At 42.0% G+C, this 57671-nt stretch carries 52 protein-coding genes, 1 other RNA gene and 1 pseudogene (1 of these 54 running past the window's edge); 30 read left to right on the top strand and 24 right to left on the bottom strand.

The window, feature by feature from the left end; genetic code table 11:
- The 3 genes from ppiD to EAE90_RS16725 all read left to right on the top strand — a co-directional run.
- Nucleotides 1–1099: the 3' portion of a peptidylprolyl isomerase gene (gene ppiD, locus EAE90_RS16735; RefSeq protein WP_214054432.1), read on the top strand. The gene continues 773 nt to the left of window position 1, outside the view; only the last 1099 of its 1872 coding nucleotides appear in the window; the start codon falls outside the window, past its left edge; it ends in the stop codon at nt 1097–1099.
- Between the two features lie 150 nt (nt 1100–1249).
- Nucleotides 1250–1624 carry a ComEA family DNA-binding protein gene (locus EAE90_RS16730; RefSeq protein WP_214054431.1) on the top strand — a complete coding sequence of 125 codons (375 nt, stop codon included), beginning with the start codon at nt 1250–1252 and terminating at the stop codon, nt 1622–1624.
- 154 nt (nt 1625–1778) lie between these two features.
- Nucleotides 1779–2186, top strand: coding sequence for an acyl-CoA thioesterase (locus EAE90_RS16725; RefSeq protein ID WP_046394481.1), 408 nt, complete (start codon nt 1779–1781; stop codon nt 2184–2186).
- A 28-nt stretch (nt 2187–2214) separates the two neighbouring features.
- Here the strand turns inward: EAE90_RS16725 and queC are convergent, their stop codons facing one another.
- Both queC and EAE90_RS16715 read right to left on the bottom strand, forming a co-directional pair.
- Nucleotides 2215–2913 carry a 7-cyano-7-deazaguanine synthase QueC gene (gene queC, locus EAE90_RS16720; protein ID WP_214054430.1) on the bottom strand — a complete coding sequence of 233 codons (699 nt, stop codon included), beginning with the start codon at nt 2911–2913 and terminating at the stop codon, nt 2215–2217.
- A gap of 32 nt (nt 2914–2945) precedes the next feature.
- On the bottom strand, nt 2946–3998 hold the full coding sequence (locus tag EAE90_RS16715; RefSeq protein ID WP_214054429.1) for a PLP-dependent cysteine synthase family protein: 1053 nt from the start codon (nt 3996–3998) through the stop codon (nt 2946–2948).
- 129 nt (nt 3999–4127) lie between these two features.
- On the opposite strand from EAE90_RS16715, the gene EAE90_RS16710 reads away from it, so the two are divergent.
- The 5 genes from EAE90_RS16710 (at nt 4128) to amtB (ending at nt 10046) form a co-directional block, all read left to right on the top strand.
- The gene (locus EAE90_RS16710) at nt 4128–4589 is read left to right on the top strand and encodes an Lrp/AsnC family transcriptional regulator (RefSeq protein WP_214054428.1); all 462 of its coding nucleotides are present in this window, start codon (nt 4128–4130) and stop codon (nt 4587–4589) included.
- An 86-nt stretch (nt 4590–4675) separates the two neighbouring features.
- A complete protein-coding gene (locus tag EAE90_RS16705; protein WP_214054427.1) occupies nt 4676–6445 on the top strand; it encodes a SmdA family multidrug ABC transporter permease/ATP-binding protein in 1770 nt (589 codons plus the stop codon).
- Nucleotides 6438–8222, top strand: a complete 1785-nt coding sequence (locus EAE90_RS16700) for a SmdB family multidrug efflux ABC transporter permease/ATP-binding protein (RefSeq protein ID WP_214054426.1) — start codon at nt 6438–6440, stop codon at nt 8220–8222. The genes EAE90_RS16705 and EAE90_RS16700 overlap by 8 nt, the downstream gene beginning before the upstream one ends.
- Before the next feature lie 179 nt (nt 8223–8401).
- Nucleotides 8402–8740: a P-II family nitrogen regulator gene (gene glnK / locus EAE90_RS16695; RefSeq protein ID WP_049582557.1), complete on the top strand. Its 339-nt coding sequence runs from the start codon at nt 8402–8404 to the stop codon at nt 8738–8740.
- Between the two features lie 22 nt (nt 8741–8762).
- Nucleotides 8763–10046 carry an ammonium transporter AmtB gene (gene amtB, locus EAE90_RS16690; protein ID WP_214054441.1) on the top strand — a complete coding sequence of 428 codons (1284 nt, stop codon included), beginning with the start codon at nt 8763–8765 and terminating at the stop codon, nt 10044–10046.
- A gap of 72 nt (nt 10047–10118) precedes the next feature.
- Here amtB and tesB read toward each other — a convergent pair whose 3' ends face one another.
- Nucleotides 10119–10982 carry an acyl-CoA thioesterase II gene (gene tesB, locus EAE90_RS16685; protein WP_214054425.1) on the bottom strand — a complete coding sequence of 288 codons (864 nt, stop codon included), beginning with the start codon at nt 10980–10982 and terminating at the stop codon, nt 10119–10121.
- 250 nt (nt 10983–11232) lie between these two features.
- Between tesB and EAE90_RS16680 the strand changes: the two genes are divergently transcribed.
- The gene (locus tag EAE90_RS16680; RefSeq protein WP_214054424.1) at nt 11233–11679 is read left to right on the top strand and encodes a YbaY family lipoprotein; all 447 of its coding nucleotides are present in this window, start codon (nt 11233–11235) and stop codon (nt 11677–11679) included.
- Between the two features lie 134 nt (nt 11680–11813).
- Nucleotides 11814–11910: signal recognition particle sRNA small type (ffs, locus tag EAE90_RS16675), an RNA gene on the top strand.
- A gap of 100 nt (nt 11911–12010) precedes the next feature.
- Here the strand turns inward: ffs and EAE90_RS16670 are convergent.
- From EAE90_RS16670 to EAE90_RS16660, 3 genes are all read right to left on the bottom strand, one after another.
- Entirely contained in the window at nt 12011–12214 is a 204-nt protein-coding gene (locus EAE90_RS16670; protein ID WP_011147992.1) for an HHA domain-containing protein, read from the bottom strand.
- 1050 nt (nt 12215–13264) lie between these two features.
- The gene (locus EAE90_RS16665; RefSeq protein WP_214054423.1) at nt 13265–16414 is read right to left on the bottom strand and encodes an efflux RND transporter permease subunit; all 3150 of its coding nucleotides are present in this window, start codon (nt 16412–16414) and stop codon (nt 13265–13267) included.
- A gap of 18 nt (nt 16415–16432) precedes the next feature.
- Nucleotides 16433–17626 (bottom strand): efflux RND transporter periplasmic adaptor subunit, encoded by a 1194-nt coding sequence (locus EAE90_RS16660; protein WP_214054422.1) that lies wholly within the window; start codon nt 17624–17626, stop codon nt 16433–16435.
- Nucleotides 17627–17755: 129 nt separating this feature from the next.
- On the opposite strand from EAE90_RS16660, the gene acrR reads away from it, so the two are divergent.
- From acrR to EAE90_RS16640, 4 genes are all read left to right on the top strand, one after another.
- Nucleotides 17756–18397 carry a multidrug efflux transporter transcriptional repressor AcrR gene (gene acrR, locus EAE90_RS16655; protein WP_214054421.1) on the top strand — a complete coding sequence of 214 codons (642 nt, stop codon included), beginning with the start codon at nt 17756–17758 and terminating at the stop codon, nt 18395–18397.
- A gap of 397 nt (nt 18398–18794) precedes the next feature.
- Nucleotides 18795–19469, top strand: a complete 675-nt coding sequence (locus EAE90_RS16650; RefSeq protein ID WP_214054420.1) for an energy-coupling factor ABC transporter ATP-binding protein — start codon at nt 18795–18797, stop codon at nt 19467–19469.
- Nucleotides 19466–20095, top strand: coding sequence for an energy-coupling factor transporter transmembrane component T family protein (locus tag EAE90_RS16645; protein ID WP_214054419.1), 630 nt, complete (start codon nt 19466–19468; stop codon nt 20093–20095). The genes EAE90_RS16650 and EAE90_RS16645 overlap by 4 nt, the downstream gene beginning before the upstream one ends.
- A 40-nt stretch (nt 20096–20135) precedes the next feature.
- A complete protein-coding gene (locus tag EAE90_RS16640; protein ID WP_214054418.1) occupies nt 20136–20684 on the top strand; it encodes a biotin transporter BioY in 549 nt (182 codons plus the stop codon).
- On the opposite strand, the gene EAE90_RS16635 is transcribed toward EAE90_RS16640, so the two are convergent.
- Together EAE90_RS16635 and EAE90_RS16630 are read right to left on the bottom strand one after the other, a co-directional pair.
- A complete protein-coding gene (locus EAE90_RS16635) occupies nt 20681–21586 on the bottom strand; it encodes a DMT family transporter (RefSeq protein ID WP_214054417.1) in 906 nt (301 codons plus the stop codon). The two genes, EAE90_RS16640 and EAE90_RS16635, sit on opposite strands and share 4 nt — an antisense overlap.
- A 31-nt stretch (nt 21587–21617) precedes the next feature.
- The gene (locus EAE90_RS16630) at nt 21618–22382 is read right to left on the bottom strand and encodes a 2OG-Fe(II)-dependent halogenase WelO5 family protein (protein ID WP_214054416.1); all 765 of its coding nucleotides are present in this window, start codon (nt 22380–22382) and stop codon (nt 21618–21620) included.
- A 121-nt stretch (nt 22383–22503) separates the two neighbouring features.
- Between EAE90_RS16630 and EAE90_RS16625 the strand changes: the two genes are divergently transcribed.
- Complete coding sequence (locus tag EAE90_RS16625; RefSeq protein ID WP_214054415.1) at nt 22504–22941, top strand: DUF1284 domain-containing protein; 438 nt, start codon at nt 22504–22506, stop codon at nt 22939–22941.
- Nucleotides 22942–23069: 128 nt separating this feature from the next.
- On the opposite strand, the gene rsmS is transcribed toward EAE90_RS16625, so the two are convergent.
- Nucleotides 23070–23237 carry a pleiotropic regulatory protein RsmS gene (gene rsmS, locus EAE90_RS16620; protein WP_065389291.1) on the bottom strand — a complete coding sequence of 56 codons (168 nt, stop codon included), beginning with the start codon at nt 23235–23237 and terminating at the stop codon, nt 23070–23072.
- A 22-nt stretch (nt 23238–23259) separates the two neighbouring features.
- The gene (gene priC, locus EAE90_RS16615; RefSeq protein WP_214054414.1) at nt 23260–23802 is read right to left on the bottom strand and encodes a primosomal replication protein PriC; all 543 of its coding nucleotides are present in this window, start codon (nt 23800–23802) and stop codon (nt 23260–23262) included.
- A 142-nt stretch (nt 23803–23944) separates the two neighbouring features.
- Between priC and apt the strand changes: the two genes are divergently transcribed.
- From apt to EAE90_RS16565, 10 genes are all read left to right on the top strand, one after another.
- A complete protein-coding gene (apt, locus tag EAE90_RS16610) occupies nt 23945–24496 on the top strand; it encodes an adenine phosphoribosyltransferase (protein ID WP_214054413.1) in 552 nt (183 codons plus the stop codon).
- 96 nt (nt 24497–24592) lie between these two features.
- On the top strand, nt 24593–26578 hold the full coding sequence (gene dnaX, locus EAE90_RS16605) for a DNA polymerase III subunit gamma/tau (protein WP_214054412.1): 1986 nt from the start codon (nt 24593–24595) through the stop codon (nt 26576–26578).
- 57 nt (nt 26579–26635) lie between these two features.
- Entirely contained in the window at nt 26636–26965 is a 330-nt protein-coding gene (locus EAE90_RS16600; RefSeq protein ID WP_214054411.1) for a YbaB/EbfC family nucleoid-associated protein, read from the top strand.
- Nucleotides 26965–27570: a recombination mediator RecR gene (gene recR / locus EAE90_RS16595; protein ID WP_214054410.1), complete on the top strand. Its 606-nt coding sequence runs from the start codon at nt 26965–26967 to the stop codon at nt 27568–27570. Before EAE90_RS16600 ends, recR begins: the two co-directional genes overlap by 1 nt.
- Before the next feature lie 257 nt (nt 27571–27827).
- Nucleotides 27828–29720, top strand: a complete 1893-nt coding sequence (htpG, locus tag EAE90_RS16590; protein ID WP_214054440.1) for a molecular chaperone HtpG — start codon at nt 27828–27830, stop codon at nt 29718–29720.
- Between the two features lie 184 nt (nt 29721–29904).
- Nucleotides 29905–30549: an adenylate kinase gene (adk, locus tag EAE90_RS16585; protein WP_214054409.1), complete on the top strand. Its 645-nt coding sequence runs from the start codon at nt 29905–29907 to the stop codon at nt 30547–30549.
- A gap of 176 nt (nt 30550–30725) precedes the next feature.
- A complete protein-coding gene (gene hemH, locus EAE90_RS16580) occupies nt 30726–31703 on the top strand; it encodes a ferrochelatase (protein WP_214054408.1) in 978 nt (325 codons plus the stop codon).
- Nucleotides 31704–31881: 178 nt separating this feature from the next.
- Nucleotides 31882–32985 (top strand): LPS O-antigen length regulator Wzz(fepE), encoded by a 1104-nt coding sequence (wzz(fepE), locus tag EAE90_RS16575; RefSeq protein WP_214054407.1) that lies wholly within the window; start codon nt 31882–31884, stop codon nt 32983–32985.
- A 114-nt stretch (nt 32986–33099) separates the two neighbouring features.
- Nucleotides 33100–34410: an inosine/guanosine kinase gene (locus EAE90_RS16570; RefSeq protein ID WP_214054406.1), complete on the top strand. Its 1311-nt coding sequence runs from the start codon at nt 33100–33102 to the stop codon at nt 34408–34410.
- Between the two features lie 1052 nt (nt 34411–35462).
- Nucleotides 35463–36074 (top strand): LysE family translocator, encoded by a 612-nt coding sequence (locus tag EAE90_RS16565; RefSeq protein ID WP_214054405.1) that lies wholly within the window; start codon nt 35463–35465, stop codon nt 36072–36074.
- A gap of 215 nt (nt 36075–36289) precedes the next feature.
- Here EAE90_RS16565 and ybaL read toward each other — a convergent pair whose 3' ends face one another.
- Nucleotides 36290–37996, bottom strand: a complete 1707-nt coding sequence (gene ybaL / locus EAE90_RS16560; RefSeq protein ID WP_214054404.1) for a YbaL family putative K(+) efflux transporter — start codon at nt 37994–37996, stop codon at nt 36290–36292.
- A 241-nt stretch (nt 37997–38237) separates the two neighbouring features.
- A complete protein-coding gene (locus EAE90_RS16555; protein WP_214054403.1) occupies nt 38238–39455 on the bottom strand; it encodes an MFS transporter in 1218 nt (405 codons plus the stop codon).
- A 266-nt stretch (nt 39456–39721) separates the two neighbouring features.
- Here EAE90_RS16555 and ushA point away from each other — a divergent pair, with 266 nt between their 5' ends.
- Nucleotides 39722–41380 (top strand): bifunctional UDP-sugar hydrolase/5'-nucleotidase UshA, encoded by a 1659-nt coding sequence (gene ushA / locus EAE90_RS16550; protein WP_214054402.1) that lies wholly within the window; start codon nt 39722–39724, stop codon nt 41378–41380.
- 61 nt (nt 41381–41441) lie between these two features.
- Here ushA and ybaK read toward each other — a convergent pair whose 3' ends face one another.
- Both ybaK and EAE90_RS16540 read right to left on the bottom strand, forming a co-directional pair.
- Complete coding sequence (gene ybaK, locus EAE90_RS16545) at nt 41442–41918, bottom strand: Cys-tRNA(Pro)/Cys-tRNA(Cys) deacylase YbaK (RefSeq protein WP_214054401.1); 477 nt, start codon at nt 41916–41918, stop codon at nt 41442–41444.
- Between the two features lie 203 nt (nt 41919–42121).
- On the bottom strand, nt 42122–42928 hold the full coding sequence (locus tag EAE90_RS16540) for a TraB/GumN family protein (protein WP_214054400.1): 807 nt from the start codon (nt 42926–42928) through the stop codon (nt 42122–42124).
- 180 nt (nt 42929–43108) lie between these two features.
- Here EAE90_RS16540 and EAE90_RS16535 point away from each other — a divergent pair, with 180 nt between their 5' ends.
- Nucleotides 43109–43411 carry a type II toxin-antitoxin system PrlF family antitoxin gene (locus tag EAE90_RS16535; RefSeq protein WP_214054399.1) on the top strand — a complete coding sequence of 101 codons (303 nt, stop codon included), beginning with the start codon at nt 43109–43111 and terminating at the stop codon, nt 43409–43411.
- A 126-nt stretch (nt 43412–43537) separates the two neighbouring features.
- Here EAE90_RS16535 and copA read toward each other — a convergent pair whose 3' ends face one another.
- Nucleotides 43538–46273, bottom strand: a complete 2736-nt coding sequence (gene copA, locus EAE90_RS16530; RefSeq protein ID WP_214054398.1) for a copper-exporting P-type ATPase CopA — start codon at nt 46271–46273, stop codon at nt 43538–43540.
- A gap of 138 nt (nt 46274–46411) precedes the next feature.
- On the opposite strand from copA, the gene cueR reads away from it, so the two are divergent.
- Entirely contained in the window at nt 46412–46813 is a 402-nt protein-coding gene (gene cueR / locus EAE90_RS16525; RefSeq protein WP_214054397.1) for a Cu(I)-responsive transcriptional regulator, read from the top strand.
- Here cueR and EAE90_RS16520 read toward each other — a convergent pair.
- The 5 genes from EAE90_RS16520 to tesA all read right to left on the bottom strand — a co-directional run bounded on the left by EAE90_RS16520 (nt 46807) and on the right by tesA (nt 50604).
- Entirely contained in the window at nt 46807–47262 is a 456-nt protein-coding gene (locus EAE90_RS16520; RefSeq protein ID WP_214054396.1) for an NfeD family protein, read from the bottom strand. The genes cueR and EAE90_RS16520 overlap by 7 nt on opposite strands.
- Nucleotides 47263–47264: 2 nt before the next feature.
- Nucleotides 47265–48185, bottom strand: coding sequence for an SPFH domain-containing protein (locus tag EAE90_RS16515; RefSeq protein ID WP_036775200.1), 921 nt, complete (start codon nt 48183–48185; stop codon nt 47265–47267).
- 24 nt (nt 48186–48209) lie between these two features.
- Nucleotides 48210–49067 carry a co-chaperone YbbN gene (locus EAE90_RS16510; protein WP_214054395.1) on the bottom strand — a complete coding sequence of 286 codons (858 nt, stop codon included), beginning with the start codon at nt 49065–49067 and terminating at the stop codon, nt 48210–48212.
- 68 nt (nt 49068–49135) lie between these two features.
- Nucleotides 49136–49921: an SDR family oxidoreductase gene (locus EAE90_RS16505; RefSeq protein ID WP_214054394.1), complete on the bottom strand. Its 786-nt coding sequence runs from the start codon at nt 49919–49921 to the stop codon at nt 49136–49138.
- A 50-nt stretch (nt 49922–49971) separates the two neighbouring features.
- Nucleotides 49972–50604 carry a multifunctional acyl-CoA thioesterase I/protease I/lysophospholipase L1 gene (tesA, locus tag EAE90_RS16500; RefSeq protein ID WP_200868749.1) on the bottom strand — a complete coding sequence of 211 codons (633 nt, stop codon included), beginning with the start codon at nt 50602–50604 and terminating at the stop codon, nt 49972–49974.
- Between tesA and ybbA the strand changes: the two genes are divergently transcribed.
- On the top strand, nt 50575–51261 hold the full coding sequence (ybbA, locus tag EAE90_RS16495; RefSeq protein WP_214054393.1) for a putative ABC transporter ATP-binding protein YbbA: 687 nt from the start codon (nt 50575–50577) through the stop codon (nt 51259–51261). The genes tesA and ybbA overlap by 30 nt on opposite strands.
- Entirely contained in the window at nt 51258–53690 is a 2433-nt protein-coding gene (ybbP, locus tag EAE90_RS16490; protein ID WP_214054392.1) for a putative ABC transporter permease subunit YbbP, read from the top strand. Before ybbA ends, ybbP begins: the two co-directional genes overlap by 4 nt.
- Before the next feature lie 107 nt (nt 53691–53797).
- Here the strand turns inward: ybbP and EAE90_RS16485 are convergent, their stop codons facing one another.
- The 4 genes and pseudogenes from EAE90_RS16485 to EAE90_RS16470 form a co-directional block, all read right to left on the bottom strand.
- Complete coding sequence (locus EAE90_RS16485) at nt 53798–54853, bottom strand: LLM class flavin-dependent oxidoreductase (protein ID WP_214054391.1); 1056 nt, start codon at nt 54851–54853, stop codon at nt 53798–53800.
- Nucleotides 54854–54920: 67 nt separating this feature from the next.
- Complete coding sequence (locus tag EAE90_RS16480) at nt 54921–56195, bottom strand: MFS transporter (protein ID WP_214054390.1); 1275 nt, start codon at nt 56193–56195, stop codon at nt 54921–54923.
- 25 nt (nt 56196–56220) lie between these two features.
- Nucleotides 56221–57108, bottom strand: a complete 888-nt coding sequence (locus tag EAE90_RS16475; protein ID WP_339921654.1) for an outer membrane protein OmpK — start codon at nt 57106–57108, stop codon at nt 56221–56223.
- Nucleotides 57109–57569: 461 nt separating this feature from the next.
- Nucleotides 57570–57671 (bottom strand): annotated as a pseudogene (locus EAE90_RS16470) (IS30 family transposase); the annotation flags it as partial.

The raw sequence follows: 57671 nt of genomic DNA, 5'->3' as shown, positions 1-57671 counted from the left end.
TGAGCATAATTTGAAACGTTATACTCAACCAGAGCAGAAAAAATATAGTCTGATTCAGCTTGCAACTGAAGCTGAAGCCAAGACTGTGCTTAATGAGCTAAATAAGGGTGCTGATTTTGGTAAATTAGCGACTGAAAAATCAACGGATAAGTTTTCAGCAAAAAATCGTGGTGAGATCGGTTGGATAGAAGAGGATGCTCTTCCTGAAGAGTTGAAGCAAGCTAATTTGAAAGATAAAGGTCAAATTTCTTCTGTAATTAAGGTTGCTGATGGTTTCGCTATTTTCCATTTAGATGATGTTAAGCCTCAAATAATTAAGCCTTTATCTGAAGTTCGCACTGAAATTGAGAAAACGGTTAAGCAGGAAAAAGCAGTAGATGCTTTCTATGCTCTGCAACAGAAGGTCAGTGATGCTGCTACCAGCGATAATGAATCTCTAGCTGCGGCTGAGGAAGTTGCAGGTATTAAGGTTGTGACGACTGATTGGTTTGATCGCAATAGTGTGCCGGTAGAGATTAATTTCGGCGCTGTCATTCATGCTATTTTTGAAGGTAATCTTGTTGATGGGCAGGGGCCGACAGGGACTAACTCTGACGTTATCTCCGTTGAAGGCGATCGTGCATTTGTTTTGCGTGTAGATAATTATAAGCCGGAAACAGTACAGCCTTTCGAGAAAGTTAAAGAGCAAGTTACTGAACTGGTTAAACGTCAGAAAGCTGAAAAACAACTTCAAGTCGAAAGTGAGAAATTACTGGCTGCTTTAAAAGAAGGTAAAGGTGAGCAAGCCTTGAAAGATGCAGGTATTCAATTTGGCGAACCTCAGGTTATTCAGCGTACATCTCAGGATAATGTGTTAGTTGGTGCAGTATTTGCGTTACCTCGGCCAAAAGAAGGTAAGGCAGAATATGGTTTGACGAAAAATAGTTTGGATGATGTTGTGCTGCTCCAACTGGATAAAGTTACTCCAGGTGTTGTATCCGAAGAACAAATTAAGAGCATGACTGATAGCTATCAGAGTGAAATGGGTAACGCTATGCTGGATTCTTTACTGGTTAGTTTGCGTGAAAAAGCCAAAATTAAGTTAGGTCATATCGAATAAAAATTTGCGGAGAGTATCGCAAATATCTTTGTAATTACCTTGTCAATAAAGGCCGCTTTCGCGGCCTTTCGCATATCTGATCTTCATCCATTGTGCTCAAATTTATCTGTGGCAATCTTTTTTCTGCTCATAAAACATGGAGGAATTGATATGAAAAAATCGGGAATTTTATCTATTTTGCTCGCTGGCTTGCTTTATGCGTGTGGAGGGCAATTTGCGATTGCCACTGAGCAAGTAAAAGATAAAGTAGCTAAAGCAGCCAGTACTACCGGTCATTCTTCATCAGAAAAGCAATTACAGCAGCAGGATGCTTTGAAAGTTGAAGAAAAGGGAAAGGTGAATATTAATACTGCAAGTGCGGAAGAGTTAGCAAAAGCACTAAATGGTATTGGGGTAAAAAAAGCACAAGGAATTGTTGAATATCGAGAAAAACATGGTGCGTTTACTACGGTGGAACAGTTACAGGAGGTTCAGGGAATAGGGCCAGTTTTCATTGAGCGAAATAGAAGTAAGTTGAGTTACTAGTATATTATCTATCATCCTCATTCATGATTTTTTTATGAATGAGGATGTTGTGATCAAGGTTGCAAATAAATTACTTTAATTAGTGTGAATTTTTTGTTTTGCTATTGTGAAATCAACCTGGTCAGATGAGTGACTTTAACATAAAGGCAATATTATGAGTTCAATTATAAAAGTTCATGGTTATCATATAGATTTGTTTCAGCATGTGAACAATGCTCGCTATTTGGAGTTTCTGGAAAGTGCTCGGTGGGAATGGTTGCATAAGCATTCTGTAGTGGAATGGATACAGAAAAACAATGTTGGGTTTGCAGTGGTCAACATTAATATCAATTATCGCAGTTCAGCAGTTCTTGGCGATGAATTGGAAGTGGATTGCCGATTGACGGAGCTGAGAAATAGAAGTGGTGTATTTTCTCAGGAAATCATACGCAGAAGGAACAATCAACTCATTGCAGATGCTAAGACTACGTTTGTCTGGATTGATAGAAAAACGCAAAGAGCGTTATCTATTGAAGGTGAATTACGTGAAATAATGGGGGCTTTGGTGAAAACAGGACAATGAGAGGGGAAGGCTCTCATTGCCATTTGGATTAAACTAAATGTGTTTTTGCTTTCATTTCAGTCATTATTTTCTCCGGAGCATTCAAATATTGTTCTAATCCGTTAGCTCTGAGATGACAAGCTGCACATGTACCACATCCATTACCTTGAATGCCGTTGTAGCAAGTTAGCGTCTGACTACGAACAAAGTCTAAATGTTGGTAGTAGTCGGACAATGCCCAAGTTTCAGCTTTGTTTAGCCACATTAATGGCGTTTCAAAACGGATATCACGGGCAATGCCAAGGCTTACCGCTTTATTCAGTGCCTTGACAAATTCATCGCGGCAATCAGGATAACCGGAGAAGTCAGTTTCGCATACTCCAGTAATAACTGCTTCAGCTTCAACTTGATAAGCATATATAGCAGCCAGTGTCAGGAACAAAATATTGCGCCCAGGGACAAATGTACTGGGTATAGCGCTTTTTTCACTTTCACTGTGATCGGGAACAGGGATGTTATCACGAGTCAAACTGCTGAGAGCCAGTTCATTAAGTAATGTGACATCCAGTACTTTATGTGCGACAACACCAAGAGAATGGCTGACATTACGCGCAACATCAATTTCGGCGCGATGGCGCTGACCATAATCAAAAGTGACACAATGTACTTCGTCATATTGATTAATTGCTTGAATCAGGCAGGTCGTGGAATCTTGCCCGCCACTGAATACAACAACCGCTCGTCTCATTGTAACATCCTCATTGGAATAAAATGGTTATGTTACTTATAACCACGGAAATTGGGTAGTTGTTTGAGATAAGGTGAAATATCGCCAATGTTATTTTTTACCCAATCTGGGTTGTAATAGGTATCGAGATAACGTTCACCACTGTCGCACAGCAAAGTTACTATTGCGCCTTGTTCTCCACGTTCATGCATTTGGTTAGCAAGCAGGAGAGCTCCCCAGACATTGGTTCCCGTAGATGCTCCAACTTTTCTGCCTAATAATTTTTCCAGCCAGTAAATTGTTGCAATGCTGGCGCAATCAGGTATTTGGATCATGTCATCAATAACCGAGGGAATAAAAGAAGGCTCTGCTCTAGGGCGGCCAATACCCTCAATCTTGCTACTATAATTGCCACGAATATCACAGCAATTTTGACGGTAATAGTCATAGAATATAGAGTTTTCTGGATCGACAACAATCAGTTTAGTGTTATGCCCTTGGTAACGGATATAGCGTCCTAAAGTTGCAGAAGTTCCCCCAGTACCAGCGCTCATAACGATATAATCTGGTTCAGGAAATGGTTCCATTTGCATCTGGCGAAAAATACTTTCAGCAATATTGTTGTTACCTCGCCAGTCTGTTGCTCTTTCGGCATAAGTAAATTGATCCATATAATGGCCATTTAGTTCTTTCGCTAGTCGTTCTGACTCGTCATAAATTTGTGCTGAATGGTTAACAAAATGGCATTTACCACCATAAAATTCAATTTCCTGGATTTTACGTTTCGCGGTGTATGAGGGCATAACAGCAATAAAAGGTAATCCAAGTAGGCGGGCAAAATAGGCTTCGGATACAGCGGTACTACCCGATGAGGATTCAATAACCGGGGTACCTTCCTTTATCCAGCCATTACTCAGTGCGTAAAGGAATAAAGAGCGAGCAAGCCTGTGTTTCAGACTACCGGTTGGATGGGTGCTTTCATCTTTTAGATATAAATGGATACCTGGAAAAACTGGCAAATTAAGGCGGATAAGATGAGTATCAGAGCTGCGTTGATGGTCTGCTTGAATCTCTCTGATTGCCTTGGTAGTCCAACTGTGTGACATTAATTATTAACTCTATAATTTAAAAATAATTGGCGGCGGGTAGATATTAACTTGGTGCTGGGAGAAATAGATTGTTATTTTTCTTAATATGTGGTTTCTTTATGGAAAAATTTTCTATAAGAGGTAGCTATGTTGGATAAAACAGACCGCAAGTTGCTTAAGCTACTACAGAAAGATTGTAGTCTGTCTCTGAATGCATTGGCGGAAGCTGTTAATCTTACTTCTACTCCTTGTTGGAAACGGCTAAAACGACTTGAAGATGAAGGCTATATCGTTGGCAAAGTTGCTTTGCTTGATAGCGAAAAATTAGGATTAGGGCTGACAGTGATTGTTACGATCAGAACTCAGCAGCATAACAGTAGTTGGTATGAACAATTTGTTGCATTTATAAAGCAAATGCCGGAAGTCCTCGCTTTTTATCGTATGGCTGGTGAGTGTGATTATTTAATGCACGTGGAAGTTGTGGATATGAAAAGTTATGATCTTTTCTACAAGCGTATGGTTAATGGTGTTCCGGGGTTGATTGATGTAACGTCGAGTTTTGCAATGGAAAAAATCAAATACACTACAGCATTACCGATACCAGATTAACCGGTTATTAGTTCATTGCGTTAAGTCAATTATTCTGAGTGTCGTTCAACATTTCTACTATCTATTTCATTTCGGGATATACACGTGTGAGATTGTTTTCTCAATTAAGTTGGTACTTCCGTAGCGAGTGGCGTCGCTATCTTGGGGCAGTGACTCTGCTTATTATTATTTCTATTCTACTACTCATTCCTCCATATCTGGTGGGTGTAATCGTTGATGGGATCAGCACTGCGTCTATGTCATTTTACCAATTGACGGTGTGGGCGGGTGTTATACTGATTATCGCATTGATTGTCTATATCTTGCGTTATATATGGCGTTTATGGTTATTTGGGGCGTCATACCAATTAGCGGTTAAATTGCGGAATAATTTTTACCAGCAACTTAGCCGACAAAGCTCTGAATTTTATTTGCGTCACCGCACGGGAGATTTAATGGCCCGTGCTACTAATGATGTGGATCGGGTAGTATTTGCTGCCGGTGAAGGTGTGCTTACGTTAGTTGATTCGCTAGTTATGGGCTGTGCAGTGCTGATTGTGATGAGTATACAAATTAGTTGGCAACTAACTTTACTGTCTCTGTTACCTATGCCGATTATGGCAATCATTATTAAACGATATGGTGATCAACTTCATCGACGTTTCAAATCTGCACAAGGGGCATTTTCTGCTCTTAATAATCAGGCTCAAGAGAGTCTGACCAGTATTCGTATGATTAAGGCGTTTGGCCTTGAAGATTTGCAATCAAATCAGTTTGAACAAGTTGCAGTGGAAGCCGGTCGTAAGAATATGTATGTTGCTAGGGTGGATGCTCGATTTGATCCGACAATTTTTATTGCCATCGGTATGTCAAACTTATTGGCTATCGGTGGTGGTAGCTGGATGGTGTTAAATGGTGTTTTAACACTTGGTGAGCTTACTAGTTTTGTGATGTACCTTGGCTTAATGATTTGGCCAATGTTGGCGCTGGCATGGATGTTTAATATCGTTGAACGGGGAAGTGCCGCTTATAGTCGTATCCGTAGTTTGTTACAAGAGCCTCCGGTTATTGAGGATGGTATTGGTCATTTATTGCCTAAACGCGGTATTCTGGATGTGAATATCAAAGCGTTTAATTATCCGCAAAGCAACAAAACTGCTCTCAATCAAATTAATTTCCAGTTATTACCTGGACAGTTATTAGGGATCTGTGGTCCAACTGGTTCAGGTAAGAGCACATTACTTGCGCTGATACAGAGGCAGTTTGATGTGACTGATGGGGAAATTCTTTTCCAGTCGCTCAAAATTGCGGATATCAGGTTGGATGAATGGCGAGCACGATTTGCTGTTGTCAATCAAACCCCTTTTTTATTTTCAGACACAGTTGCCAGAAATATTGCTTTGGGGCGTCCTGATGCAACACAGGAACAGATTGAAGAAGTTGCCCGCCTTGCCAATGTTCATGAAGATATTCTTCGTTTACCTGAGGGGTATCAGACAGAAGTAGGCGAGCGTGGGGTAATGCTTTCTGGTGGTCAGAAGCAGCGTATTTCCATTGCAAGAGCATTACTTTTAGATGCAGAGATTCTGATTCTGGATGACGCTTTATCTGCGGTTGATGGGCAAACTGAACATAATATCCTACAAAACCTCAGTCAGTGGAGGCAGCAACGGACGGTTATTATTAGTGCTCACCGCCTGTCTGCATTAACTGATGCTGATAATATCCTGGTGATGCAGCAAGGTTCTGTTATACATCAAGGGCGGCATCAGCAACTGGCGGAGCAGTCAGGATGGTATCGTGATATGTATTATTATCAGCAACTTGAAGCAGCATTGGATGATGAGGAAACAGTAGAAGGAGATAAAGATGACTAAAGTTCGTCAATTGTGGCCGTCTCTGAAGCGTCTGCTGGTTTATGGCAAGAATTATCGTAAGCCGTTGGGGCTAGCTGTACTCATGTTATGGGGGGCAGCAATTGCGGAAGTCAGTGGTCCAGTTCTCATTAGTTACTTTATCGATAATATGGTTGCAACAGGTAATATGCCGACTAAGGTGGTTATCGGGTTGGCTATAATTTTTATTGTTCTGCAACTGATTACGGCTGTATTACATTATTTTCAGGCTTTATTGTTCAATCAAGTGTCAGTTGATGTGGTTCAGCAGCTTCGTACTGATGTAATGAATGCCGCATTGCGCCAGCCTCTGAGTGCTTTTGATAATCAACCGGTAGGGCAGTTGATTTCCCGTGTAACGAATGATACTGAAGTCATTAAAGATCTTTATGTCAATGTAGTTCCTACGGTATTTCGCAGTATGGCATTGATTGGTGCGATGCTGATTGCCATGTTTATATTGGAATGGCGCATGGCATTGATTGCAATTCTTATTTTTCCTGTCGTCTTGATTGTTATGGCGATATATCAGCATTTCAGTACGCCAATTGTCCGTCGGGTGCGTAGTTATTTGGCTGATATTAATGATGAGTTTAACGAAGTCATTAATGGAATGAATGTTGTTCAGCAGTTTCGGCAGCAGGCGCGTTTTGGTGAACGTATGTTGTCAACCAGTCGGGCTCATTATCAGGCGAGAATGCAAGCGTTGAGATTAGATGGGCTTTTGTTGCGCCCACTACTGAGTTTTCTATCTGCTATGGTATTGTGCGGTCTTATCGTGTTGTTTGGAATCAGCGGGCCAGGGGCGATTGGTGTCGGGATATTGTATGCTTTTATTAATTATTTGGGGCGGTTGAATGAACCACTGATTGAACTGACATCTCAGCAATCGATTCTGCAACAAGCTGTCGTTTCTGGTGAGAGAATATTTGAATTAATGGATAGCCCTCAGCAAGGTTATGGCATGGATAGCCAGCCACTGTCCAGTGGTCGAATTGATATAGAAAATGTCAGTTTTGCCTACCGGCATGGAAAAATAATTTTACAAGATATTAATTTACAAGTTCCGGCTCATGGTTTTGTTGCTTTGGTTGGTCATACCGGAAGTGGTAAAAGTACGCTGGCAAATTTGCTGATGGGGTATTACCCGTGGCAGAAAGGGGAAATTTATCTTGATGGTCGGCCTGTATCATCTCTGTCTCATTCGGTGTTACGCAATGGTGTAGCAATAGTTCAGCAGGACCCGGTTGTTCTTGCTGACACTTTCTTTGACAATATTACCCTTGGTCGGAATATTTCAGAAGAGAAGGTTTGGCAAGTACTGGAAACTGTTCAGTTAGCTGAATTAGTGCGTACATTACCTGATGGACTTCATACTATCTTGGGAGAACAGGGTAATACATTATCGGCCGGTCAAAAACAATTGCTTGCTATGGCGAGAGTGTTGGTGCAAACGCCACAAATTTTGATCCTTGATGAAGCGACTGCAAATATTGATTCTGGTACGGAACAGGCGGTACAGCAAGCCTTGAGATTGATTCGTCAACAAACAACATTGATCGTGATTGCTCATCGTCTGTCTACCATTGTGGAAGCTGATACTATTCTGGTGCTGCATCGTGGTGCAGTTGTTGAACAAGGATGCCATCAACAATTATTGGCAAGTCGTGGGCGTTATTATCAGATGTATCAGTTGCAACAAGTAGGTGAGACGCTAAATGAATGTGGCACAATCTCTGAGAAAGAGGTACTAGTTTAATCAGATTTGCACTAATTTGGTGCGTTCAAGGGAGAGTATATTCGCTGCTCTCCTCCCTTCTTATTCCCCATAATTTTTATTCTCTTTATTATTATTTGATTTTTATATGTTTTTAGATTCTGGCACACCCCTTGCTATTTCTTTATTGTAAACATAATAGCCGGATGGAAGGGGGATATATGAAGCTCATTACGACAATTATAAAACCATTCAAATTGGAGGATATTCGGGAAGTTCTCTCTGGTCTTGGTGTTCAGGGATTGACCATAACAGAGGTAAAAGGATTTGGACGTCAGAAAGGACATGCGGAGCTATACCGTGGAGCTGAATATAGTGTCAATTTTTTGCCTAAAATAAAGATAGATATTGCTGTAGCAGATGAATTGGTTGAGGAGGTAATTCATGCTATTCAGCAATCAGCTTTCACTGGAAAAGTTGGCGACGGTAAAATCTTTGTCATTGAATTACAACAGGCTATTCGTATTAGAACAGGAGAAACTAACGATGCGGCACTGTAACCCACTGATAGTAAAGATAGATGTGAAAAGACAATTCTCAGTGGCTGCCGGTATTGTGGCCAGTTGTGTACCATCATTATCTCAGGCTGCGGAAGGCGTTGCTGATAAAGCTGATAATGCTTTTATGATGATTTGTACAGTCCTTGTTCTATTTATGACTATTCCAGGAATTGCTCTGTTTTATGGTGGATTGTTACGGAGCAAAAACGTTTTATCGCTAATGGCTCAGGTTATGGTGAGCTTTGCTCTGGTATGTGTATTATGGGTGATTTACGGTTACAGCCTGGCTTTTGAACCAGGGAATGGTTTTTTCGGCGGTTTTGGTCAAATGATGCTAAAGAATTTGGCATTCACTGACTTAAGTGGCAATTTTTATCAGCTAATTCATGTGGCATTTCAAGGTTCTTTCGCTTGTATCACAGTTGCTTTGATTATTGGTGCATTAGGGGAGCGTATTCGCTTTTCGGCTTTGTTAATTTTTAGTGTGCTGTGGTTGACATTTTCTTACCTGCCTATGGCGCATATGGTTTGGGGGGGTGGTGTACTTTCGCAGGATGGAGCATTGGATTTTGCTGGTGGTACGGTTGTCCATGTTAACGCTGCTGTAGCTGGATTAGTTGGTGCTTACTTGCTAGGAAAACGTACTGGTTTTGGCAAAGAGGCATTTAAACCACATAATTTGCCGATGGTCTTCACTGGTACTGCTGTGCTCTATATTGGTTGGTTTGGTTTTAATGCTGGTTCTGCGAGTGCTGCTAATGAGATAGCCGCTCTGGCATTTTTAAATACTATTGTGGCGACTGCTGCCGCTATCCTGTCATGGGTTTTTGCAGAATGGCTTTTTCGTAATAAACCATCTCTTTTAGGAGCATGTTCAGGCTGTATTGCTGGGTTGGTTGGTATTACACCTGCTGCTGGAATGGTGGGTGTTGGTGGTGCATTAGTCATTGGTCTGATCGCAGGTGTTACCGGACTTTGGGGGGTGGTGGCTTTAAAACGATGGTTACGTGTTGACGATGTATGTGATGTATTTGGTATACACGGCGTATGTGGGATCGTAGGTTGCCTCCTGACTGGGGTTTTTACGGCTAAATCTTTGGGAGGAACCGGGCATGCAGAGGGTATAACCATGTTGGAGCAAGTTGGTATTCAGGCTTTTAGTATACTGGTTTGCGTGGTTTGGTCAGTCATTGTTGCCTTTGTTGCTTTTAAAATAGCAGAGCTGTTGGTAGGGTTGCGAGTTACAGTTGAAGTTGAAAGGGAAGGGTTGGATATTAATTCTCATGGAGAGAGTGCTTATAATTAAGTTGTAATATTAAAAGGCAGCAATAAGACATAAGATGTAATGTCGATTTCTTAGTTTGCTGCCTTAATTCATTTATCTGTTGCGTTTCCTAATTAGACCTTCCTGTACTGTGGAGGCAACAAGTATCCCTTCACGATTATAAATTTGCCCCCGGACAAAACCTCGGGCACCAGAAGCTGACGGACTATCTATAGCATATAGCAGCCAGTCGTCTAGCTTAAACGGGCGGTGGAACCACATAGAATGGTCAATTGTTGCTATCTGAATATTTTTCTCAAGGAACCCGACGCCATGTGGCTGTAATGCTGTTGGCAGAAAGTTAAAATCGGAGGCATAGCCAAGCAGATATTGATGCATAAAAGGGTCATCAGGCATATCGCCGTTACTGCGGAACCAAACATAGCGTATAGGTTCTTCTGGTGGACAATTAAATGGACTATGATATTTTACGGGTCTCATTTCTAGCGGGCAGGGGAAGAGAAGAATATTCTGCATTTTCTGGGGCAGCAGATGTGACATCTTTTTCACGATTTCGTTCTGAGGGATAAGTTCTTCTGGATATGGTACATCTGGCATTATATTCTGGTGTTCAAAACCTTCTTCGTGACTTTGAAATGAGGCAGTCATATAAAAGATAGGCTTGCCATTTTGAATGGCACTGACTCGCCGGGCACTAAAACTTCCTCCATCACGTAGAATTTCAACATCATAGACGATAGGTTTGTTACTGTCTCCGGGGCGCAAGAAATAACTATGGAAAGAGTTGCCTATCCGGTCATCGACAACGGTTTGTTTGGCTGCATACAGTGCCTGACCAACCACTTGCCCCCCGAAAACCTGAGGAAAACCGAGATCTTTACTTTGCCCTCGGTAAATACCTTCCTCAATTTTCTCCAATTTCATCAAATTTATCAGATTCTGTAATGACTTGCTCATAATACGCCTTTGTTTTCTATTAGGTTATCGAGAGTACAAGGGATGATTATTGTCTCATTAATAGATGATTAATAAATAACTAAATTATAAATGTTTTAAGTCCTGACAGTAGTGCAATAAAGAATATAAGATTTATTGGCGTTTTATATTCAATTTTTTAATCTATAATCCAAATGATTTAGATTTAATGACTTGATATTTCAATTTATTTTAATATTTATGTAGATGAATTAACAACGGAGGAATGTGTATGAAGTTATGGAAGCTCCCCGCTGGCGTATTACTAGCGGTTGCTTTGGTTGGGTGTAATGCCAAAGGTGCTCAGGTAGTAGATACTCAGGTGAAAGAGATTGAAAATCCAATGAAACGGTCTTTTGTTGAAGGCAATATTAATATATTACAGCGTATAGCATTGCCAGCAGATGCTGTTCTGACAGTGGCTTTATCTGATGTATCTTTGCTTGATGCACCCTCAGTTACTCTGTCTCAGAAGGTTGAGCGTTTAGGTGGGAAACAATCGCCTTTCCATTTTGTTTTGCCTTATCAATCAGACAAAATTAAGCCGGGTGCACGCATTGTTGTCAGTGCTTCTGTTTCGTTGCATAGTCGATTGATGTTTGTTACAGATACAGCGTATGAAGTGATTAATAATGGGAAGACTAAAAATATCGAAATTACGTTGAAAGCTGTTAGATAATACATTTCCTTAATTGTATTCACTTGCAATGTACAATAAATCAGCATTCGGGCCTGCTTGTCTTGCTATTTGAGTAGGTATGAATGATAATGGCGCCGCTTTGAAGTTAAAGCAACACGTCACAATGGGGGCTCTGTTGGTTCTCCCGCAACGCTAACTTGTTAACTTGGTCAGGTCCGGAAGGAAGCAGCCATAGCAGGGGATGTGTGTGCCGGGATGTCGCTGGCAGAGCCCTCGCCAATTTTCATTAATAACCTAAACACATAGATGATCTAAATAAGCCGATAGCACTTTACCGGCTCGGATCACTCTCTATCTGATAAAGACTATTTTAGCGAACGTATTTCCATACTGAAGGTGGAATTCTATCATACAGTTTATTCATGGTCAGCTCAGCTAGGCGGTGATCCGCAGCAGAGTAGAATAGTTCAAGTTCATCTCCTGAAAGTTCATATTTGTTCTTTTCAATCACACGTTCTAGTGTATCAATCGTGGTGCATTTTCTTAAACGCATCAGATAATCAGTTTTAGTCATAATCGCCTTTCTTATTTAACATATATAAAAAATTATTGAGGGAAATATTCAATCAAATTTTGCTCAAGGAACAACTTAAATCCTGTAACAGGACGCTGGTTGAGCGTTCATTAGTTTTTACCATTCCACAAGTCTGGAAACGATAATCTTAATTTGTTTTCAAAAAAATTGTAAGTGTATGTATTATCAATACATTTATCAATTCAAGAGAGAAGGTTGAAATCATCAGAATATTTTATTTTAAAGTACCAAACGAAAGTTGATATGTATTCGATCTATTTGTTTAGCTCTAAATTATCCTGAGATGTAAAAATTATTCTCACAACCAGTCTCATCTCTGTGTACTTTGCACTAGAAGTGCCTCTTGCCTTAGATTCTCACATAAGCATTTTAATTCATCAATATTATGTCATCTTGAGTGAATATTCATCCATGCTATGTCGCTCTTCCTGTATATGCCATTACTTAATTTTTTGAGTTAAACACTAAGCATATACACGTATTATAAAATTTTTTTCGAGAGATTATTATTATGTATCTATAATCGTTCTTTGGGATTATTTATCTTTTTTACAGATAGCTCTGATTTTCTTCTGGTAAATCAGGATCAGCTCTTAACAAAAACTCATACCTTAACTCAATAAACTATAAATATCGGCTAGTATGTGTGAGTTAATATGTAGGTTTATATAAAACAGTATTACCCTCAGATACCAGTAACGGCAGATTATAGCCTGATGGCTACAATAATCAATGAATATAACATCATTATTACATAAGTCACTATGTGCTGGTATTGTTTTTTGTCATTTAGTGTAAAAAAAGATAAAGTAATTTTTGTCCGACAACTTTCATATTAATTTTATTAAAGTCACTAATGCTTGGATTTTTAAAGCTATTTTATACTCATAAGTGGTGATCATAATTAAATTTAAACAAAATTACTTAAAGATTAAGCGGATAGGTTAATGATCAGAATCTTGCCAGATGGAAGCAACTATTATATTAAGAAGGCCGACTTAACGGCCTTCTGGTTATTGTTGGTAGCATTTAATGAGATTCTGATGCGGGTTCAATCTCCTCCGCTTTCTTACTGAAACGTCGCCTTATAACCACGAAGAAGACTGGCACGAAAAAGATTGCTAGCGAGGTTGCTGCAATCATTCCGCCTAATACCCCAGTACCCACCGCGTTTTGAGAGCCAGAGCCTGCACCATTACTCAGTACTAGCGGAATAACACCTAACATAAATGCTAGTGATGTCATTAGGATTGGGCGAAGACGCATTCTTACCGCATCTAGCGTAGCTTCTATGAGCCCTTTGCCTTCTTTTTCCATTAGATCCTTAGCGAATTCAACGATGAGTATCGCGTTTTTCGCCGACAAACCGATGGTGGTTAACAAGCCAACTTTAAAGTAAACATCGTTATCCAAACCGCGGAATGTTGTTGCTAACAAAGCTCCAACGATACCTAATGGTACTACTAGCATAACTGAGAATGGAATTGACCAGCTTTCATATAGTGCTGCCAGACAGAGGAATACCACTATCAATGATAATGCATACAGCGCTGGAGCCTGATTGCCGGACAAGCGTTCCTGATAGGACATGCCTGTCCAGTCGAAACCGATACCATTTGGTAGCTTGGATGCCAGCTCTTCCATCAGGGCCATTGCATCACCGGTACTTTTACCTGGGGCTGCTTCACCCAGGATTTCCATTGATGGTAAACCGTTGTAACGTTCCAGACGTGGTGAACCGTAGGTCCATGGTTCTTTGGATGTATCTATAAAGGCAGAGAATGGAACCATTTCCCCCTGTTTATTACGGACATACAGTTTGTAGATATCACTTGGCAACATACGATAAGGTGCTTCCGACTGAACGTAAACTTTTTTGACGCGACCGCGATCGATAAAGTCGTTCACATAGTGACTACCAAACATCGTGCTGAGTGTTGAGTTAATATCAGCGATGGAAACACCGAGAGCTTCGGCTTTTTCCTGATCTATCCTGAGCCGATATTGAGGAGTATCTTCCTGACCATTAGGACGAACACCGACTAACATATCTGGATGCTGTTGTATCATGCCAAGTAATTGGTTACGGGCTTCTGTCAGTTTGTCATGTCCAAGGTTTGCTTTATCAATTAATTCAAAATCAAAGCCGGTTGCTGAACCTAACTCTACAATTGCCGGGATGTTAAACGCAAAAACCATACCTTCTTTGATTTTCTGGAAGTGAGCACTAGCCCTGGCAACAATAGCAGGTACTTTGTTTTCAGCGCCAGGGCGTTCACTCCAGTCTTTCAAGCTTATAAAGCCCAACCCAGTGTTTTGCCCTTGACCACTAAAACCAAAGCCGCTGACGGTAAATACAGAAACCACACGATCTTTTTCTTCTGTATTGAAGTAATCGCTTATTTTATCCAGAACTTTCTCTGTTTGTTCCTGTGTCGCCCCCGCAGGTAATTGAACCATTGTCAGCAATACTCCCTGATCTTCTTCAGGAAGAAAGGAAGATGGTAAACGAGTGAACATGACGGCCATACCTGCCACCAGGAATACATAAATTACCAGATAACGGCCTGTGTTGCGTAGAATACGACCAACACTGTCAGTATAGTGGTGGGTACTTTTGTCAAATATGCGGTTGAACCAGCCAAAGATACCGGTCTGTTTGCCGTGGCTGCCTTTGGCAATGGGTTTCAACATAGTGGCACATAGAGCTGGCGTCAGGATTAAGGCCACCAGCACAGATAGTACCATTGCAGATACGATAGTAATCGAGAATTGACGATAAATTGCACCGGTTGAACCACCGAAGAAGGCCATTGGGATAAATACAGCAGACAGCACCATTGCAATACCAACTAAGGCGCTTTGGATTTGTCCCATTGATTTTCTGGTTGCTTCTTTTGGCGATAAACCTTCTTCCTGCATAACACGTTCAACGTTTTCTACAACAACAATGGCATCATCTACCAGTAAGCCGATGGCAAGAACCATAGCAAACATGGTTAATGTATTTATTGAATAGCCAAATGTAGCGAGTATCGCAAATGTTCCTAGGAGTACGACTGGAACCGCAATGGTTGGAATGAGTGTTGCGCGGAAATTTTGGAGAAATAGGTACATTACCACAAACACTAGCATAATTGCTTCAACGAGTGTTTTTACCACTTCGTTAATAGAGATTTTAACGAATGGTGTGGTGTCATATGGATAGACGATTTTCAACCCGTGAGGGAAGAAAGGCTCCATATTTTTTAGCGCTTCTTTTACTGCTTTGGATGTATCCAAAGCGTTAGCGCCTGTCGCTAGTTTGACACCGATACCCGCAGCAGGTTTACCGTTATAGCGGGCAATGATGTTGTAGCTTTCTGCACCTAGTTCCACGTTTGCTACATCTTTCAGACGGACCTGAGAACCGTCAGTATTGACGCGCAGAAGAATATTGCTGAACTCTTCCGGTGAGGTTAGACGTGTTTGAGCAATAATCGATGCATTCAGGCGTTGACCTGGAACCGGAGGGGTTCCCCCTAATTGACCGGCGGCTATTTGGTTATTTTGCGCTTTGATTGCATTTATTATATCCAAAGTCGTCATTTTGTAGTTAATGAGCTTGTCAGGATTTAACCAGATACGCATGGCATATTGGTTCCCGAAGAGCATTGTATCACCCACGCCCGTTACGCGACTTAAAGGATCTTTGACTGTTGCACCAACATAGTCAGAGATATCGTCCTGTGACATGGAGCCATCTTCAGAGATGAATCCGGCAACCATCAGGAAAGAGGCTGTAGATTTATCTACACGTATCCCTTGTTGTTGCACTTCTTGCGGTAACAGGGGCATAGCGAGTTGTAACTTGTTCTGTACCTGTACCTGTGCAATGTCGGGATCAGTACCCGCTTCAAAGGTTAGTGTGATATTCATGTTTCCAGCGGAATCACTGTCAGAAGACATATAAACCAGGTTGTCGATACCATTCATATTCTGTTCGATAACCTGAGTAACTGTGTTTTGTACAGTGGTAGCATCTGCGCCGGGGTAAGTTGCGGAGATAGAAATTGCTGGTGGTGCGATAGTAGGATATTGCGCCACGGGTAATTTCATAATTGCCAGCAGCCCAGCCAGCATAGTGATAATTGCGATTACCCATGCAAAGATTGGCCGATCTATAAAAAACTTAGGCATGAATCACCGACTCCTAAATTAAGACTTTTTCGCAGGTTCAGCTTGGTTTGCAGCAGATTTTGCATTTAAGTCCACTTCTTCTGCTTTAACCGGTATGCCGGGTTTAATTTTTTGCAAACCAGTAACAATGACCCGATCACCTGCTTTTAGACCGGAAGTTACTAGCCATTTATCACCAATAGCTTGGTTAGCAGTGATAATGCGTGGTTCGACTTTTTCGTCCGCACCAACCACCATGACAGTAGCTTCACCACGAGGTGTACGGGTAACTCCTTGTTGAGGAACTAGTATTGAATCCTGGCGAATACCTTCTTCCAGTTTTGCACGAACAAACATGCCAGGCAGTAACTCTTCATTTGGATTAGGGAATATTGCACGGATAGTGATAGAGCCCGTTGTTTCATCTACAGTGATATCAGAAAATTCCAAGTAGCCTGTTTCACTGTAATTTTTACCATTTTCCATGATCAGGTGAACTTTAGCCTTAGTGTCCCCTTTCTGCACAACACCTTTGGCGATTTCATTTTTAAGGCGCAGATAGTCATCACTTGACTGAGTGACATCTACATAAATTGGATCTAGTTGTTGAATAGTTGTCAGTGCTGTTGGCTGACCAACAGAAACTAGAGCGCCCTCAGTTATAGTCGATTTGCCGGAACGACCACTAATCGGTGCTGTAACTTTGGTATATGCTAAATTGATACGGGCGATCTCTACTGCGGCTTTTGCTGACTGTACTATAGCATTCGTTTGAGCATAGTCAGCGCTGGCTTTATCAAATTCCTGTTGACTAACATAGTTTGTACCTAACAGTGACTTATATCGGTTAACTGTCAAGCGTTCGATCTCTGCATTAGCTTGAGCTTTTGCCAAATCAGCTTTAGCTTTGTCATAGTCAGCTTGGTAAGTTGCTGGATCTATCTGATATAAAGAAGCGCCTGCTTTTACATCGCTACCTTCCTTATAATTTCGTTTCAGAATTATACCGCCTACTTGCGGACGAACTTCTGCAATGCGGAAGGCTGACGTTCGGCCTGGAAGTTCTGTCGTGACCATCAGAGGTTCATTTTTCAGCGTCACGATACCGACTTCAGGAGCCTGTTGATTCCCAGCAATCTGCTGAGAGTCTTTGTCGTTACATCCTGAAAGAGCTAAGCTGCCTGAGAATACCAGTACTGTAGCCAGAGGCAAAACTCCCCTGTTTATTCGCATAAGTAAACCTCAATATTTTTAGATGTTGACCCTTCAATCCGTAAAACCATTACTCCATTAATAACAGCATGCTATAATACAAACATACGTGAATGTATGTAAATCCATTTTAGGTTAAAATTAGAGTGTATGGCACGAAAAACTAAACAACAGGCTGAGGAGACCCGGCAACAGATTATAGACGCAGCTATAAAAGAGTTTTCTGAGCGCGGTGTCTCTGCTACTTCACTGACAGATATTGCCACAACCGCCGGCGTAACCCGAGGAGCAATTTACTGGCACTTTAAAAATAAAGTAGACCTGTTTTCCGAAGCCTGTAGAATAACAGATTCTAAGATTGACGAATTAGAAAAAGAGTATCAAGCAAAATATCCTAATAATCCACTCCTGATTTTAAGAACTTTAATCATCCATATCCTGACGTCGGTCATTGACGATCCGAAGAACCGGCTATTAATGGAGATTTTTTTCCACAAATGTGAGTTTGTTGGTGAAATGTCTGCCTTGGTGGAAGTCCGTCAGGAGCTGTGTGTTGCAGACTATGTTCGTATTGAAGAATCTCTTTCTAGTTGTATTGCATCAGGCCAGCTTCCTTATAATCTTCATCTGCGGCGAGCGGCTATCATGTTAAGAGGATTGATAACGGGCTTGCTGGAAAATTGGTTATTTGCGCCAGATAGTTTTGATATTCAGAAAGAAGCGGAATCGTTAGTAGATAGTTTTATCGATATGCTTAAATATAGTGAGCATATGAAAATCACTGAAAAATGAAGAACCAGAATAATAGAGGTGAATTCTATTTTGGTAATTGCTAACAATGTGGCTAATGGCAAAAAATCATTATCTTATGCTCTTTGTTTATCTGCTGTTATATAAGAGATGAGGCTGAAAATATTTCTAATATCGGATGCTGTTGCCGGTTTGGTTAGGGAAGAGGTCAAAAAAAACTATAACCTAAGGTAAATGTTGAAGATTCTGGCTGTATAAAATGTACTGATTAAATTTAGAAAGGTGGAACAGGAGCTTGTGATGTCAGCAAGTTGGAACGGGTTGATAACGCTGAAATCAGTATATTGATTGAATTTTCCCTACGGATTTTGTAGGCAGACACAGTGCTAAGTAGGAGTCGTGTTAAGTTGCTGGCTGCAATGTTAAGAGATAACTATCTATGTTGGAAATACGAAATGTGACGCATGCCTATGGCGAGCGAGTAATATTGAAAGAGTTAAATTTGCAGCTTAAGGAAAAACGGATTGCCATCATAGGTAGTAACGGTTGTGGCAAAAGTACATTTGCACGTCTTCTTAATGGATTGTTGATACCGAAAAGTGGTGATGTTTTGGTGGATGGTTTGAACACCAGAACGGAGGGTAAAGTGATCCGACGTAAGGTTGGTTTCGTATTTCAGAATCCTGACAACCAGATCGTTTTTCCAGTCGTTGAGGAAGATTTGGCCTTTGGAATGAAAAATCTCGGTTTTGCCAAGGATAAGATTCAGCAAAGAACGCAAGAGGCCCTTGCACGCTATGATTTACTTCAATTTAGGGAGAATCCAGCCCATCTTTTAAGTGGTGGTCAGAAACAACTCCTTGCGATTTCCGGTGTTCTTGTGATGGAGCCCGATTACATTATTTTCGATGAGCCTACAACCTTGCTGGATTTACGAAACAAGCGCCGTGTTGCTGAAGCAATCGATAACTTATCTCAAACTGTGATTGTAGTGTCTCATGACCTTGATTTTTTGGCGGGATTTGATCGTGTTCTGGTTTTTGATGATGGTCGTGTTGTCGTTGATGATATCCCCTCTATTGCTATTCCCGAGTATGTAAGGATGATGTTATGAGCCTGTCTGGGTATAACCCTGGTTCATCATTTGTGCATCGAGTTAGCCCTGGGCTCAAAATTATTTCTTTGGTCATTCTGGGAACATTGCTTTTCGTTATTCCACGTATCGATCTTTCTGTTGCGGCATTGGCGGGCATCGTACTTTTATACTTGTTAGCTAAAATCTCATTAAAAACTGCTTGGATACAATTACGGCCAGCGCTATGGATCCTCGCACTTATTTTTATAGTCCAATTGCTTCTACACCACTGGACCGCAGGTGTACTTGTAGTAGTTCGTCTTGTCTCACTTTTATTGCTGGCTTCGCTGGTCACTCTTACTACTCGCTCTTCTGATATGATCGACGCATTGGAAAAGGGGCTTGGGTGGCTATACTATTTTGGTATCAATCCTGGAAAAGTGAGTTTGGCTCTATCGCTTGCTTTGCGGTTTATCCCTGTTTTAGCGTCAATTACAGAAGAAGTACGGGAGGCGCAGAAAGCAAGAGGTCTCGATAAGAGTATCATTGCAATTGCAGTGCCTGTTATTGTGCGAATGCTCAAAATGGCAGACGATATTTCTGCTGCTATTGAAGCCAGGTCCTATGATCCAGAATTTGACAGAAAGAAATCGGGTAGCAAGTAAAGCTGGGGTTGTGGTTTCTTCGAAAAGAAAGGGGGATTAAATGTCTACCAAGGATATTGTTTATATAGCACTATTTGCCTCTCTAACCGTAGCACTGGGTTTATTTCCGCCACTGACGCTTCCCGTTGTGGGCGTTCCGGTAACAGCGCAGTCAATGGGAGCAATGCTTGCTGGTGCCATTATTGGTGCGAAACGGGGTGGATTAGCATTGTTGCTCTTTTGCGTTCTTGTTACCGTTGGATTACCAGTAATGGCCGGAGGAAGGGGAGGATTGAGTGTATTTCTCAGTCCAAGTGGCGGCTTTATTTTGGCGTGGCCGATTGCCGCTTTTGTTATCGGTTACTTGTATGAGAAAAATCTTGCAAAATTAAACACCTTTAAAGAAGCTGTATTTCTTCTCTTTGGTGGAATTATGATTGTTTACGTGATTGGTATCCCGTGGATTGCTGCATTTGCCAATGTCGGCATTTGGCAAGCAACCATAGGTTCAATCGGATTCATACCGGGAGATATTATTAAAATCGTATTGGTTATTTTGATTGCGAAAACGGTTCGTCGGGCTTATCCCACTCTTGAGCCGCGTTCTTAAGTGTTAGTTTTTGTCGTGGGTTGATGTTTGTTTGTGATTACCCAATAATTACCGCTAAGTGTCATCATTGTGCCGATTATGGCCCAAATGGTTGGACGATAGCCTTCTGTAACACTGGAGATCGTTAAGGCTACGAGTGGAACGAGAAGCATTGTATAAGCTCCTCGTTCAGCCCCTAAACGACCAACAACGGCAAAGTAAGTTGTATACCCAATTACCGAAGGAAACAGGATTAAATAGAATAGAGATGTTACATAGGCTGGTGATAGATCAAAATCAAAGGTTTGCTTGGTCAAAAAGGCGTAGCTGAGCAAGAATATGGTGCCATATCCCATAGAAATCCCAGTCATTGGCAGAACAGTGACACCTTTTCTCTGTAACTGAACTGCGGAAATGTTAGCAAATGAGAATGTTAGGGTTGCTGCGATTGCGTAACCGAATCCTGCCCAATTCCATTCATTATTCAAAAATTCTGGGCTAAAGACTAAAATTATCCCAGTGAGCCCAACTACAGCGCCTGCCAGTACTGACCATGAAATCGATTGCCGTAGGAAGAGAATTGCATTTATAGAGTTGAATAATATGACAGAAGAGTAAATAAGGGCGATTAAACCGGTAGTGATCAAGGCCGTAGCTTGGTAGATTAGCAAGAATGTGACAGCGAATCCAAATGTTCCAAGTGCAGCAAAAGAGAGGTGTTCGCGCCAAGTGTGTGTAAGTCTTTCCCGTGAAATTACAGCAATCAGAAGTAGTAGTACCGACGCGCACCCAAAACGGTAAATCAGGGATATTACAGGTGAAACATCAGTTAATTGCAGTTTTGCTGCATACCACGATGTTCCTCCAGTGATGATCGTCACGGCATATAGAGCAGCGGTGGAGCAAGAAGAGGTACTCTTCATATTCAAGTCCCAAATATTTTGCTGAGATGTATTACGACCATAAAATCAGCTTCTTCTCATTTAATACACCGATGAAAGAGCCTGTTGCAATTCGATTGCTGCTTGCAGGCAGGATAATATGAGGGTTGCTGGTGTTAAAAACGACGACAGAGCCAACTTGAGGTCGAAAAGTGAAAGATTCGCAATCAACCAATAGAGCGCTATCATATGGTTTGTATGTTTTATCAACCACAGTACTCTTGAATGGTTGGTTATAGATCACGGTTTCTCCTCCCTGAGAGGGAGATAAAATATAGAGGTTCCAAGCTAGCTGAGTCGATATATCTCCGACGACTAAATTTCCTTTCGCAAAAGTCGGTGCATAGTCCACATGTAGATCCGAACCACCAGAGATAATCCGGACGATACCGGCAAAATAGGGGCCAAATCCCGGTTCTTCTGCGACTGAAATGCTGAAATTAGTATGGTGATTGATGTATCGTATGAACCGATCAACTGGATCAAAAGCTTGATTGATAATTTGGGTGAGATCTTGCTTAGCTACGCTAACTTGAGCAAAATATTGCTCTTTTGGTCGATTGCGGTAATGAGCGAGAGGATTTCCTAAATAAGACCCCGGCCTTCCAAATTCATATGGTTTTGCTTTCATGCTCAGTATTGCAGATGAAAGCTGTTCTGTTTCTTCTTTAGTTGCAAAATCATCTATCATCACTGCTGGAATCTTGTTATCTATGATTGCCTGCAAGCTTTCTGATGATAATTTGGCAAGCTCGTTTGATACCCACCGTGACGACATAGTAGTCGACTCCTAGCCGATTTTCTTTATATTAGAAAAATTGATCTATTAATGGTCAGTATCAATCCTATAGCATTGATTGTATAAAAATGCAACACTTGATCAAGTTTGGAGCACAATAATGACAATATCTCTGAGAGGTCATCACCTTTTGTGTATTCTTACCTACGCGGGCAATGGATATTCCCCTGATTTTGTTGAAAATTACAATAGGATTATTCCTCGAATTCGGGACGAAGATATTCTGATTGTGGCAGGCCCGGATGACATATGTGTTCCCTTGCTTGGAGAAGACAAATCTCATTGCTTTGGTGAAAGTGTTATTGTCCGGGATAGTCGAGCTTTGGAAGCTGTTGGTTCTCTTATGGGCCGATCAATTGAGGTAGGTCATACGCTGAGGCTTAATGAAACCTATTTGAAACAGGCGCGATGGGCTTTTAATCGCGGGATCATAAGAGCTGCTTGCGTAGGTTGTGAATGGGAACCGCTTTGCACTCGAATTGCTGTGGATGATTATTCTTCAACGTTTCTTAAACGAAAGCGTGGAAAGAGCGAGTGACGTTGTAAAGCCGTTTGAAATTTTGCAAAGGCTAATATTGAAATGAATGTATGATCACATACTTAAGACAAACGTGAATCTCTTATAGTATCGATCAGGGTATCTATTAAGGTGTTGAAGTAAATCGCTTAGTACTCCTTCGTCGATGGTGATTGCTTCGCTAATTTTGCTTGATAGTCGTGTTTGACTATTTCCAGGGCGGCGAGTGCGATTTCAGGCGTGATTTCATTGCATTCCAGTAAATAGATCAGATCAACAGCAAGTTGAACTTCGGGTGGCGCATGTTCGACGGACATAAAACATTCCTCATTTGAATCGTTAATCCATGTTCTCTTTGTATTCGATTGATTTTTCAATTCGCGTCAGAGATTGACGGCAACGTGCTAGCCTTCCGGCTAATGCCGCGATCTCTTTCTGTATTTTTTGTTGATGACTAAGTGTAGTTTGTTGATTCAATTTTAGCTCTCTATCATTGATCATTGCGAGTAGACGGCGTTCATAATCCTGATGTTCAGCCAGTTTGTGATACAGGTCAGTAGCTTGTTGTTTATGTTCAAATCGGCTCTCTTTTTTTCTCAATGACTGGGTGGACAACTCGCGCTTTAATGCCTCTATTTGGGCAACTAGGCGTTCAGTTAGAAATGCGACCTGTTCGGTTCGGTTATCCTGAACACACTCTTTGAGTTGTTCCATGTTGTGCCTGACTTCTTGTAGATAGCCCCGGAGTTTATCGCTATGTCGGTTAAATAAAGCCTGATCAAACCGGGCAGAAGAGAATGGCGTGTCAGCTAATGGCGCTATCTCTTCCGCCAGTATATCGACCTGTTTTTCGAGTAAATTTAATAACGGCTGCGTATTCATTTATACCCTAAAATGGTTATGTCTTGCGAAGCAGAATTAATCTAGGACGACAAAAAGTAGGCTGATGCGTGTTCATCAGTTGCTTTTTTCTATCAGTTTACATAGATTTTAGAACCTCCGTGTTCTACTCATTGGCCCGATTATGACCGCAAACGTGCAGCAACTGCAATTTATTAAAGACAGCATTGAAACGATTCCTGATTATCCGAAACCAGGGATTCTTTTTCGTGATATAACCACTTTATTGGATAACCCTCTTGCCTACCAAATAACAATTAATCTTCTGGTAGAGCGATATCAGGACAAAGGCATTACAAAAGTTGTTGGCACTGAAGCTCGCGGTTTTCTGTTTGGCGCTCCGGTTGCGTTGCGTCTTGGTGTTGGTTTTGTTCCTGTTCGTAAAGCGGGCAAACTACCTCGGGAAACATTGAGTGAAACGTACGATCTAGAGTATGGCACTGATACGTTGGAAATGCATAAAGATAGCGTAAAAGAAAACGATAAGGTGTTGGTTATTGATGATTTGCTGGCAACGGGAGGGACGGTTGAAGCCACTGTTCGTTTAATCCGTCGCTTAGGTGGTGAGGTTTTTGAAGCGGCCTTTATTATTGGTTTGCTTGGCTTAGGCGGTGCTGAACGTCTACAAAGACAAGGTGTAAGTAGTTTTACGCTACTTGAATTCCCAGATCATTAATCTGCTTATTTTCGTATTACTAACATATCGGCCTCGCTGTCTATAGTGAGGCTGTGTTAGCATGGTACCCAACTGTATTCGATTTTTCCGGTATCAATGAGCTATCAGGTACTTGCCCGTAAGTGGCGCCCACAAATATTTTCTGATGTAATTGGTCAGGAATATATCCTGACCGCGTTAGCTAATGGTCTTGCCCACGGTCGGCTTCATCACGCCTATTTATTTTCTGGCACGAGAGGTGTCGGGAAAACAACGATTGCCCGTTTGTTTGCCAAGGGGTTAAATTGTGAAACGGGTATTACTGATAAGCCTTGTGGTAAATGTGTTAATTGCCTTGAAATTGAACAGGGGCGATTTGTCGATTTAATTGAAATTGATGCGGCTTCCCGTACCAAAGTCGAAGATACACGTGAATTGCTAGATAACGTGCAATATGCTCCGGCTCGTGGGCGTTTTAAAGTCTACCTGATTGATGAAGTGCATATGCTTTCCCGCCACAGTTTCAATGCATTATTGAAAACGTTGGAAGAACCGCCTGAGCATGTGAAATTTCTACTAGCAACGACTGATCCGCAAAAATTGCCAGTGACCATTCTTTCCCGTTGCTTGCAGTTTCATCTCAAATCGTTGGATATTGGTCAAATAAGCGATCAGCTTGAGCGTATTCTTAAAGCTGAACATATAGAGAGTGACAGTCGTGCTCGTCAGCTATTGGCTCGTGCTGCTGATGGCAGCATGCGTGATGCTTTGAGTCTGACAGATCAAGCTATTGCTATCGGGCAAGGCCAGGTAACAGGCGAAATAGTTAGCTTGATGCTAGGAACGTTAGATGATGAGCAACCGTTATCAATTATTGAAGCATTGATTCAAGCTGATGGTCAGCAAGTTATGGCATTGGTGGAACAAGTTGCTTCACGTGGTGCTGACTGGGAAGATTTGTTGGTAGAGATCCTTTCATTGCTACATCGTATTGCAATGCTTCAACTATTACCTTCTCAACCAGAGATCGCTTCTTCATCAATTGAAGGCCGTTTGCGCATATTGGCAAAAGCTATTTCACCGGAAGATTTGCAACTTTATTATCAAACTTTACTGATTGGTCGTAGGGACTTGCCGTATGCACCGGAGCGCAGGATGGGGGTTGAAATGGCTCTGTTCAGAGCTTTGGCATTTCATCCAAAAACAGTTATTGAAGAGGTTGCTGAACCGGTGGTAAATCCTGCGGTTATACCACCAGTTACAACACAGCCGAAACATAGTGATCAGGGGGATGCGCCACCTGCTAATTATATTAATGAACCGGCACAATTGGATAGAATTTCTCAGTCGGAACCTCAGGAGCCTCAGGTACCTCAGGCGCTTGCATCGAGCCCAACCGCTCAGTTGCTGAAAGCAAGGAGTGTGTTATCCCGACAACAAGGGCAAGCGCCAGCAAAAAAGCCTGAATCGGCTACGTCGGTTAAGATGAAGTCAGCAACTTCGGCATTGGAACGGATTGCCGCAGTGTCAGGGCAACGGCCTCAGTCATCAATAGATAAAAAACAGGAAAACAAACCTGAGAAAAAAGAAGCTTACCGTTGGCGCGCTAAGAATATTGAGGAGAAAACAGAAACTCATGTGGCTACACCAAAGGCTTTAAGAACAGCTTTGGAACATGAGAAAACACCAGAGTTGGCAAAGAAATTAGCGGAAGAATCTAAACAGAGAGATGCATGGGCCGCAGAAATTGATAAACTTAAAATTCCTAAACTGGTGCAACAATTGGCATTAAATGCATTCAAAGAGCAGGTTAGTGCAAATAATATCCGTTTACACCTACGTTCGAGCCAGCGTCACCTTAATTCCGCTTTCGCACAAAAGTCATTAGCGGGGGCTTTGAGCGAGTTGTACGGCGCAACGGTTGAATTCAGCATTATTGAAGATGATAATCCTGCGGAGAAAACTCCGCTGGAGTGGCGACAAGCCATTTATGAAGAGAAATTGGCACAAGCTCGCCAATCAATTATTGCGGATAAAACTATTCAAACATTGCGGCAGGTATTTGATGCTGAATTGGATGAAGAGAGTATCCGACCGGTTTAACCATGCTGCAATCTGTACCTTAGTTGTACGATGTAGCCATAATGAAGAGAGAAATCTATGTTTGGTAAAGGTGGTTTGGGCAATTTGATGAAACAGGCCCAGCAAATGCAGGACAAAATGCAGAAAATGCAAGAAGAGATCGCCAATCTGGAAGTGACGGGTGAATCGGGTGCAGGTCTGGTTAAAGTGACTATCAATGGCGCTCATAATTGCCGTCGTGTTGAGATCGATCCAAGCCTGATGGAAGATGATAAAGAGATGCTGGAAGACCTGATTGCTGCTGCATTCAATGACGCAGCTCGTCGTATTGAAGAGACTCAGAAAGAGAAAATGGCGAGTATTTCCAGTGGGATGCAACTGCCGCCAGGCTTTAAGATGCCATTCTGATGCAAACCAGTCCTCTCCTTGAATCCTTGATGGAAGCATTACGCTGCTTACCAGGGGTTGGCCCTAAGTCTGCACAGCGGATGGCTTTTCATCTGCTACAGCGTGATCGCAGTGGTGGAATGCGTTTAGCTCAGGCATTGACAAGAGCGATGTCAGAAATTGGACACTGCAAATATTGCCGGACTTTTACCGAACAGGAACAGTGCACGATTTGTGCTAATCCACGCCGTCAACAAAATGGTCAAATCTGTGTGGTTGAAAGCCCTGCGGATATCCATGCTATTGAACAAACCGGGCAGTTTGCCGGGCGTTACTTTGTATTGATGGGGCATTTATCTCCATTAGATGGCATTGGTCCAATGGATATTGGTTTAGATCGTCTTGAGGATCGTCTCGCCATTGAAGAGATTTCAGAGGTGATTCTGGCGACTAATCCGACAGTGGAGGGAGAGGCCACTGCCAATTATATCGCAGAGATATGCGCTCAGTACGGTGTGACAGCAAGTCGTATTGCTCATGGCGTACCAGTTGGTGGTGAACTTGAGATGGTAGATGGTACAACACTGTCACATTCAATTGCCGGGCGGCAGAAGATTACTTATTGATTTTCTGTTAGTGCTTTACGGTTTTGACCGAGGTTTTGGCCGAATAGTGTTGTAGCCAGGTTAGAGTAAATCGTAAGGGTTTTGAGGCGCTACATTTATGTGGCGCATGCCTTTTAGTTTATTTTGCTATGATCAAAAGTGACTTCATAATTCTTTTAGATAACCAAACTTGAAATTCAACTTCTTTATCCCCATCTGCATATCATCGTCTGATTTTGTCTGTCTGAACTGGATTTAGATTGAGGTAATAAATGAGTATGAAAGGTCAAGAAACCCGTGGATTTCAGTCTGAAGTAAAACAACTTCTGCAATTAATGATCCATTCACTCTATTCCAATAAAGAGATTTTCCTTCGTGAACTAATCTCAAACGCTTCCGATGCTGCTGACAAATTACGTTTCCGTGCATTATCTGCTCCAGAACTTTATGAAAATGATGGTGAACTGCGCGTTCGTCTTTCTTTTGATAAAGAAAAGAGAAGCATCACAATTAGTGATAATGGCATTGGTATGACTCGTGATGAAGTCATCGATAATCTTGGAACCATCGCTAAATCAGGAACAAAAGCTTTTCTGGAATCTATTGGTTCAGATCAGGCTAAAGACAGCCAGTTAATTGGCCAGTTTGGTGTTGGGTTTTACTCTGCATTTATTGTGTCTGATAAAGTCACTGTACGTACTCGTGCCGCTGGAGCTTCAATTGATCAGGGCGTATTTTGGGAATCTGCCGGAGAAGGCGATTACACGATTGCTGATATTGAAAAAGAGACGCGCGGTACAGAGATCACCCTTCATTTACGTGAAGGAGAAGATGAATTCCTGAATGACTGGCGTTTGCGTTCTGTTATCAGTAAATACTCTGACCATATTGCTTTGCCGGTTGAAATTGAAACCAAAAATAAGAGCGAAGAAGAGGGTGAAGAGGATACAGTAACTTGGGAGAAGATTAATAAAGCTCAAGCTTTATGGACTCGTGGTAAATCTGAAATTACAGATGAAGAGTACAAAGAGTTCTACAAACATGTTTCTCATGATTTTTCTGATCCGCTGATCTGGAGCCATAACCGTGTAGAAGGTAAACAGGAATATACTAGCATGCTCTATATTCCATCTCAGGCTCCGTGGGATATGTGGAACCGTGAGCATAAGCACGGGCTGAAATTGTATGTCCAGCGTGTATTCATTATGGATGATGCGGAACAGTTTATGCCGAACTATTTACGCTTTGTCCGCGGTCTGATTGACTCCAACGACTTGCCGCTGAACGTTTCCCGTGAAATTTTACAAGATAATTCTATTACCCGTAATTTACGTAATGCATTAACCAAACGTGCATTACAGATGCTGGATAAACTGGCGAAAGATGATGCAGAAAAATACCAGCAATTCTGGCAACAGTTTGGTCTGGTAATGAAAGAAGGTCCGGCGGAGGATAGTACCAACAAAGAAACTATCGCTAAATTGCTGCGTTTTGCTTCTACTCATAATGACAGCTCGGCACAAACAGTTTCTTTGGAAGAGTATGTTAGTAGGATGACCGAAGGTCAGGATAAGATCTACTACATCACCGCAGACAGTTATGCTGCGGCGAAAAACAGTCCTCATTTGGAGCTGTTCCGCAAGAAAGGTATTGAAGTTCTGTTGCTGTCAGAGCGCATTGATGAATGGATGATGGGATACCTCACTGATTTTGATGGTAAAAAATTCCAGTCAGTCAGTAAAGCTGATGAATCCCTGGATAAACTGGCAGATGAAAACAAAGCCGGACAGGAAGAAATTGAAAAGCAGTTGGAGCCGTTTGTTGAGCGTGTGAAAACATTGCTAGGTGAGCGAGTAAAAGAGGTTAAATTGACCCACCGTCTGACGGATACTCCAGCAATTGTGACCACAAATGCGGATGAAATGAGCACGCAGATGGCGAAATTGTTTGCTGCGGCTGGTCAACAAGTGCCGGATGTTAAGTACAATTTTGAACTGAATCCTGAGCATCAGTTGGTAAAACTGGCTGCGGATATCAGTGATGAGGCTCAATTTGCGGATTGGATTGAACTGTTGCTTGATCAGGCGCTGTTTGCTGAGCGTGGTACATTGGAAGACCCAAATCAGTTTATTCGCCGTATGAATCAGCTGTTATTGTCTGAAAAAGCTTGATTTAACTATATTTCTTGATAACGATTGTAAACCACGCCTCTAATAATAAGATGGGGCGTGGTTTATTTTTACAGAAAAATATCACGAAATCGTTTACTGGTTTCCTTGAGCGAACCCCATGCTAAATGGTATGGTGATTCGTTTTCTTAAAATATAAAAACTAACTAGCAAGGGGATTTACGCAATGCGTATTATTCTGCTGGGCGCTCCGGGCGCCGGTAAAGGGACTCAGGCGCAATTTATCGTAGAGAAATATGGGATCCCTCAAATTTCTACTGGCGATATGTTGCGTACTGCGGTTAAGGCTGGCACAGAATTGGGTTTAAAAGCGAAAGCGCTGATGGATCATGGTAAGCTGGTTACTGATGAACTGGTTATTGCTTTGGTCAAAGAGCGCATCAAACAAGATGACTGCCGCAATGGTTTCTTGTTGGATGGGTTCCCCCGTACGATTCCCCAAGCTGATGCAATGAAAGAAGCGGGGATTAATATTGATTATGTTTTGGAATTCGATGTTCCCGATGAACTGATTATTGAACGTATCATTGGGCGCCGTATACATGCGCCATCTGGCCGTGTTTATCACATCAAATTTAATCCGCCGGCAGTGGAAAACAAGGATGATGTTACGGGTGAAGAATTGACCATCCGTAAAGACGATAACGAAGATATCGTGCGTAAACGTTTAGTTGAATACCATCAACAGACAGCACCTTTAGTATCCTACTATCAAAAAGAAGCAGCGGCAGATTATACCAAATATTTTAGAATTGATGGTACTCGTAAGGTATCTGAGATTAGTGAAGAATTATCTAAAATTTTGGATTAATCAACCTGAATGATTCTTAGAAGGCGACTAATAAGTCGCCTTATCTTATATTATTTATTTACTGTATCAGGTAAATTAGTCGGTTTTTCCTCATTGTTTTCGTATATAAACATGATTTTCATCTGTACTTTATTATGCTAGGGTTTTCACCATCGAAACAATTAAGGATCGACATAATGAACAACGGTAAATATGGTGTTTTATTAGTTAATCTTGGTACTCCTGATAAGCCAACAACTGCGGCTATAAGACGTTATTTAGCCGAGTTTCTGAGCGACAAAAGAGTCGTAGACTTATCTCGATTTATCTGGAAGCCAATATTATATGGTTTTGTTTTGCCTTTACGTTCTTCACGTGTAGCAAAGTTATATCAGAAAATTTGGACTGATGAAGGTTCTCCTCTGTTAGTATATGGCCGTCGGCAACAGAAATTACTGGCAGAAAAACTTGCTGACATCCCTGTTGAACTGGGAATGAATTATGGCTCTCCATCTCTTGAGCAAGCGATTGACAACTTACTTAAGCAGAATGTTGAACAATTGATTGTTTTGCCGCTTTATCCCCAATATTCCAGCTCCTCATCTGCGGCTGTATTTGATGGTATCAGTCGGGTATTGCAAAAATACCGCACCATTCCTGGGATTCACTTTATTCGTAATTATGCTGATCATCCGGCTTATATTTCTGCACTGAAAGAGACTATTGAGCAGAGTTTCGATAAGCATGGTCAACCAGACAGATTATTGTTTTCCTACCATGGTATTCCGCAGCGTTATGTTGATACGGGTGATATTTATGCAGAGCAGTGTAATTTAACAACACGCTTACTAAAGCAAGCAATTAATTATCCAGCGGAGCGGGTAATGGTGGCTTATCAGTCGCGTTTTGGTCGTGAACAATGGTTGACGCCATACATGGATCAAACAGTGAAATCCCTGCCTAATCAGGGAATAAAACATATTCAGGTGATTTGCCCCGGTTTTTCGTCTGATTGTCTGGAAACTTTGGAAGAGATAAAACAGCTAAATAAAGAGATATTTCTTAGTGCTGGTGGAGAAAAATTCGAATATATTCCTGCGCTTAACGACAATACTAGTCACATTTTACTCCTTGAAACGTTGGTCAACGGGTTTGTCAGAAACAGAAATGAATAGTGATAGGATTAATCTATCATTAGGGTTCATTGGTTTTTTAGGGTATATTGCTACACGGATGCTAGCCTGGTAGAAATGCCATACTTATTTCAGAGTAAATGGAAATTAACCTATGGGCTAGTGGGATGATGTTTTGTATATCGATTAGTAACAGCATATTTGAATTTGGATATAAATAATGAGTAATAAACCGATTAAAGGCACTAATTTCAGTGAAGAATATTTTAATTATTACAATTCAAAACAAGATGACGAAATTGATTTGTTTGAGTTATTCTCTGTTTTATTTCAATCAAAGTTATTGATTATTGCTGTTACTATTCTTTTTGCTGTTATTGGCTTTGCGGTAGCATCTTTGATGCCACAAAAGTGGAGCAGTTCAGCTTCTATTGTTAAACCTCAACTTGAAGAGATACAGCCACTTAAAAATATCCTGACTAAGTTCGAGGTTTTAAGTTTACAACCATCAGTAACTTCGTCGTCACTGTATAATAGTTTTTTAAATAATTTTAATTCACGGGTTTTACGTGAAGAATATCTGATTAAAACGGAATACTTTAAAAATCTGGTCGCTAAATCAGGTGATCATTCACCGCTTACAGAAAGAAAACTTATTGAAAAGATTGTGAATGATAATATTTCATCTTCTTCGAAAGTAGAAAAAGATGATGAAAATGGTGAAATTAAATTGACTTTCAGTGCTGAAACCGCAGAGGATGCATATAATCTGTTGAATGGTTATATTGACTATGTATCGTCTGTTGTCCATAAACAGGTGGAGAGTGAATTAAGCGATATGGTGCAACAAAAGCTTGCTTACTCTAAAGGTTTATATGATGTTGATTTAAAACGTGTAAATAATATACAGGAAGCCAATATTGAGCGATTGAAATATGCATTATCTATCGCTAATTCGGCAGGAATAAAAAAACCTATTTCCAGTGAAGGGGCGATGATCAAAGACGATCCAGATTATTCCATTGCTTTGGGGGCTGATGCATTACAGCGTAAGCTGCAAATTACGGAAGAGATCAAAGATCCAGCTTTGATTGACGCTGATTTACGTAATAGATTGTTTTATATAAATAAGTTGAAATCACTTACAATAGACAAAGTTAATTACCAACCATTCAGGTATATGCAGGCTCCTTATGAGCCAACGGCGAAAGATTCACCGAAACGTCTACTTATTTTAATAGGCAGTGCTTTCTTTGGGTTGATCTTGGCTGTAGTGTTTGTTCTGATTCGTCATATGGTACGTAGTCGTCAGCAAGCGGCTTAGTACTTTCCTGGTAGTAAATGTCCCTGGCAGTAAATGTCGTAGTGACATTTGCTGCCTGTTAGTTTTTATTGTGCTAATATGCTGCATCTTTTGGCGTCATAGCATCAATCAAAAATGAAATTCCCTGGTAAACGTAAATCAAAACACTATTTTCCCGTCAGTCTGCGTGATCCTTTACTCCAACCAATTAAAGAGATGATGGATGGGGAGAATAACCGAGCTTATATCGTTGGTATCGATCAGATATTAGTGGATATTGAGGCGAAAGTAGATGAAGATTTTATCCAGCGCTATAACCTCAGCCAAGGACATTCATTAGTTATTGAAGATGATGTGGCTGAAACCCTGTATAAAGAACTTACTGATAATAATCTTATTAGCCACGAATTTGCTGGCGGCACTATTGGTAATACTTTACATAATTACTCGGTTCTTGCCGATGATCGTTCCGTTTTACTGGGTACTATGTGTAGTAATATTCAGATTGGCAGCTATGCTTACCGCTACTTATGTAACACATCTAGCCGTACCGATCTGAATTATTTACAAGGTGTGAACGGAGCAATTGGTCGCTGTTTTACGCTAGTAACGGAAAATGGTGAGCGCACTTTTGCCATCAGTCCTGGGCAAATGAATCAACTTAAACCGGAGAGTATTCCTGAGAAGATCATTGCTGAAGCTTCTGCTTTGGTATTGACCGCTTACTTGGTTCGTTGTAAACCGGGAGAACCAATGCCAGAAGCGACTATGAAGGCCATTGAATATGCGAAAAAGCATAGCGTACCCGTCGTTTTGACGATGGGGACAAAATATGTTATTGCTGATAATCCACAATGGTGGCGTGACTTTTTAGTTGAGAATATTTCTGTTCTGGCAATGAATGAAGATGAGGCTTATGAGCTTACGGGTTGCAGTGATCCGCTATTAGCTTCGGATATGGCGTTAGATTGGGTCGATTTAGTTTTGTGTACTGCTGGTCCGGCTGGACTATATATGGCAGGTTATACGGAAAAGGATTACACGCGCCAGACAACTCATCCATTGCTACCGGGGGCTATTGCTGAATTTAACCGTTATGAATTCAGCCGCGCTATGCGTAAATCTGATTGCCAAATCCCAATGAAAGTTTATTCCCATATTGAACCTTATATGGGGGGGCCGGAAAAGATCATGAATACCAATGGGGCAGGTGATGGTGCTTTATCTGCTTTACTGCATGATATAACGGCCAACAGTCACCACAGAATGAATGTGCCTAATTCCAGTAAACATATCCGTACTTATCTGACATATTCATCACTTGCCCAGGTTTGTAAATATGCAAACAGAGTTAGCTATCAGGTATTGAGTCAGCATTCCCCACGATTAAGTCGTGGTTTACCTGAAAAAGAAGATAGTTTAGAAGAGTCTTATTGGGAACGATAATTCTAAAATTTTGGCGCCGTATTAATTTATTTCGGCGCCGAAATTTAGGTATAAAATCATTTATTAAGATTATGAATGATAATTAAAGTTTATTTTATTAAGAATAATGATTTTTTGTTGCATTGATAAAAGAAAAAATATTTTTTCTTATTTCATATCTGCTTGAATAAATTCACATAATATGTAAAAAATATTCTGGAATGGAATATTTATATCACTCAGATAGCAAAAATATGCAAATGAAGTTTTCTGTTTGTTTTTTGCTTTCAATTTATATTATTGTTTTATATATGATAATTACGCATGGTGGCACATTTGTAATATACCTAGATATCGCTAAAGTTATCAGTCAGACTCGTGCTGATTTAATGGTTTCTCTAATTTTTCTATTTATTTTATGAGGGATCAGATGGAGGATGAATTTGGACTAAAATCACAATTTTTAAAAATCTTGGAACTGATTTTTCAGTTGTTGATTTTAATAATTATAATCAAGATGATTGGCTAGAGGATACTCTTTTATTAGTAATATACTGAAATGATACTAACTGTGTATTGAAATGATATTCTTTATATATTGAAATGATATCGACCATATATAGAAATGATATTAGTTATATATGGATTGGTGCTGCTATATTCTAGAAATAGCCCCTAGGCTGATACGGAGTTTCATATTTTTTTGTATAGTATTGATATGTGAGTTAGTGTTTTCTGATACTAATTCCGATAGCGAAATTTTATCGATTATTAATAACTTAGAAGGATCATTTATTGAAATACCTTTTGTTTACTGTAATTATTTGATTTTGTGGCCTATATTAGGATTGGTTTTTTGTATCTTTTATTATTGAATTGGAGTTATTGAGACTACTAACATTTAAAGAAAATACGCAGCTAATAGATATTAAATGAAAGTCATAGTATTTAATGACTATAACTTATTATTGCTAATTTAAAGAAATGGAGGAACGTGATGAAATTTTTTATTAAAAATTTCCTATTATATTTCAAATAATTAATTATTATCTATAACAGCCATTGAGGATACTATGAATAGTTACTACGATTATATAAGAATTGCCAGTATGGTGAGTATGGTCTTAATTATGCCGGGACCAACCAATACTCTTTTGGTATCATCTGGATATTCACATGGTTTTATTAGTACACTCAGGCTGATATTAGCTGAGGCATTAGGTTATATAACAGCAATTAGTTTGTGGGGGTTATTTTTATCTACACTCTCTCATGCTTTTGTATGGTCACTCGTCGTCTTAAAAGTTTGTGCTTCGACATACATTGCTTTTCTGGCTTTTAAAGTTTGGCATTTCTCATTAGACAAGAATGTGGCGAAAATCCATTTTGTCACGGTATTATTTGCCACGTTGCTGAATCCCAAGGCTTTTGTGTTTGCTACATATATATTTCCTCTTACTGCATTTACTTTGTGGTCAGAATACATTCCATGCATGGCGGTTTTTGTTTGCGCGTTATTGCCTGTTTCTTTAATTTGGGTGGGGGTTGGGAAAATGCTATATGCAGGAAAACTGGGAAAAGGGAGTTTAAAACCTGATTTGTTTTATCGTCTTGCTTCTTTAGTGTTATGTGTTTTCTCAGTTTCAATGTTTTACTCGTCAATGAAAGGTGTTTTATATCTTTGACGTAATGAAATGTTTGATATTACGACTTTTCGATTAATTTTTGCTGTACAGAATTGAGTAGCTCGATACTGTAACTGAAAGCTTTGTTTCCTCTGAGCCGTTCTTATTACTGGTACTTTAAGTGATAAGAACGCTTCATATGGTTCACTATAAAATAGAAGAAAAACCCTATTCGGTAACGAATAGGGAATTATTCCATCAACAGTCGCATTTTCTCAAATTAATGGCAAAAAAGGCGACGCAGGGGGAGGCTCAGTCGGATAGCCTTGCTTACTGTTGGCTAATACACTTGCCATTGTTTTGGCAATTTCATGCTCGCCAATAATAACGTGGCTAGCTCCACGCTCCGTAATATAGGCAACTTCATCGTCATAGTCAGCTCGGACAATGATATTAATATCTGGGCGTGCTTCTCTTGCACTAGCGACAATCTCACCTGCTTCATAGCCATTAGGAATGGTCAGTAAGAGGGAACAAGCGCAATCCAAGCGTGCCAGTGACATAATATCTTTACTGGCAGCATTACCCATGACTGCACTGATACCTTGTTCACCGAGTTCCTCAAATTTGGCTCTGGTGTTTTCAATAACAACCAGAGGAATCTCTTTTTCCTGCAAGCGTTGGCATAGTAAGCTGCCGATACGTCCGTAACCGACAACGATAGTGTGACCGCAGATATCGACAGGAATTTGCGTCTCTTCCTCCAGCGTTTCTTCTAGTAACTGTTCCTCAATAGTTTCTGTTTTTTCCAGATAGCGGTCCAACAAGCTAAATAGAATTGGGTTTAGCATGATAGAAACAATCGCGCCAGCCAGAACAAGGTTACGGGCATTGGCATCAAGCAGGCCGAGTGCGACTCCGAGACCAGCCAGAATAAAGGCAAATTCACCGATTTGCGCCAGACTGACTGAAATTGTCAACGCGGTCCGGCGTGAGTGGCCGAACATCTTTACGAGTAACATTGCAGCCGCGGACTTGCCAATAATAATGATTGCCAACGTTGCCAATATCGATAGTGGTTGTTGAATGAGGACCATTGGATCGAACAGCATGCCGACAGAAACGAAGAACAATACGGCGAAAGCATCTCTAAGTGGCAGCGTATCCTGGGCGGCACGGTGGCTTAGTTCTGATTCGTTTAATACCATACCGGCGAAGAATGCACCCAATGCGAATGAGGCATCAAACAGAGCAACAGCACCGTAAGCGATACCCAAGGCGATAACCAGTACGGCAAGGGTAAATAGCTCTCTGGAGCCGGTACTCGCGGTTTTTGCCAGCACCCACGGAATTAGACGGCGGCCAACGACAATCATCAGCAGGATAAAAGCGATAACTTTGCCGACGGTCATGGCGAGTTCCATAACTAACTGCCCGATATTGGCTTCTTTATTACCAAGAATACCGGCAGCCGCGGGCAGTAAGACCAGCGTCAGCACCATCGCCAGATCTTCAACAATCAACCAGCCAATAGCTATTTGACCTCGTTGGCTATCGATCAGTTGGCGCTCTTCTAACGCTCGTAACAAAACAACGGTACTGGCGGTTGATAGACAGAGGCCAAAGACGATACCGCTAAATAGTTCCCAACCCAATATTGCTGATAGCCCTACTCCGAGTAGGGTTGCGACCAGTATTTGTGCAATAGCGCCGGGGATAGCAATGGATTTTACGGCTAGCAGATCTTTGAGTGAAAAATGCAGTCCGACACCAAACATCAATAAGATGACACCAATTTCTGCCAGCTCGGGGGCCAGTGATGCATCAGCGACAAAACCAGGAGTGAAAGGACCAGCGAGTACTCCCGCAGTAAGATAACCAACCAGCGGTGAGATTTTCAGGCGTTGTGCCAGCATACCAAGCAGATAAGCGATAAAGAATCCGCCAACGATAGTGGTGATAAGTGGTGTCGAGTGCTCCATTAAGACTCCTTCTTGCTGAGGCTAGTAAATAGCATAGTGAAGAGGTAGGTGTAACTTTATTTTATAGATAATTCGAGGTAAATTCGCTAAAAAAATGAATAAAACATCAAAAAATATGGATTGAAAGGATTAAATTACCCGTAACAGGGATTTGTGTTGCTCTATTTGAATATTTATGAGGTAAATAAGCACTATTCCCACATAAAAAGTAACTTTTACGTGGGGTTTTATGATGATTTTTCTAGTTCTTATCTTCTATATTAGGTAATAAAGCGGTAAATATGCCGAGTAACGGCAGAAAAGCACAAATCTGATAAACCAGTTCAATACTTGTTCTGTCCGCAATATCACCAAGTACCGCTGCGCCAATACCTCCCATACCAAAAGCCAGGCCAAAAAACAGGCCGGATACCATCCCGGTTTTACCTGGAATAAGTTCCTGAGCGTATACCAGGATTGCAGAGAACGCAGATGCCAGAACCACACCAATAATCACTGATAGAATACTTGTCCAGTACAGAGAAGCGTAAGGCAGAACTAATGTAAAAGGCGCAACTCCGAGGATAGATATCCAGATAACGTACTTTCTGCCGATCCTGTCACCAATCGGTCCGCCAATAATGGTTCCGGCTGCAACTGCGAATAAAAAAATAAACAGATGAAACTGGGCGCTTTGTACGGAAATGTCAAATTTGTGTATTAAGTAAAAAGTATAATAGCTACTGATACTAGTGAGATAAAAATATTTGGAAAATATTAAGATGAGTAAAATAACTAAGGAACCTATCACGGTTTTTCTTGATAAAACTTTGACGGCGAGGTCAGTTTTGGCTTGATTTTTCTTGATGTAATTTTGAGCATTATACCATTTACTGATCTGTAGCAGCATGATGATACCGAGTAATGCCGCCAGAGAGAACCAGCCAACGTTGCCTCTGCCATAGGGAGCAATAAACACAGCAGCGAGCAAAGGCCCAAGGGCGCTGCCAAAATTACCGCCGACTTGAAAAAGAGATTGAGCTAATCCGTGGCGACCACCGGATGCCATACGTGCTACGCGCGACGATTCCGGGTGGAATACCGCAGAGCCTGTTCCAATTAATGCAGATGCTAATAGAATTAATGGGAAATTGTTGGCGTAAGCCAGCAGTAATAGACCGGATAAAGTGAAACTCATTCCAATAGGTAATGAATAGGGTTGTGGATGTTTATCAGTATAAAGACCTATCAGTGGTTGTAATAAAGAGGCGGTAATCTGATAGGTTAGTGTGATCATACCGATTTGCACAAAATTTAGGTTGAATTCTAATTGTAGTAAAGGATAAATCGCCAGAATCAGCGATTGGATCATATCGTTCAATAAGTGTGAAACACTGATTGCACCAAGAATAGTAAAAACAGTATTCCTGGTTTTTCCTATGGAAGATGGGACTACAGTGGTATTGCTCTGTTCACTCATATTCGCAGCCAACTTATCTTAATCATGTAGCCAATATATAGGTTATTTGTTGAATTTTAATCCATATTAGTCAGAGAATTGATTTTTTACTATCTTGGATATAGTTTTATAGTACACTCGCAAAGATGAAATAAAACGTGTTCTAAATACCTAATAACTGCATAACATACATAGCCTATCTCAAGAAATGATCAATTTATCCCGCCTTGTTAGCTTTTGAAGCTGTTTCTGCATGGCAATTCACTAAAAAAGCATGGAGATATACCATGAAATGCTCGTTCAAGACCTCAGCTTGTGCTTTGGTTGTATCTATAGCGCTACTTCCAGCAATTGCAAAAGCATGGGAGAAAGACAAAACCTATGACATTACCATCTTGCACACCAATGACCATCATGGTCATTTTTGGCATAACGATTATGGTGAGTATGGTTTGGCCGCTCAAAAAACGGTAGTTGATGAGATCCGTCAGGAGGTCGTGAAAAAAGGTGGTAGTGTGTTGCTACTTTCCGGCGGAGATATTAATACCGGTGTACCAGAATCTGATTTGCAAAATGCTGAACCTGATTTTAAGGGCATGAATTTGGTTGGCTATGATGCAATGGCATTGGGGAACCATGAGTTTGATAATCCTCTGTCAATACTGCGTCAACAGGAAAAATGGGCAAATTTTCCATTTCTGGCTGCCAATATTTACCAGACAAGCACCGGCAAACGTTTGTTCAAGCCTTATACCATTTTCGATAAACAGGGTGTGAAAATTGCTGTTATTGGCTTGACGACTGATGATACGGCGAAAATCGGTAATCCGGCTAATTTTCCTGATGTTGAATTTCGTGTTCCGGCGACAGAAGCCAAAATGGTGGTTGAAGAACTTAAGAGAGATGAAAAGCCAGATGTGATTATTGCCGCAACCCATATGGGGCACTATGACAACGGTAATCATGGTTCTAATGCGCCGGGTGATGTTGAAATGGCGCGTAGTTTGCCTGCGGGCTATCTGGATATGATTGTCGGTGGTCATTCACAAGATCCGGTCTGTATGTCTGCGGAAAATAAAAATTATAAACAGATCGATTATGTGCCAGGAACGCCGTGTTCGCCGGATCGTCAGAACGGTACTTGGATTGTTCAGGCTCATGAGTGGGGTAAATATGTTGGTCGAGCTGATTTTCAATTCCGTAATGGTGAATTGACGCTGACTCACTATCAGTTGATCCCTATTAACCTCAAAAAGAAAGTGCAGAAAGCGGACGGTTCTACTGAACGTGCTTACTACACTCATGAAATTGCACAAAACCCGGATATGTTAAAGTTGTTGATGCCTTATCAGGATAAAGGTGATAAACAGCTTGGTGTAAAAGTGGGTTCTATTGAGGGTAAATTGGAAGGGGATCGCAGCAAAGTTCGTTTTGTTCAGACTAATATGGCTCATGTTGCTCTTTCTGCCATGATGGAACGCGCAGATGCTGATTTTGCGATTATGAGTGGTGGTGGTATTCGTGATTCAATTGAATCAGGCGATATCACTTATAAAGATGTGTTGAAAGTGCATCCATTTGCTAACACATTGGTTTACGTTGATATGAAAGGCAATGAAGTCAAACAATATCTGGCGGTGATTGCCAATATGAAAGTTGACTCCGGTGCTTATGCACAGTTTGTGAATGTTAGCCTGATTGCAGATGGTAAAGGTGTTAAAGAGGTAAAAATTGGTGGAAAGCCACTAGAGCCGAATAAAACTTACCGTATGGCAATGCTTGACTTTAATGCTATTGGTGGTGATGGTTATCCACGTGTTGATAATTATCCAACCTATGTCAACACCGGTTTTGTTGATGCAGAAGTTTTGAAAGACTATATCGAGAAGCATTCACCACTGAAAGCGACTGATTATGAGCCAAAAGGTGAAATTATTCATCAATAATCTCTGACAGAATGATAAATCGAAAGGGCTGCAATTTTGGCAGCCCTTTTTGGGTAATAATTTAAACTTTTGCAATATCAGCGAAGTTGCCTCTCACTAACCTACAGAGATCAGACGGCGCCAATTCAATATCTAATCCTCGTTTACCACCAGAGACAAATATAGTTGGGAACTGTTGCGCTTGATTATCAATAACCGTTGGCAAGAGTTTTTTCTGCCCTAACGGACTGATTCCGCCGACGAGATATCCTGTCACTTTCTGAGCGATTTGGGGATCAGCGATTTCTGCTTTTTTGACTTTAAAAACTTTGGCAACCTTTTTTAAGTCCAGCTCACTTGAAACGGGGGTGACGGCTACCACCAAATTTTTAGCCTCACTATTGAGTGCAACCAGTAAGGTTTTGAATACTTGCCTGGCATCGAGTCTTAATTTCCTCACGGCTTCATCACCAAAGTTATGTTCATTTGTGTCGTGCTCATAGGTATGAAGAGCGAAGCTAACTTTCTGTTTTTCTAACAAAATGATCGCAGGTGTCATAATTTCATTACATAGGATGATTTTGTAATTAAGAATAAAGGATGAAATGGAATGATGGAATTGATAATCTGACTATGGCTCTGTTGCTTGTATACAAACAGGTAATATCCCGCACTTAAGAACAACAAAAATGACAGATTATTCCTCATATGATTGGCCAATATTATTATAGTAATGTATGTAATATTGGCCTTTTTTTAATGTTATTCTTCTGCCAGCATCTTGGGCAAATTCCCTTCACCATACAGATGCAAAACGCCAACAGCAACGAGGTATCGACCGGCAGGTAATCCCCGTAAACACTTATTCCATCGTTTATTACGTTCAGTCATCAATAGTTGGTATATCTCTTTACTAAAAGTGGTTGGTAAAGCATGCTCTTGCTGTTTAGGTTGATAGTCCATCCACCAACTGATCATGGTTTGTAAAGCGCGGGCATTTGCGTGCCAATGGGTTAATGTATCTTCCAATAGTGGCAGGCCGTTATTGGGAATTTGATTAAGTAAATTAATTTGTGATTCAGTACCTTCCAGTTCAATGATCGTTTTCCCTAGAGCTTTGGCTGCATTCAGGAGTTGATAATCGATACCGTATTGGGGATGTAATCCAAGGTTTTGTGCTTGTCCAGCTTGTAAAATTAAAGCGATTTGCCATGAGGGTAATAGATTGAGGAATTCTTCTTGCTGTTGGATTTCATGGCAACAGTCCTGAAAATTCTGATACATCTCAGAAGATAAACGTTGTTCGATACGGTGATATGATTGAAACTCATCATGAAATGGGGAGTCTGCCTGAGTAATATCTGCTTCCACGATTAATGTATCGGATTGATTAAGCTGTTCTATCAATATTTCTGAAAGTGGGAACATATTTTCCGTACCCATATGAATACTGCCTACTAGATGCAAATGTCTATCACCTGCCAGTGTAATATCGTGAGCGGGATAGGGATAACGGTGGAAGGCATTGATTCCTAATATATTGGTAAGGTGTTTAATCAGTCGTCCCATTTTAGCTCCGGTTTAGCATTTATTCTTTAAACTAGCTATTTTTCTAGGTTAATATTACAACTGTATCTCTATCCATTTCTATTGAATGTTCTTTGACTACTATTCAGTATACAAGGAGATTTTACTTGACCGCTGTATTTACTTTTCTAGTTCTTTGAAAATGGTAACTAGAGATTTGTTATGTCAGGTATTTATGAGCTTGTTAAAGGTCAGATCATGTTACCTTGGTCCATCCGTCAGGTATTGGGTGTTGATACTGGCAGCAAATTGGCCTTTGAGTTGCGTAATGGTGAGGTTGTTGTGACTAATGTAAGAGTTGAACAGGAAGACCCGTTAATTGGGGCATTCCTTGACTTGCTGTCTGCCGACATTCAGACCGGGTATGTGAGTGATTTACCTAAGGAACTGGACGAGGCTATGCAACACAATACGGGGCACGTTATCGATCTGAATGAAAACATTGTCGGAGATGTGATGATTTGATGCAGTAACGTGGACGGACATTGCTACATGAAAAAGTGCTGGGGTAGAAGTGTAAAATGCGATCATGGATATGCATTTTTACGATTCACCCCAACATCATTAAAGCAGACTTATTTCTTTAGTGATTCAGAATTTAGGTTTAAACCTCAGTAATCGATTAGCATTACTCACTACCGTAATTGAAGAGAGCGCCATTGCCGCACCTGCGACTACCGGATCTAACAGGGTTCCAGTAAAGGGATAGAGCACACCAGCGGCGATGGGAATCCCCAATGTATTGTAGATAAATGCGCCTAATAGGTTCTGTTTCATATTGCGCAGAGTGCCTTTGGATAGCTCAACCGCATCAGCCACGCCATGTAAACTATGGCGCATCAGTGTTATTGCGGCGGTTTCAATGGCGATATCACTACCACCACCCATTGCAATGCCCACATCAGCCTGCGCCAGGGCAGGAGCATCGTTAATACCATCTCCGACCATAGCCACCTTGCGACCTGCTGCTTGCAGTTTCTGAATTGCCTCAGCCTTGCCATCAGGCAATACACCCGCAATCACTTGATCAATACCTGCTTCTTTTGCAATCGCATTAGCAGTAGCCGGATTATCACCGGTCAACATCACTAAACGGTAGCCTTGGTGATGTAAACGTTCTAATGCGGTTCGGGTATCTTCACGTAGTGGATCGCGAATTGATAGCACTGCCGCCGCCTTACCTCCTGCTGCCAGAAGAACCGGTGTGATGCCTTGTTCTGCCTGTTGCGCAATCAGCGGTTTTAATTCTTGCGTATCAACCTGATTTTGTTCTAACCATGCTTGATTACCTAGCAACAAGATTGTGCCATTCACTTCACCACTGATACCGAGTCCAGCCAGAGTGCGGAATTGTTCAACTTGTGGCAACGCCAATCCTGCGGTTTTGGCAAGAATAGCTTTAGCTAATGGATGGTTAGAACCTTGCTCCAGTGCGCCAGCCCAACGTAATACTTCTTGTTCACTGTACCCATTAAAAGTATGGATATCAGTCACTTGAGGCATACCTTCCGTCAACGTACCGGTTTTATCGAAAACAAGGGTATCCAAGGTGCTGGCTTGTTGCAGCGCATCGGCATCCCGCACCAGCACCCCAAATTCTGCCGCCCGGCCGACACCAGAGATAATTGACATCGGGGTTGCCAACCCAAGGGCACAGGGACAGGCAATAATCAACACAGTGGTAATAATGACCAATGAATACATAATCTGTGGTGCTGGCCCAACGAAATACCAAATAGCGCCGGCAATCAGGGCAATGGCGACAACAACAGGAACAAATACGGCGGAAATTTTATCTGCTAACTGACCGATTTCGGGCTTACTACTTTGCGCCTGACGGACCAGTTTAATAATTCGTGCTAATGTTGTCTGGCTGCCAACTGCGGCGGCAGTAAACAGCACCGTACCATCTTGCACTGTCGTACCGGCATGAATGTTATCGCCTTTGGATTTCTGCTGTGGAATCGGCTCGCCGGTGAGCATTGCCTCATCTATCCAAACCTCACCTTGAATGATTTCACCATCAACGGGAACACGATCACCGGTTGCCAAACGTAACGTCATGCCGGGTTTGACATCAGCCAGTTGTATCTCTTTTTCGCCATCTTCTGTCACCACACGGGCGGTTGGTGGCGTCAGATCCAGCAGACGCTCCAGCGCTTTTGAGGAGCGCTGACGGGCGCGTTGTTCCAGAGCATGACCCAGGTTTATCAGACCAATAATCATCGCGCTGGCTTCATAATAGAGATGGCGGGCTTGTGGTGGAAAAATATCTGGCCATAGGTTAACGCTGATGGAATAAAGCCAGGCTGCACCTGTTCCCAATGCCACTAATGTGTCCATTGTGGCGCTACCGTTTTTCAGGCTTTGCCACGCATTGCGATAGAAGTGACCACCGGCAAAAATCATCACGGCAAGCGTGATAACGCCGATAGTCAGCCAGATATATTGGTTTTCAGGTGTGAGCATCATATTGTCGCCCATCATGCCCCATACCATCACGGGAATACCGACGACCAAGGCTAACGCTGACTGCCAACGAAAACGGCGCATATTGGCGTCAGAAACTTGTTGCTGGCGTTCACGCCGCTCAGCTTCGTCCTGAATCAGTTCTGCGCCATAGCCGGCTTTTTCTACTGCTTTAATCAGTGCCTCTGATGAGGCGCTACCGGTAATTAACGCGCTGCGTTCAGCAAGATTCACTCTGGCATTTTCCACGCCATCAACACCTTGTAATGCTTTCTGAACTTTGTTCACGCAACTGGCACAAGTCATGCCGTCCAACAGCAACTGGATGCTTTCATCGCTATCACTCACAACGGAAGCGTCAGTTTTTTCGACCGGAACAGAAGAGGTTGCCGCTGCCAAAGGTTCCGGTCTGTTTGAAGCAGGTAATGTCAGCGGCTCAGATTTTGGGGAGTTTTGACCAGAAGCGAGTTTTGCGTGATAACCCGCCTGCTCAACGGCGGCAATCAGGATAGCAACATCGGCTTTACCGTAAATTTTAGCCGTTTCAGTATTCACCTCTGCGGCGATAACGCCATCTACGGCCTCCAGCGCTTTACGTGTCGTACCTGCACAATGCATGCAACTCAAGCCAGAAAGTGTTAGTTCAATATCGGGTTGGTTGGCGATTATCGCATCGTAACCGGCTGCTTGAATGGTTTCGATTAATGATGCAGCAGGGGCTGTGCCGATGATTTTGGCATAATCAATCGTAATATCCGCCTGTTCCACATCTGCACGATTTGCTAGTGCCTTTTTCACATTGTTAACACAATGCATACAGGAGAGTCCCTGCAAGGTTAAAATAATTGTGTGTGACATAAAAAAACTCCTAACACATAGTGATGTAATTATTCTTCACACCTGTGTGATAATTGATGATATCTACACAGTTCAAGTGAGTTTCTGACTTGTTGCGAAGGTTAAACCTTCCCGCAAGGGTAAGGTCAAGGGGAAAAAATGAACATCAGTGAAGTTGCTCAAAAAACCGGTCTTACCAGTAAAGCTATTCGGTTTTATGAAGAAAAAGATCTGATTACACCGCCGGAAAGGGGGGATAACGGCTACCGTTATTATCAGCAGAAACATATTGATGAATTAACGCTGTTGCGTCAGGCGAAACAGGTCGGTTTTACGCTTGATGAATGCCGTGAATTTTTAGTGTTATTTCGCAATCCCAATCGTCATAGCGCCGATGTAAAAGCGGCAACATTGCATAAAGTGACTGAAATAGAAAAGGCGATTGAGGAGTTGCAGAAAATGAGAAGTAAATTGTTATCTTTGGCGGAAGAGTGCCCTGGAGATGATGGGGCTGAATGCCCCATCATAGATCATTTATCGGGTTGTTGCTCTCATCACTGAGAACTGACCGGTTTTACTTTCAGGGTAATGCCATCAACAGCGATTACCTCTACTTCGGTATTGGCGGGTAGTTCACTATTACAGTGAACCCGCCAGCTTCCATCAGCCAGTTTGATCCGGCTGTAACCATTTTCAGTATCGGTAGTCAGTTTGGCTCGAATACCGATGAGTTGGTGCTCTTTCTGGTTCAGGTTATCGCTGCCTTTTGATGGGCGGCGACGTAACCAGTAGCGCCATAGCATTGCGGAAAGCAGCGTCAGAGTGGCAAACAAAACACCTTGCCATTCCCAATCTATTCCTGGTAGCAGCCAGGTGACAAACGCAACAACGATAGCGGCTATCCCCGTCCATAACAGATAGCCGCCAGTTCCAAGAAGCTCTGCAATTAACAGTAAGCCGCCAAAAGAGAACCAGAGCCAGGGTGTTTGAGCCGCAATCTGTGCAATCATGATTACTTACCTTTTTTGCTTTCGCCAATCAATTCAGTAATACCGCCAATCGCACCCATTAGGTTGCTTGCTTCCAGAGGCATCATAATGACTTTGCTGTTATCGGAAGCGCCAATACTGGTCAGTGCATCCGTGTATTTCTGGGCCACAAAGTAGTTAATTGCCTGCATGTTGCCGTCAGCAATCGCATCGGACACCATTTTAGTTGCGCGAGCTTCCGCTTCGGCGGCACGTTCACGTGCTTCTGCCTGGAGAAATGCCGATTGACGTTCCCCTTCCGCTTTCAGAATTTGAGACTGTTTTTCTCCTTCTGCTTTCAGAATAGCTGCCTGACGGATACCTTCCGCTTCCAGAATATCAGCACGTTTTGTACGTTCTGCTTTCATCTGGGCGTTCATGGCAGAGATCAACTCTTTGGGTGGACGCACATCACGGATTTCAATACGGGTAATTTTCACCCCCCAAGGGTTAGTGGCTTCATCAACAATATGCAATAGACGGCTGTTGATAGAATCACGCTGTGACAGCATTTCATCCAGTTCCATTGAACCCAAAACGGTACGGAAGTTGGTCATCGTCAGATTGATAATGGATAGTTCAAGGTTGCTGACTTCATAAGCCGCTCGAACAGGATCGACAACCTGAATGAAGCAGACCGCATCAATGGTAACATTAGCGTTATCGCGGGAAATCACCTCCTGTGAAGGAATATCCAACACTTGTTCCATCATATTGATTTTACGACCAATGCGATCGATAAACGGGACGATAATATGTAAACCCGGTAATAAAGTTCGGGTATAACGACCGAAGCGCTCTACCGTCCATTGATAACCTTGTGGCACGGTTTTTACGCAAGTAAAGACAATAACCACCGCAATAAAGATCAGAATGGGTACGGCACCAAAAGCGAATAAATCCATAGCAATTCCTTACAATTAAATAAATCAGTACAGCAGCGAATAAACCTGGCGACGGTATTTCGAAGCCAGGGTGTTACTGGTCCCCATTGCAGACATAATATCCATCATTGTTTTTCGTACTGCGCCATTGGCAGCAGAAAGGTCCTTTTTCAGGAAGCTAAGTAATAATTCCAGAGCTTCTTCATTACGGCTGACTTCGTGCAGTTTCAGCGAGAGCTTAACAGCCAGCTCTGCATTTTCTGGTTGAATGGCGAACTCTTGCTGCAATTGTTGGATCTCTGGTGTATCCGCCGCTTGCTTTTGTAACTCAATTTGAGCCAGTAAACTGTGATAATGAGTATCTTGGTCCTGTAATGGAATAAGACTCAGAATTTCCTGGGCTTCTTCTATATTATTGAGCATAATTTGCACTTTGGTCAACATAAGTGCAATTTCACTGTTTTTGGGGGCTAATTGCCAGGCTTCTTTCAGTAGTGGTAGCGCTTCTTGATGTTTTCCTGCTGCGATGAGTTCCTCAGCCTGAGCGGCTTTCAACTCTTCCGGCTTGGGTAATACGCGGGCAAGCATCTCTCTGATAACGGTTTCAGGTTGTGGCCCCTGAAAACCATCTACAGGTTGGCCTTGTTGCATAATATAAACCGTAGGAATGGCTCGTAAGCCAAATTGTGCAGCGACCATTTGCTCTTTATCGCAATCCACTTTTGCCAATATGAATTGATTTGCATATTCTGCTGCCAGTTTATCCAGTATTACGCCTAATTCTTGGCAATGGGGACTACGTTCAGACCAAAAATAAAATAAAACAGGTACAGTCATAGACTGTTCAACAGTTTGATGTAGGTTGCTTTCGTTAACATTAATTCCAGTAGAGGTTGGTAACATATAATTAGTCTCTTAAATTTGGTTGTCGCAGGGTATAATTAAATAGATTGAGGTTATTTTCTTAACTTTCAAGTTGTACCACTCTGCTTACTCAGTATTTTATCCATCACTCTTCCCGGCAAAATCCGGCGCATAATAGTGACTGCGTGGGTTATCCAAGTCACGGGATAACGTAATTTGGGGTTTGGACTTTCCAGAGCATGGATCAGTTTGCGCACAACGGCTTCGGGGGTTAGGGTAAAATGACGGGCGATCCTGGGGTTTCTGACAGGTTTATCGCTTTGCGTTTGATTCACGTTTTCTGAAAAACGTGTTTTTATCGGGCCGGGGACAATCAGACAAGCTTTAATTCCGGTTCCGGCTAATTCCATTCTTAATGCATCTGACCAAGCTTCCAAGGCGTATTTACTGGCAGAGTAAGCACCGCGGCCAGGGGTTGAAATCAGTCCCATAACTGAACTGGTTTGGATAATACGGCCTTCACCATGAAGTTGCATTGCTGGAAGTAATAAGCAGGTAAGTTGATGTGTACCAAATAGATTAGTAGAGAATTGCCGTTCCAGTTGTTCACGACTGATTGTATTTAATGGGCCATAAATACCAAAGCCGCCGTTATTAAACAGCCCGTAAAGACGGCCATTGGTGAGTCTGATGACCTCGGCGGCGGCGCGTTCAACACTCATTTTGTCATCAAGATCCAATTCGATAGGTTCCAGTCCTAACTCGCGCATATGCTGTAAATCTGCGGGTTTCCGGCAGGCTGCTAATACTCTGTAGCCCCGCTGATGTAGTGTTTTGGCCGCCACCAGACCAATTCCACTGGAACAGCCTGTGATAAGAACTGACTTTTGCATAACTTTACCTGCGTATAGACATCAATTTGTTGAAACTAATAGTTTACTACTTAAGAATAATTAAGATGTGCTGATAGTGTGTCAGACATCCAGTCGGCGATAAATGGTTGGGCTGCCAGATTAGGATGTAATCCATCTTGTTGCACCCACTCCGGTTTAATGGCGACTTGCTCCATATAAAACGGCAGCAGGGGGATTTGATTGTGTTCTGCCAGTTTGGGATAAATCTTGGCAAAAGATTCGGTATAACGGCGACCATAATTTGGCGGCAGACGGATCTGCATTAATAAAGGCTGAATATTGGCTTGTTTCACTAAAGTAATGATCTGTTGCAGATCTTGTTCTGTTTGTTGTGGAGGAAAACCGCGGAGTCCATCGTTGGCGCCCAGTTCTATCAGCACCCAACGGGGTTTATGTTGTTTAAGTAATTCCGGTAGTCTCTCAAGGCCCTGAGCGGCGGTGTTACCGCTGATACTGCCATTGATGACCGTGATTTTATTACCGGATTTCTGCCACTTTTTTTCCATCAAAGCAGGCCATGACTGCTCAATGGGCAGATGATAACCGGCACTAAGGCTATCACCGAGAATCAGCAGGGTATCAGCCGCAGTCGCTCTGGCGCCAAATAGCATCACTAATAAAAGGAAAAGTAAATGGTAACGGGGAGTATTCTTGAAGTTCAGCATCTTAGTAAGCACGTTGGTCAGGGAGAAAATAAGATCACTATATTGCAGGGAGTCGAGTTGGTTGTCGAGTCGGCACAGACTATTGCTTTGGTGGGAGAATCGGGTTCGGGTAAATCCACATTGCTTGGCATTATTGCCGGGTTAGATGATGGCAGTGACGGCGAGGTTCGGCTGCTAGGACATAATTTAAGCCAGATGAACGAGGAACAGCGGGCGCAACTACGGGCCGAAAGTGTTGGTTTTGTCTTTCAGTCATTTATGTTAATTCCGACGTTAAACGCACTGGAAAATGTTCAGCTTCCTGCTTTATTGCGTGGCGAATCTGAACAGAGTAGCAGGAAGCAAGCGGTTGAATTGCTGGAACAGTTGGGATTGGGAAAACGTTTGAAACATATGCCAGCACAACTTTCTGGCGGTGAACAACAGAGGGTGGCGTTGGCACGGGCATTCAGCAGCCAGCCCAAAATTCTGTTTGCTGATGAGCCGACAGGTAATCTGGATCGGCAAACCGGTGATCGGATTGCTGATTTACTGTTTTCTTTGAATCGTGATTATGCCACAACGTTAATTCTGGTGACGCATGACAGCCAGCTTGCGGCCCGTTGTCAACGTTGTTTGCGGTTGATTGATGGTAAATTGAGGGAAGAAAGATGATTTGGCGTTGGTTTTGGCGTGAATGGCGTACCCCTTCTTTACTGATTGTCTGGTTATCTCTTACCTTGGCGGTAGCTTGTGTATTGGCTTTGGGCAGGATCAGTGATCGCATTGATCAAAGTGTTCATTACCAGAGCCGGGATTTTCTGGCGGGGGATTTAGTCCTGCGAGCGGCTTATCCGGTAGACGATGAGTGGTTACAACAGGCGAAAAACTTGGGATTAAAATTGAGTCGCCAGCTCTCTTTCACCACAATGACTTATGCCGGGGACATTCCTCAACTTGCTAATGTAAAAGCTGCGGACCATGACTATCCATTGTATGGGGAACTGGAAACCCATCCACCGGGTTTGAAAGTGGAAAAAGGCACAGTGCTGGTCGCGCCTCGTTTGTTGGAATTGTTGAAAATCAAAGTGGGGGATAATCTGGATGTAGGTGATACCACGCTTAGGGTGAGCGGAGAATTAATTCAGGAACCTGACAGTGGTTTCAATCCCTTTCAGATTGCCCCAAGGATTTTGATTAACCTTGATGATGCGCAATCTACCGGGGCGATTCAGCCGGGTAGCCGTCTCACTTATCGTTATATGTTTTCGGGCGATAAAGACGCGATTTATCAATATCAGCAGCTCATTGATCCCCAACTTAAAGCGGATCAGCGCTGGTATACCTTGAAACAAGATAGCGGGGCGCTGGCAAAATCTATTGAGAGGGCACAGCAATTCTTGTTGTTATCGGCTTTGCTGACGTTATTACTTGCTGTCGCTGCGGTAGCAGTATCAATGACTCACTATTGCCGTAGCCGCCATGATTTGATTGCTGTGCTTAAAACACTTGGTGCGGGACGTTGGGCGTTGCGTAAATGGGTGATTGGTCAATGGCTGGTGATATTGATTGCGGCGGCGCTGGTGGGAACACTGCTGGGATTAATGTTTGAATATCTGCTCGTGCAGATTTTGGCGCCTATGCTGCCGAAGACTTTACCGGTAGCTGGATTCTGGCCGTGGATATGGGCGTTAGGCGCGTTATCTGTTATTGCCTTGCTGGTGGGAATACGTCCGTACAAACAATTAATGGCAACCCAACCATCACGGGTGCTGCGTGATGATGTTATCGCGCCTATCTGGCCGTTACGCTATTACCTGCCGTTGGCGGCATTGATGGTCATTAGCGGGCTGAGCTTGTTGGTTGGAACCAAACCTATGTTATGGGCGTTACTGGCTGGCATGGTCATGGTTGCACTGTTGCTGGCGGTGTTTGGTTGGGGTGGATTGTGGTTATTACGTCACCTGAAACTTCGTCAACTCAGTTTTCGTCTGGCGGTTAATCGACTACTGCGGCAGCCATTTCAGACAGTAGCTCAATTGGCGGCTTTCTCTTTATCATTTATGTTATTTGCTTTGTTGCTGGTAGTCCGGGGAGATTTGCTTGACCGTTGGCAGCAACAATTACCACCGGATAGTCCGAACTATTTTCTGATTAATATGACTGGACAGCAAATTCCGCAAGTAGAAAATTTGCTGGCTCAGTATCAGGTTAAACCTTCGGCATTCTATCCGGTGGTATTGGCCCGCTTGACGGAAATTAATGGTCAGTCAGCCATCGCGTGGGCAGAGGCTAGGGAATCGGATAGCAACACGGTGCAGCGGGAGTTGAACCTGACATGGAAAGAGGAGTTACCCCCGTTTAATACCCTGGAGGCAGGTCACTGGCCGCCGAAGGAGAATGAGGTTTCTATTGAGCAAGGACTTGCTGAGCGTTTGGCTATTAAAATCGGCGATAAGTTAACATTCAGTGGCGATACGCAGCAATTCAGCGCTGTAGTTAGCAGTATTCGACGGGTGGATTGGGAAAGTTTGCGGCCAAATTTCTTTTTTATTTTCCCGAAACAAGCATTAGAGAATCAACAGCAAACCTGGCTGACCAGTTTCCATTATGAAGGCGATGGCCGACTTCTGACGGATCTTAATCGTCAGTTTCCGACGCTGAGTCTGCTTGATACCGGCGCGATGATTAAGCAAATTCAGGGTATTTTGCAGCAGGTCAGTAAGGCATTGGAAGTCATGGTTGGGTTGGTCATGGTCTGTGGCGCACTACTGCTATTGGCGCAGGTTCAGGTAGGGATGCATCAACGGCAACTTGAACTGGTGGTTTACCGCACCTTGGGAGCCGGTAAACAGTTACTGCGTCGTACCCTTTGGTATGAATTTGCTTTGCTTGGATTAATGGCGGGTTTTACTGCGGCATTAGGAGCTGAGGTTGCGCTCTGGTTATTACAGACCAAGGTATTTGATTTTCCGTGGCAACCAGCATGGCAGATGTGGCTGTTACTACCAATAATCAGCAGCTTATTACTTTCATTGTGTGGGAGTGGGTTGGGGCTCCGGTTATTACGGGGTACGGGATTACACCGGCGGGTTCAGGGGTAAAAGAGCGATATTTGCAGACATTCGGGGAATGGGTGATCGCTCGTCGAGATGTGATGAACCCATTCCCTGGCTTATTGGCCTATTATCGTTGTATCGTTGTATCGTTGTTAAGTAAATTCAGCTCTAAGTTGTGGCAAGATTTTCTCACCGAAAATGGTCAACCCCTGAACATAATCAGGGAAGATCAACATAACGCCGTCCAGTTCGCATTCACGCAGCAAATCTGACAATTGTTGGCGACATGTTTCCGGGTTGCCGATAGCTGTGTGGGTCATAAAAGCATTTTGGGATCTTTCAACCATCGCATTGCTTTTTCCGCCAACATCGACGCCAAAACTGTGCATCATGCTTTTAACTGCGTCTATATCCAAGCCATCACGATAGAACTCAGCCAGCGTTTTAGCTTCTTCATCTGTTTCAGCGCAAATAATCGTACACATACAAAAGGTTTTGGTGGTTGTGCCGTATTCGGCTGCAAGACGTTTAGCCATCAGACTAATTTGTCGCGTTTCTTCTTCATCTTTACCACCAATGAAACATACATCGGTATTACGTACACTAAAACGTAGCCCACATTCTGATTGACCGGCACAGACCAAATAAGGGCGCGGAACGGAAACAGGTTTAGGCTCAGAAACACAATTCTTGAAATTAAAGTAATCTCCCTGATGATTAACCTGCTTCTCACTCCAAAGCCGTTTGATCAATTGGGTCCACTCTTCGGTCATTGCGTAACGTTGATCGTGGTCTAAATTGTTATCCCATTCCCCCATCTGTTCAAATTCGTCTTTGAATGAACCAGAGACAATATTCAGCCCGGCGCGGCCATCACTAATTTGATCCAGTGTCGCAATCATTTTGGCTGTCACGGCGGGATTATGCAGCCCGGCATGCATGGTTGCGATAAGCCGGGCATGATGAGTCACTTCGGCAATGCCAGCCATCATCGTAACGGATTCCAGCGAACAGCCCCAATGTTCCGTTTCGCCGCCAAAGCCGCGCCATTTACTCATTGACATAATGAAATCTAAACCAATTTGATCAGCCAGAATAGCTGCTTCACGGTTTTGCTGATAAGAAGCATCGAGTGGTGGTGTATTTTTGGAAATAATCCATCCACCTTTCGCTATGGGTAGAAATACACCGAATTCTTTCTTTGCCATGATGAATTCCTTGTTTGTCATTTGTTTGTGGTAAGGAATATCTTATAGGTTCATTTTATTTTTTAATTTAATTGAGCAATGTATTGTTATCAGGACATTTCTTCACGATTTGTGAAGGTGGTTGCATTATGAATGTGACAATCAGAATAGTTAGCACCGGTATGGCGATAATGAGAAATGCCGGTGTAAAACTACCTGAATAATCCTTAATTGCGCCCACCAGAAAAGGGGCGATACAGGCGGCAGTAGAGATCAGATTCATCACCGAGAACAGTTCCAGATAAGGCGTGCGCCCAAAATAATTGAACAGCAAAATACTGGATGCCAGAAAAGTCATGCCATAACCGATGCCAATGCACAACGTGAACAGGATTAAAAATGTCCATGAAGTGGCGGCACTGAGTGCGATAAGGCCGCAGATAATTATCGACAGACTGCCGATAAGCAGTTTTTTGGGATCGAGCCATTCACCAACAGCGCCTCCTGCAAATCGCGAGAATGCATTGATAAAAGCCAAAATACTAAGCGAGGAGGCAGCAACAGATTCACTGAATCCATTTTCAGTAATATGCGCGACTGCAAAACTATTAACGGTTATCCCACACAGTAAAAAAGAGGTATAAGCGGCGGCAATGGCATAGAATTGCCAGGTGTGCAGCGCTTGCCGGACATTCCATATTTCCTTGGTGCGATAGATACTGGTGGGGAGCTGGTCTTGTTGATTTTTGCTAATTCTTTCAGCGTGGGCGTTTTCCTTTTTACCTTCGCGCATAAATAAAATGGTTAATAAACTAATCAGGGTGAGTGATATCCCGGAAATTGCCCAGTGCATACGCCAGTTTTCCCAAAATATGGTTGCCAGGAAATAGATCCACGGACCGACCACGCCCCCCAATCCTCCAATAGTGAAATAGACACCAAAAGCCAGCGATTGTTTTTTAAAAAGTCGGCTAATGACATAAGTACCGGGAACCGTCGCCATAAGACTAAAGCCGATCCCTAATAATGTTGTACCGGTAAAATAGGCTGCAATGCTGTGGGTGTTGTAGAGGATGTAAAAACTGGTGATAAAAGTGAGCGTACCGACCATCAAAGTGGCGCGGACGCCGGTACGACGAATAAACATTGCTGGAAGGTAACTGGACAGTCCACATGACAGGCCAAGTAAAGTGAACCCCAAACCGGCATCAGTCCAACTCCAGTGTAACTCCTTAATCATGCTAGGTAATACAACGCCTAGCGAAGTAAATGTGGTTGCAGTGACCAGAAAGTAAATCAAACCCAAAAGTATCAGTAAGAGCCACTGATAAGTACGTCCGAACTGGTCATGTTGAGTGGGCATTTTGACTCCATCAGGATAAAGGCCATCAGAAAAAACTATATCGAATAGAGATCCCATAACTAAATTGATCCGTTCGATAATAAGGTGTATCTCTTACTTTGTATTTATTTTTTATTGGGTTCAGAACAATGCCAGTCCATAAATGACCAGGTTGATGACCAAGGAATTTTCCTAAATCATAGTGCAATTCTGGTTTGAAATCGATAGTTTCGGGTTGCCCATGCAAACCTAAGGTATAGTCAAAAGTCCCGACGACACGAAAATCCCCTAAGCTATTATTGAAGGGGATACCGTAATCGATATGAATTCGCTGATCATTCCAGCTTCCTTTGGCATTATTCTCAAAATAAAAAATTGTACGCAACCAGCTAATCCAGCTAGCTTGCCAGTCAATACTGATGCCGGGGAAATAGTCGTAATCTATCCCCTTAGTTTTGGCAACCCATTGAGCGAACAAAATATCTTTTACCGGCCCAAAAGAGATATCATTACCAGTGACTTTACTCAAACTCACTCTGGGGACAAATTTATAATAGTAGGTGCTTTTGTCACCTTGGTAATCACTTTGCAGTGAGTTTTGCCAAATACTATAGACATACATATCGCCGATACTGTAGTCGCCGAAAGCCTCTAAAATCGGTGAAATGGTTTTTTTAGGATCGACTCGATTTTCAAATTGCATATAAAGGCTGGTATCAATAGATTGAAAGTTGACAAAGTTACTGGCTTGAGCTTGATTGATTGCCAGCAGCAATAATAGCATTGCAGGTAATCTGCTCTTCTTTAATCGAGTGCCTATCCAGCGCCAAGCTATTGCCGGATAAGCGGTACAAGAAAATGGAGAAGAGAGCCTTAAGGTGAAAAAAAGCGGGGGGTAGTTTTTCGTATTATGGATTTTTGTGGCAAGTAACACGAAGATTCCCTTTCTCATACGGTATCGGGTTGGTGGTTGCTAACATTGATCTAATAAGATGGTTTTGTCAAAGGGATATTTGATTTTATTGATAAAAGGTAGAGGGAGTAGAAAGATAAGATTATTTTAATCTTAGTGATTTTTCAGTGTTAGCGATACATTGATTATTTAATTAGCGATAGGTTGTTTATTCAACTTGGTGTTGAGAATTGGGAAAAATATTGTTAATTAATGGTTTTGTGAAAATATTTGTGTAATTATATTTTAGTTAACTTAAGTATATAACTAATTTTAAATGGGAAATGGCTATGAGAAATAGCAATAATAAATGAGTATCTGTTTTGATATAATCAAAACTATTTTCAACTTTAAATAATTATTGCTTTGTTTTTTAAATATGGAGATAGAATGTCTTTTTTAATATTTATCTTGCTTGGATTCACATAATAAGTGCAACATCGTTAATCCGGAAGTAAACATGTTCGTATTCCTTTAAATAATTCATTCGGGGTTTTCCCTCCCCGGGTTTTTCGGGGGCGATTATTTAATCGGTTTACCACAAA

It is taken from the genome of Photorhabdus caribbeanensis, assembly GCF_018448885.1.
Classification (GTDB): Bacteria; Pseudomonadota; Gammaproteobacteria; order Enterobacterales; family Enterobacteriaceae; genus Photorhabdus; species Photorhabdus caribbeanensis.
This window is presented reverse-complemented; position numbering and strand designations above follow the sequence as displayed.

What these genes read in the sequence shown, in the direction of transcription:
- EAE90_RS16725 (WP_046394481.1), top strand. Translation starts at nt 1,779, where the DNA reads ATGAGTTCAATTATAAAAGTTCATGGTTATCATATAGATTTGTTTCAG.
- queC (WP_214054430.1), bottom strand. Translation starts at nt 2,913, where the DNA reads ATGAGACGAGCGGTTGTTGTATTCAGTGGCGGGCAAGATTCCACGACC.
- EAE90_RS16485 (WP_214054391.1), bottom strand. Translation starts at nt 54,853, where the DNA reads ATGGCAAAGAAAGAATTCGGTGTATTTCTACCCATAGCGAAAGGTGGA.
- ybbP (WP_214054392.1), top strand. Translation starts at nt 51,258, where the DNA reads ATGATTTGGCGTTGGTTTTGGCGTGAATGGCGTACCCCTTCTTTACTG.
- acrR (WP_214054421.1), top strand. Translation starts at nt 17,756, where the DNA reads ATGGCACGAAAAACTAAACAACAGGCTGAGGAGACCCGGCAACAGATT.
- EAE90_RS16730 (WP_214054431.1), top strand. Translation starts at nt 1,250, where the DNA reads ATGAAAAAATCGGGAATTTTATCTATTTTGCTCGCTGGCTTGCTTTAT.
- EAE90_RS16555 (WP_214054403.1), bottom strand. Translation starts at nt 39,455, where the DNA reads ATGAGTGAACAGAGCAATACCACTGTAGTCCCATCTTCCATAGGAAAA.
- EAE90_RS16665 (WP_214054423.1), bottom strand. Translation starts at nt 16,414, where the DNA reads ATGCCTAAGTTTTTTATAGATCGGCCAATCTTTGCATGGGTAATCGCA.
- EAE90_RS16625 (WP_214054415.1), top strand. Translation starts at nt 22,504, where the DNA reads ATGACAATATCTCTGAGAGGTCATCACCTTTTGTGTATTCTTACCTAC.
- tesB (WP_214054425.1), bottom strand. Translation starts at nt 10,982, where the DNA reads ATGAGCAAGTCATTACAGAATCTGATAAATTTGATGAAATTGGAGAAA.
- ybaL (WP_214054404.1), bottom strand. Translation starts at nt 37,996, where the DNA reads ATGGAGCACTCGACACCACTTATCACCACTATCGTTGGCGGATTCTTT.
- EAE90_RS16510 (WP_214054395.1), bottom strand. Translation starts at nt 49,067, where the DNA reads ATGTTACCAACCTCTACTGGAATTAATGTTAACGAAAGCAACCTACAT.
- ybbA (WP_214054393.1), top strand. Translation starts at nt 50,575, where the DNA reads ATGGTAACGGGGAGTATTCTTGAAGTTCAGCATCTTAGTAAGCACGTT.
- apt (WP_214054413.1), top strand. Translation starts at nt 23,945, where the DNA reads ATGACCGCAAACGTGCAGCAACTGCAATTTATTAAAGACAGCATTGAA.
- cueR (WP_214054397.1), top strand. Translation starts at nt 46,412, where the DNA reads ATGAACATCAGTGAAGTTGCTCAAAAAACCGGTCTTACCAGTAAAGCT.
- EAE90_RS16535 (WP_214054399.1), top strand. Translation starts at nt 43,109, where the DNA reads ATGTCAGGTATTTATGAGCTTGTTAAAGGTCAGATCATGTTACCTTGG.
- EAE90_RS16540 (WP_214054400.1), bottom strand. Translation starts at nt 42,928, where the DNA reads ATGGGACGACTGATTAAACACCTTACCAATATATTAGGAATCAATGCC.
- EAE90_RS16630 (WP_214054416.1), bottom strand. Translation starts at nt 22,382, where the DNA reads ATGTCGTCACGGTGGGTATCAAACGAGCTTGCCAAATTATCATCAGAA.
- EAE90_RS16565 (WP_214054405.1), top strand. Translation starts at nt 35,463, where the DNA reads ATGAATAGTTACTACGATTATATAAGAATTGCCAGTATGGTGAGTATG.
- EAE90_RS16600 (WP_214054411.1), top strand. Translation starts at nt 26,636, where the DNA reads ATGTTTGGTAAAGGTGGTTTGGGCAATTTGATGAAACAGGCCCAGCAA.
- EAE90_RS16480 (WP_214054390.1), bottom strand. Translation starts at nt 56,195, where the DNA reads ATGCCCACTCAACATGACCAGTTCGGACGTACTTATCAGTGGCTCTTA.
- adk (WP_214054409.1), top strand. Translation starts at nt 29,905, where the DNA reads ATGCGTATTATTCTGCTGGGCGCTCCGGGCGCCGGTAAAGGGACTCAG.
- ushA (WP_214054402.1), top strand. Translation starts at nt 39,722, where the DNA reads ATGAAATGCTCGTTCAAGACCTCAGCTTGTGCTTTGGTTGTATCTATA.
- EAE90_RS16635 (WP_214054417.1), bottom strand. Translation starts at nt 21,586, where the DNA reads ATGAAGAGTACCTCTTCTTGCTCCACCGCTGCTCTATATGCCGTGACG.
- hemH (WP_214054408.1), top strand. Translation starts at nt 30,726, where the DNA reads ATGAACAACGGTAAATATGGTGTTTTATTAGTTAATCTTGGTACTCCT.
- rsmS (WP_065389291.1), bottom strand. Translation starts at nt 23,237, where the DNA reads ATGTCCGTCGAACATGCGCCACCCGAAGTTCAACTTGCTGTTGATCTG.
- recR (WP_214054410.1), top strand. Translation starts at nt 26,965, where the DNA reads ATGCAAACCAGTCCTCTCCTTGAATCCTTGATGGAAGCATTACGCTGC.
- EAE90_RS16650 (WP_214054420.1), top strand. Translation starts at nt 18,795, where the DNA reads ATGTTGGAAATACGAAATGTGACGCATGCCTATGGCGAGCGAGTAATA.
- EAE90_RS16520 (WP_214054396.1), bottom strand. Translation starts at nt 47,262, where the DNA reads ATGATTGCACAGATTGCGGCTCAAACACCCTGGCTCTGGTTCTCTTTT.
- EAE90_RS16645 (WP_214054419.1), top strand. Translation starts at nt 19,466, where the DNA reads ATGAGCCTGTCTGGGTATAACCCTGGTTCATCATTTGTGCATCGAGTT.
- EAE90_RS16640 (WP_214054418.1), top strand. Translation starts at nt 20,136, where the DNA reads ATGTCTACCAAGGATATTGTTTATATAGCACTATTTGCCTCTCTAACC.
- EAE90_RS16570 (WP_214054406.1), top strand. Translation starts at nt 33,100, where the DNA reads ATGAAATTCCCTGGTAAACGTAAATCAAAACACTATTTTCCCGTCAGT.
- priC (WP_214054414.1), bottom strand. Translation starts at nt 23,802, where the DNA reads ATGAATACGCAGCCGTTATTAAATTTACTCGAAAAACAGGTCGATATA.
- EAE90_RS16710 (WP_214054428.1), top strand. Translation starts at nt 4,128, where the DNA reads ATGTTGGATAAAACAGACCGCAAGTTGCTTAAGCTACTACAGAAAGAT.
- EAE90_RS16660 (WP_214054422.1), bottom strand. Translation starts at nt 17,626, where the DNA reads ATGCGAATAAACAGGGGAGTTTTGCCTCTGGCTACAGTACTGGTATTC.
- EAE90_RS16715 (WP_214054429.1), bottom strand. Translation starts at nt 3,998, where the DNA reads ATGTCACACAGTTGGACTACCAAGGCAATCAGAGAGATTCAAGCAGAC.
- ybaK (WP_214054401.1), bottom strand. Translation starts at nt 41,918, where the DNA reads ATGACACCTGCGATCATTTTGTTAGAAAAACAGAAAGTTAGCTTCGCT.
- copA (WP_214054398.1), bottom strand. Translation starts at nt 46,273, where the DNA reads ATGTCACACACAATTATTTTAACCTTGCAGGGACTCTCCTGTATGCAT.
- EAE90_RS16515 (WP_036775200.1), bottom strand. Translation starts at nt 48,185, where the DNA reads ATGGATTTATTCGCTTTTGGTGCCGTACCCATTCTGATCTTTATTGCG.
- EAE90_RS16700 (WP_214054426.1), top strand. Translation starts at nt 6,438, where the DNA reads ATGACTAAAGTTCGTCAATTGTGGCCGTCTCTGAAGCGTCTGCTGGTT.
- EAE90_RS16505 (WP_214054394.1), bottom strand. Translation starts at nt 49,921, where the DNA reads ATGCAAAAGTCAGTTCTTATCACAGGCTGTTCCAGTGGAATTGGTCTG.
- EAE90_RS16670 (WP_011147992.1), bottom strand. Translation starts at nt 12,214, where the DNA reads ATGACTAAAACTGATTATCTGATGCGTTTAAGAAAATGCACCACGATT.
- EAE90_RS16680 (WP_214054424.1), top strand. Translation starts at nt 11,233, where the DNA reads ATGAAGTTATGGAAGCTCCCCGCTGGCGTATTACTAGCGGTTGCTTTG.
- glnK (WP_049582557.1), top strand. Translation starts at nt 8,402, where the DNA reads ATGAAGCTCATTACGACAATTATAAAACCATTCAAATTGGAGGATATT.
- dnaX (WP_214054412.1), top strand. Translation starts at nt 24,593, where the DNA reads ATGAGCTATCAGGTACTTGCCCGTAAGTGGCGCCCACAAATATTTTCT.
- htpG (WP_214054440.1), top strand. Translation starts at nt 27,828, where the DNA reads ATGAAAGGTCAAGAAACCCGTGGATTTCAGTCTGAAGTAAAACAACTT.